The organism is Serratia sp. DFXYC6 (assembly GCF_057196085.1).
In genome coordinates this window covers 1,803,435-1,856,277 of record NZ_JBXUNV010000001.1, presented here as the reverse complement: position 1 = coordinate 1,856,277, position 52,843 = coordinate 1,803,435, and the positions used below count along the sequence as shown (strand labels likewise).

The 52,843-nt window shown below is 55.2% G+C and carries 74 protein-coding genes (2 of these 74 only partly in view); 47 read left to right on the top strand and 27 right to left on the bottom strand.

The features are described 5' to 3' along the window. The 3 genes from AC2CGQ_RS09075 to AC2CGQ_RS09065 form a co-directional block, all read right to left on the bottom strand. Nucleotides 1-520 carry the 5' portion of a metal-dependent hydrolase gene (locus AC2CGQ_RS09075; RefSeq protein ID WP_004931456.1) on the bottom strand. Its footprint begins 29 nt before the window's first position, so the window shows 520 of its 549 coding nt (coding positions 1-520); the start codon lies at nt 518-520; its stop codon lies off the left edge, out of view. 408 nt (nt 521-928) lie between these two features. After that, the gene (gene hxpB / locus AC2CGQ_RS09070; protein ID WP_004931455.1) at nt 929-1,594 is read right to left on the bottom strand and encodes a hexitol phosphatase HxpB; all 666 of its coding nucleotides are present in this window, start codon (nt 1,592-1,594) and stop codon (nt 929-931) included. A gap of 64 nt (nt 1,595-1,658) precedes the next feature. After that, nucleotides 1,659-2,939 (bottom strand): HdeD family acid-resistance protein, encoded by a 1,281-nt coding sequence (locus tag AC2CGQ_RS09065; RefSeq protein WP_075685056.1) that lies wholly within the window; start codon nt 2,937-2,939, stop codon nt 1,659-1,661. A 185-nt stretch (nt 2,940-3,124) separates the two neighbouring features. Here AC2CGQ_RS09065 and AC2CGQ_RS09060 point away from each other — a divergent pair, with 185 nt between their 5' ends. Beyond that, a complete protein-coding gene (locus tag AC2CGQ_RS09060; protein WP_004931453.1) occupies nt 3,125-3,685 on the top strand; it encodes a YniB family protein in 561 nt (186 codons plus the stop codon). Between the two features lie 35 nt (nt 3,686-3,720). Here the strand turns inward: AC2CGQ_RS09060 and AC2CGQ_RS09055 are convergent, their stop codons facing one another. From AC2CGQ_RS09055 to ghoS, 6 genes are all read right to left on the bottom strand, one after another. Next, nucleotides 3,721-4,590, bottom strand: a complete 870-nt coding sequence (locus AC2CGQ_RS09055) for a fructosamine kinase family protein (protein WP_004931452.1) — start codon at nt 4,588-4,590, stop codon at nt 3,721-3,723. Between the two features lie 238 nt (nt 4,591-4,828). Next, the gene (locus AC2CGQ_RS09050) at nt 4,829-5,683 is read right to left on the bottom strand and encodes a metal ABC transporter permease (RefSeq protein ID WP_085336990.1); all 855 of its coding nucleotides are present in this window, start codon (nt 5,681-5,683) and stop codon (nt 4,829-4,831) included. After that, a complete protein-coding gene (yfeC, locus tag AC2CGQ_RS09045; protein ID WP_015377686.1) occupies nt 5,683-6,543 on the bottom strand; it encodes an iron/manganese ABC transporter permease subunit YfeC in 861 nt (286 codons plus the stop codon). Before yfeC ends, AC2CGQ_RS09050 begins: the two co-directional genes overlap by 1 nt. Continuing rightward, the gene (locus AC2CGQ_RS09040; protein ID WP_004931446.1) at nt 6,543-7,433 is read right to left on the bottom strand and encodes a manganese/iron ABC transporter ATP-binding protein; all 891 of its coding nucleotides are present in this window, start codon (nt 7,431-7,433) and stop codon (nt 6,543-6,545) included. Before AC2CGQ_RS09040 ends, yfeC begins: the two co-directional genes overlap by 1 nt. Next, nucleotides 7,430-8,374: a metal ABC transporter substrate-binding protein gene (locus AC2CGQ_RS09035; protein WP_484593617.1), complete on the bottom strand. Its 945-nt coding sequence runs from the start codon at nt 8,372-8,374 to the stop codon at nt 7,430-7,432. The genes AC2CGQ_RS09040 and AC2CGQ_RS09035 overlap by 4 nt, the downstream gene beginning before the upstream one ends. Nucleotides 8,375-8,505: 131 nt before the next feature. Beyond that, complete coding sequence (ghoS, locus tag AC2CGQ_RS09030) at nt 8,506-8,805, bottom strand: type V toxin-antitoxin system endoribonuclease antitoxin GhoS (protein WP_015377688.1); 300 nt, start codon at nt 8,803-8,805, stop codon at nt 8,506-8,508. Between the two features lie 109 nt (nt 8,806-8,914). Between ghoS and AC2CGQ_RS09025 the strand changes: the two genes are divergently transcribed. From AC2CGQ_RS09025 to AC2CGQ_RS09000, 6 genes are all read left to right on the top strand, one after another. After that, nucleotides 8,915-9,580: a transglycosylase SLT domain-containing protein gene (locus tag AC2CGQ_RS09025; protein ID WP_004931439.1), complete on the top strand. Its 666-nt coding sequence runs from the start codon at nt 8,915-8,917 to the stop codon at nt 9,578-9,580. Nucleotides 9,581-9,887: 307 nt separating this feature from the next. After that, nucleotides 9,888-10,613, top strand: a complete 726-nt coding sequence (locus AC2CGQ_RS09020) for a gluconate 2-dehydrogenase subunit 3 family protein (RefSeq protein WP_046898519.1) — start codon at nt 9,888-9,890, stop codon at nt 10,611-10,613. A 2-nt stretch (nt 10,614-10,615) separates the two neighbouring features. After that, nucleotides 10,616-12,397: a GMC family oxidoreductase gene (locus tag AC2CGQ_RS09015; protein ID WP_004931432.1), complete on the top strand. Its 1,782-nt coding sequence runs from the start codon at nt 10,616-10,618 to the stop codon at nt 12,395-12,397. Between the two features lie 12 nt (nt 12,398-12,409). Then, nucleotides 12,410-13,747, top strand: a complete 1,338-nt coding sequence (locus AC2CGQ_RS09010) for a c-type cytochrome (protein ID WP_004931431.1) — start codon at nt 12,410-12,412, stop codon at nt 13,745-13,747. A 257-nt stretch (nt 13,748-14,004) separates the two neighbouring features. After that, nucleotides 14,005-15,288, top strand: a complete 1,284-nt coding sequence (locus tag AC2CGQ_RS09005) for an SLC5/6 family protein (protein ID WP_004931430.1) — start codon at nt 14,005-14,007, stop codon at nt 15,286-15,288. Nucleotides 15,289-15,438: 150 nt separating this feature from the next. Next, on the top strand, nt 15,439-16,572 hold the full coding sequence (locus AC2CGQ_RS09000) for an ABC transporter substrate-binding protein (RefSeq protein ID WP_172574668.1): 1,134 nt from the start codon (nt 15,439-15,441) through the stop codon (nt 16,570-16,572). A gap of 37 nt (nt 16,573-16,609) precedes the next feature. Here AC2CGQ_RS09000 and AC2CGQ_RS08995 read toward each other — a convergent pair whose 3' ends face one another. Next, entirely contained in the window at nt 16,610-17,296 is a 687-nt protein-coding gene (locus tag AC2CGQ_RS08995) for a MarC family NAAT transporter (RefSeq protein ID WP_004931428.1), read from the bottom strand. Nucleotides 17,297-17,738: 442 nt separating this feature from the next. Here AC2CGQ_RS08995 and AC2CGQ_RS08990 point away from each other — a divergent pair, with 442 nt between their 5' ends. Next, nucleotides 17,739-18,362 carry a hypothetical protein gene (locus AC2CGQ_RS08990; RefSeq protein WP_380693714.1) on the top strand — a complete coding sequence of 208 codons (624 nt, stop codon included), beginning with the start codon at nt 17,739-17,741 and terminating at the stop codon, nt 18,360-18,362. A gap of 349 nt (nt 18,363-18,711) precedes the next feature. Continuing rightward, a complete protein-coding gene (locus tag AC2CGQ_RS08985; protein ID WP_484593616.1) occupies nt 18,712-19,914 on the top strand; it encodes a tyrosine-type recombinase/integrase in 1,203 nt (400 codons plus the stop codon). Here the strand turns inward: AC2CGQ_RS08985 and AC2CGQ_RS08980 are convergent. From AC2CGQ_RS08980 to AC2CGQ_RS08905, 16 genes are all read right to left on the bottom strand, one after another. Further along, nucleotides 19,878-20,126 carry a hypothetical protein gene (locus AC2CGQ_RS08980; RefSeq protein WP_071532844.1) on the bottom strand — a complete coding sequence of 83 codons (249 nt, stop codon included), beginning with the start codon at nt 20,124-20,126 and terminating at the stop codon, nt 19,878-19,880. The two genes, AC2CGQ_RS08985 and AC2CGQ_RS08980, sit on opposite strands and share 37 nt — an antisense overlap. 182 nt (nt 20,127-20,308) lie before the next feature. Then, nucleotides 20,309-20,956 carry an MT-A70 family methyltransferase gene (locus AC2CGQ_RS08975; protein ID WP_182074060.1) on the bottom strand — a complete coding sequence of 216 codons (648 nt, stop codon included), beginning with the start codon at nt 20,954-20,956 and terminating at the stop codon, nt 20,309-20,311. Then, a complete protein-coding gene (locus AC2CGQ_RS08970) occupies nt 20,953-21,141 on the bottom strand; it encodes an ANR family transcriptional regulator (RefSeq protein WP_484593615.1) in 189 nt (62 codons plus the stop codon). The genes AC2CGQ_RS08975 and AC2CGQ_RS08970 overlap by 4 nt, the downstream gene beginning before the upstream one ends. A gap of 14 nt (nt 21,142-21,155) precedes the next feature. Further along, on the bottom strand, nt 21,156-21,536 hold the full coding sequence (locus AC2CGQ_RS08965) for a hypothetical protein (protein WP_484593614.1): 381 nt from the start codon (nt 21,534-21,536) through the stop codon (nt 21,156-21,158). 2 nt (nt 21,537-21,538) lie between these two features. Continuing rightward, a complete protein-coding gene (locus AC2CGQ_RS08960; RefSeq protein WP_072265302.1) occupies nt 21,539-21,748 on the bottom strand; it encodes a ParE family toxin-like protein in 210 nt (69 codons plus the stop codon). Between the two features lie 12 nt (nt 21,749-21,760). Further along, entirely contained in the window at nt 21,761-21,979 is a 219-nt protein-coding gene (locus AC2CGQ_RS08955) for a hypothetical protein (protein WP_462204107.1), read from the bottom strand. Next, the gene (locus AC2CGQ_RS08950) at nt 21,957-22,514 is read right to left on the bottom strand and encodes a hypothetical protein (protein WP_484593613.1); all 558 of its coding nucleotides are present in this window, start codon (nt 22,512-22,514) and stop codon (nt 21,957-21,959) included. Before AC2CGQ_RS08950 ends, AC2CGQ_RS08955 begins: the two co-directional genes overlap by 23 nt. Beyond that, entirely contained in the window at nt 22,511-22,840 is a 330-nt protein-coding gene (locus tag AC2CGQ_RS08945; RefSeq protein WP_484593612.1) for a hypothetical protein, read from the bottom strand. Before AC2CGQ_RS08945 ends, AC2CGQ_RS08950 begins: the two co-directional genes overlap by 4 nt. A gap of 1 nt (nt 22,841) precedes the next feature. After that, nucleotides 22,842-23,156, bottom strand: a complete 315-nt coding sequence (locus AC2CGQ_RS08940; RefSeq protein ID WP_484593611.1) for a hypothetical protein — start codon at nt 23,154-23,156, stop codon at nt 22,842-22,844. Then, entirely contained in the window at nt 23,146-23,334 is a 189-nt protein-coding gene (locus AC2CGQ_RS08935) for a hypothetical protein (protein ID WP_154626785.1), read from the bottom strand. The genes AC2CGQ_RS08940 and AC2CGQ_RS08935 overlap by 11 nt, the downstream gene beginning before the upstream one ends. After that, a complete protein-coding gene (locus AC2CGQ_RS08930) occupies nt 23,331-23,615 on the bottom strand; it encodes a hypothetical protein (protein ID WP_484593610.1) in 285 nt (94 codons plus the stop codon). Before AC2CGQ_RS08930 ends, AC2CGQ_RS08935 begins: the two co-directional genes overlap by 4 nt. After that, nucleotides 23,602-24,798, bottom strand: a complete 1,197-nt coding sequence (locus AC2CGQ_RS08925) for a DNA cytosine methyltransferase (RefSeq protein ID WP_484593609.1) — start codon at nt 24,796-24,798, stop codon at nt 23,602-23,604. The genes AC2CGQ_RS08930 and AC2CGQ_RS08925 overlap by 14 nt, the downstream gene beginning before the upstream one ends. After that, the gene (locus tag AC2CGQ_RS08920; protein WP_484593608.1) at nt 24,795-25,340 is read right to left on the bottom strand and encodes a hypothetical protein; all 546 of its coding nucleotides are present in this window, start codon (nt 25,338-25,340) and stop codon (nt 24,795-24,797) included. The genes AC2CGQ_RS08925 and AC2CGQ_RS08920 overlap by 4 nt, the downstream gene beginning before the upstream one ends. Next, nucleotides 25,324-26,163 carry a ParB/RepB/Spo0J family partition protein gene (locus AC2CGQ_RS08915; RefSeq protein ID WP_484593607.1) on the bottom strand — a complete coding sequence of 280 codons (840 nt, stop codon included), beginning with the start codon at nt 26,161-26,163 and terminating at the stop codon, nt 25,324-25,326. The genes AC2CGQ_RS08920 and AC2CGQ_RS08915 overlap by 17 nt, the downstream gene beginning before the upstream one ends. Before the next feature lie 839 nt (nt 26,164-27,002). Then, nucleotides 27,003-27,158: a hypothetical protein gene (locus tag AC2CGQ_RS08910; RefSeq protein WP_484593606.1), complete on the bottom strand. Its 156-nt coding sequence runs from the start codon at nt 27,156-27,158 to the stop codon at nt 27,003-27,005. A gap of 345 nt (nt 27,159-27,503) precedes the next feature. Further along, the gene (locus AC2CGQ_RS08905; RefSeq protein WP_060447793.1) at nt 27,504-28,244 is read right to left on the bottom strand and encodes an XRE family transcriptional regulator; all 741 of its coding nucleotides are present in this window, start codon (nt 28,242-28,244) and stop codon (nt 27,504-27,506) included. Between the two features lie 98 nt (nt 28,245-28,342). On the opposite strand from AC2CGQ_RS08905, the gene AC2CGQ_RS08900 reads away from it, so the two are divergent. The 13 genes from AC2CGQ_RS08900 (at nt 28,343) to lysC (ending at nt 34,382) form a co-directional block, all read left to right on the top strand. Continuing rightward, entirely contained in the window at nt 28,343-28,591 is a 249-nt protein-coding gene (locus AC2CGQ_RS08900; RefSeq protein WP_230118345.1) for a helix-turn-helix domain-containing protein, read from the top strand. A 17-nt stretch (nt 28,592-28,608) separates the two neighbouring features. Beyond that, the gene (locus AC2CGQ_RS08895) at nt 28,609-28,923 is read left to right on the top strand and encodes a hypothetical protein (protein ID WP_121976181.1); all 315 of its coding nucleotides are present in this window, start codon (nt 28,609-28,611) and stop codon (nt 28,921-28,923) included. Nucleotides 28,924-28,931: 8 nt separating this feature from the next. Continuing rightward, nucleotides 28,932-29,198: a hypothetical protein gene (locus AC2CGQ_RS08890; protein ID WP_484593605.1), complete on the top strand. Its 267-nt coding sequence runs from the start codon at nt 28,932-28,934 to the stop codon at nt 29,196-29,198. Nucleotides 29,199-29,224: 26 nt separating this feature from the next. Further along, complete coding sequence (locus AC2CGQ_RS08885) at nt 29,225-29,905, top strand: phage antirepressor KilAC domain-containing protein (RefSeq protein ID WP_204373550.1); 681 nt, start codon at nt 29,225-29,227, stop codon at nt 29,903-29,905. Nucleotides 29,906-29,907: 2 nt separating this feature from the next. Further along, nucleotides 29,908-30,084: a DUF4222 domain-containing protein gene (locus AC2CGQ_RS08880; protein WP_065426409.1), complete on the top strand. Its 177-nt coding sequence runs from the start codon at nt 29,908-29,910 to the stop codon at nt 30,082-30,084. An 8-nt stretch (nt 30,085-30,092) separates the two neighbouring features. Then, entirely contained in the window at nt 30,093-31,163 is a 1,071-nt protein-coding gene (locus tag AC2CGQ_RS08875; protein WP_484593604.1) for a hypothetical protein, read from the top strand. Continuing rightward, complete coding sequence (locus AC2CGQ_RS08870) at nt 31,163-32,137, top strand: DUF968 domain-containing protein (protein ID WP_484593603.1); 975 nt, start codon at nt 31,163-31,165, stop codon at nt 32,135-32,137. The genes AC2CGQ_RS08875 and AC2CGQ_RS08870 overlap by 1 nt, the downstream gene beginning before the upstream one ends. After that, nucleotides 32,134-32,490: a RusA family crossover junction endodeoxyribonuclease gene (locus tag AC2CGQ_RS08865; RefSeq protein WP_484593602.1), complete on the top strand. Its 357-nt coding sequence runs from the start codon at nt 32,134-32,136 to the stop codon at nt 32,488-32,490. The genes AC2CGQ_RS08870 and AC2CGQ_RS08865 overlap by 4 nt, the downstream gene beginning before the upstream one ends. Then, on the top strand, nt 32,487-32,885 hold the full coding sequence (locus AC2CGQ_RS08860) for an antiterminator Q family protein (RefSeq protein WP_060706489.1): 399 nt from the start codon (nt 32,487-32,489) through the stop codon (nt 32,883-32,885). The genes AC2CGQ_RS08865 and AC2CGQ_RS08860 overlap by 4 nt, the downstream gene beginning before the upstream one ends. 230 nt (nt 32,886-33,115) lie before the next feature. After that, complete coding sequence (locus AC2CGQ_RS08855; RefSeq protein ID WP_049193441.1) at nt 33,116-33,433, top strand: phage holin family protein; 318 nt, start codon at nt 33,116-33,118, stop codon at nt 33,431-33,433. Continuing rightward, nucleotides 33,420-33,860: a lysozyme gene (locus AC2CGQ_RS08850; RefSeq protein WP_484593601.1), complete on the top strand. Its 441-nt coding sequence runs from the start codon at nt 33,420-33,422 to the stop codon at nt 33,858-33,860. Before AC2CGQ_RS08855 ends, AC2CGQ_RS08850 begins: the two co-directional genes overlap by 14 nt. Next, nucleotides 33,857-34,237 carry a hypothetical protein gene (locus AC2CGQ_RS08845; protein ID WP_484593600.1) on the top strand — a complete coding sequence of 127 codons (381 nt, stop codon included), beginning with the start codon at nt 33,857-33,859 and terminating at the stop codon, nt 34,235-34,237. Before AC2CGQ_RS08850 ends, AC2CGQ_RS08845 begins: the two co-directional genes overlap by 4 nt. Further along, a complete protein-coding gene (gene lysC, locus AC2CGQ_RS08840; RefSeq protein ID WP_484593599.1) occupies nt 34,128-34,382 on the top strand; it encodes an Rz1-like lysis system protein LysC in 255 nt (84 codons plus the stop codon). The genes AC2CGQ_RS08845 and lysC overlap by 110 nt, the downstream gene beginning before the upstream one ends. A gap of 36 nt (nt 34,383-34,418) precedes the next feature. Here lysC and AC2CGQ_RS08835 read toward each other — a convergent pair whose 3' ends face one another. Beyond that, nucleotides 34,419-34,799 carry a hypothetical protein gene (locus AC2CGQ_RS08835; protein ID WP_484593598.1) on the bottom strand — a complete coding sequence of 127 codons (381 nt, stop codon included), beginning with the start codon at nt 34,797-34,799 and terminating at the stop codon, nt 34,419-34,421. A 201-nt stretch (nt 34,800-35,000) separates the two neighbouring features. Between AC2CGQ_RS08835 and AC2CGQ_RS08830 the strand changes: the two genes are divergently transcribed. The 25 genes from AC2CGQ_RS08830 to AC2CGQ_RS08710 form a co-directional block, all read left to right on the top strand. Beyond that, the gene (locus tag AC2CGQ_RS08830) at nt 35,001-35,357 is read left to right on the top strand and encodes a hypothetical protein (RefSeq protein ID WP_484593597.1); all 357 of its coding nucleotides are present in this window, start codon (nt 35,001-35,003) and stop codon (nt 35,355-35,357) included. Between the two features lie 54 nt (nt 35,358-35,411). Continuing rightward, nucleotides 35,412-36,062 (top strand): putative metallopeptidase, encoded by a 651-nt coding sequence (locus tag AC2CGQ_RS08825; RefSeq protein ID WP_484593596.1) that lies wholly within the window; start codon nt 35,412-35,414, stop codon nt 36,060-36,062. Between the two features lie 31 nt (nt 36,063-36,093). Beyond that, nucleotides 36,094-36,561 (top strand): DUF2280 domain-containing protein, encoded by a 468-nt coding sequence (locus AC2CGQ_RS08820; protein ID WP_169540755.1) that lies wholly within the window; start codon nt 36,094-36,096, stop codon nt 36,559-36,561. Continuing rightward, nucleotides 36,545-37,858 carry a PBSX family phage terminase large subunit gene (locus tag AC2CGQ_RS08815; RefSeq protein ID WP_484593595.1) on the top strand — a complete coding sequence of 438 codons (1,314 nt, stop codon included), beginning with the start codon at nt 36,545-36,547 and terminating at the stop codon, nt 37,856-37,858. Before AC2CGQ_RS08820 ends, AC2CGQ_RS08815 begins: the two co-directional genes overlap by 17 nt. A gap of 21 nt (nt 37,859-37,879) precedes the next feature. Beyond that, entirely contained in the window at nt 37,880-39,208 is a 1,329-nt protein-coding gene (locus AC2CGQ_RS08810; protein ID WP_484593594.1) for an anti-CBASS protein Acb1 family protein, read from the top strand. Beyond that, nucleotides 39,192-40,118 carry a phage minor head protein gene (locus AC2CGQ_RS08805; protein WP_077038805.1) on the top strand — a complete coding sequence of 309 codons (927 nt, stop codon included), beginning with the start codon at nt 39,192-39,194 and terminating at the stop codon, nt 40,116-40,118. Before AC2CGQ_RS08810 ends, AC2CGQ_RS08805 begins: the two co-directional genes overlap by 17 nt. Nucleotides 40,119-40,121: 3 nt before the next feature. After that, a complete protein-coding gene (locus AC2CGQ_RS08800) occupies nt 40,122-41,387 on the top strand; it encodes a hypothetical protein (protein ID WP_484593593.1) in 1,266 nt (421 codons plus the stop codon). An 11-nt stretch (nt 41,388-41,398) separates the two neighbouring features. After that, complete coding sequence (locus AC2CGQ_RS08795) at nt 41,399-41,845, top strand: gp53 minor capsid family protein (RefSeq protein ID WP_484593592.1); 447 nt, start codon at nt 41,399-41,401, stop codon at nt 41,843-41,845. 17 nt (nt 41,846-41,862) lie between these two features. Next, nucleotides 41,863-42,939, top strand: coding sequence for a major capsid protein (locus tag AC2CGQ_RS08790; RefSeq protein ID WP_484593591.1), 1,077 nt, complete (start codon nt 41,863-41,865; stop codon nt 42,937-42,939). Between the two features lie 9 nt (nt 42,940-42,948). Continuing rightward, complete coding sequence (locus AC2CGQ_RS08785) at nt 42,949-43,242, top strand: hypothetical protein (protein WP_060429454.1); 294 nt, start codon at nt 42,949-42,951, stop codon at nt 43,240-43,242. A gap of 62 nt (nt 43,243-43,304) precedes the next feature. Then, nucleotides 43,305-43,709: a DUF7370 family protein gene (locus AC2CGQ_RS08780; RefSeq protein WP_484593590.1), complete on the top strand. Its 405-nt coding sequence runs from the start codon at nt 43,305-43,307 to the stop codon at nt 43,707-43,709. A gap of 1 nt (nt 43,710) precedes the next feature. Beyond that, nucleotides 43,711-43,986 carry a hypothetical protein gene (locus tag AC2CGQ_RS08775; protein WP_075686034.1) on the top strand — a complete coding sequence of 92 codons (276 nt, stop codon included), beginning with the start codon at nt 43,711-43,713 and terminating at the stop codon, nt 43,984-43,986. 173 nt (nt 43,987-44,159) lie between these two features. Continuing rightward, complete coding sequence (locus AC2CGQ_RS08770; protein ID WP_075686038.1) at nt 44,160-44,396, top strand: hypothetical protein; 237 nt, start codon at nt 44,160-44,162, stop codon at nt 44,394-44,396. 3 nt (nt 44,397-44,399) lie between these two features. Further along, nucleotides 44,400-44,747, top strand: coding sequence for a hypothetical protein (locus AC2CGQ_RS08765; RefSeq protein ID WP_484593589.1), 348 nt, complete (start codon nt 44,400-44,402; stop codon nt 44,745-44,747). Between the two features lie 2 nt (nt 44,748-44,749). Next, the gene (locus tag AC2CGQ_RS08760) at nt 44,750-45,148 is read left to right on the top strand and encodes an HK97 gp10 family phage protein (RefSeq protein ID WP_060660826.1); all 399 of its coding nucleotides are present in this window, start codon (nt 44,750-44,752) and stop codon (nt 45,146-45,148) included. After that, a complete protein-coding gene (locus tag AC2CGQ_RS08755) occupies nt 45,145-45,528 on the top strand; it encodes a phage tail termination protein (protein WP_060660825.1) in 384 nt (127 codons plus the stop codon). The genes AC2CGQ_RS08760 and AC2CGQ_RS08755 overlap by 4 nt, the downstream gene beginning before the upstream one ends. A gap of 60 nt (nt 45,529-45,588) precedes the next feature. Continuing rightward, the gene (locus tag AC2CGQ_RS08750; protein ID WP_041033806.1) at nt 45,589-46,338 is read left to right on the top strand and encodes an Ig-like domain-containing protein; all 750 of its coding nucleotides are present in this window, start codon (nt 45,589-45,591) and stop codon (nt 46,336-46,338) included. Between the two features lie 51 nt (nt 46,339-46,389). After that, nucleotides 46,390-47,070: a DUF6246 family protein gene (locus AC2CGQ_RS08745; protein ID WP_484593588.1), complete on the top strand. Its 681-nt coding sequence runs from the start codon at nt 46,390-46,392 to the stop codon at nt 47,068-47,070. Between the two features lie 257 nt (nt 47,071-47,327). After that, nucleotides 47,328-47,960, top strand: a complete 633-nt coding sequence (locus AC2CGQ_RS08740) for a hypothetical protein (RefSeq protein WP_049193451.1) — start codon at nt 47,328-47,330, stop codon at nt 47,958-47,960. Between the two features lie 131 nt (nt 47,961-48,091). Further along, complete coding sequence (locus tag AC2CGQ_RS08735) at nt 48,092-48,469, top strand: hypothetical protein (protein WP_141173917.1); 378 nt, start codon at nt 48,092-48,094, stop codon at nt 48,467-48,469. Between the two features lie 12 nt (nt 48,470-48,481). After that, nucleotides 48,482-48,814 carry a hypothetical protein gene (locus AC2CGQ_RS08730; protein WP_141173918.1) on the top strand — a complete coding sequence of 111 codons (333 nt, stop codon included), beginning with the start codon at nt 48,482-48,484 and terminating at the stop codon, nt 48,812-48,814. A gap of 64 nt (nt 48,815-48,878) precedes the next feature. Next, entirely contained in the window at nt 48,879-51,566 is a 2,688-nt protein-coding gene (locus AC2CGQ_RS08725; RefSeq protein ID WP_484593587.1) for a tape measure protein, read from the top strand. Nucleotides 51,567-51,603: 37 nt separating this feature from the next. Continuing rightward, on the top strand, nt 51,604-52,071 hold the full coding sequence (locus AC2CGQ_RS08720; RefSeq protein WP_127146605.1) for a hypothetical protein: 468 nt from the start codon (nt 51,604-51,606) through the stop codon (nt 52,069-52,071). Next, nucleotides 52,072-52,542 carry a hypothetical protein gene (locus tag AC2CGQ_RS08715; RefSeq protein ID WP_484593586.1) on the top strand — a complete coding sequence of 157 codons (471 nt, stop codon included), beginning with the start codon at nt 52,072-52,074 and terminating at the stop codon, nt 52,540-52,542. Further along, a protein-coding gene (locus AC2CGQ_RS08710; protein ID WP_484593585.1) for an NlpC/P60 family protein crosses the window boundary here: on the top strand, nt 52,535-52,843 show its 5' portion. Its footprint extends 123 nt past the window's final position; the window shows 309 of its 432 coding nt (coding positions 1-309); the start codon lies at nt 52,535-52,537; the stop codon falls past the right edge of the window. Before AC2CGQ_RS08715 ends, AC2CGQ_RS08710 begins: the two co-directional genes overlap by 8 nt.

Sequence of the window (52,843 nt, the reverse complement as noted above, 5' to 3'; positions counted from 1 at the left end):
CATAGGATTGCACCGGCAGGGTGAAATCACCTTGCCAGCAGATGGCAAACGCCACCAGGCACAGACACAGCACCCGCTCCAGCTGGTTGCCTTTTTGCGAGTTGAGCAGCGGCAGGCGAAAACGCCAGCGGCATGGCCACAACAGCGGCACGCCGGCGGGGGTGAGCATATCGGCCAACAGATGGCTGAAGTAGCCGATGATCATGGCGTGCAGCGCATCGGCCGGGATCGGCCAGCTGCGCGGTACGTCCAGTTGGAACAGCGCCATGCCGCCGGCGATCGCCAGCAGGCTGTGGGTGAAACCACGGTGGCCGAAGGCGCGGGCGATGGGCAGGGCAATCCAGCGCAGGCGCTGGCCCAGCACCGACTTGGGGTGATCGATGTCCGGCAGCAGCGAGGTCAGCAGCGCGGCGGGTATGATGTGCCACCAGTCGCCGGTAGCCAGCTCTGGCGTCACTTCCGCCTTCTTGGCGAAGATCGCGCAAGCGACAGAGAATATAAGGTGTCCTTCCGCGGTCATGCTGTTGCGATTCCGGCTGGTAAACTGTTAATTTATCCAGTATATGGGAAAATTCCCAGTAGTGGAAGCAGTTACCCTGTAACCAATTGTTTATTTTCCCCTGTTTTACAACGGCTTGTTACGGCAATGGGTAACAAATCATCGATTTTGACGGGCGAGAACAAAAAGCGGGCAATGGGGGAGTGAAACGGAAAGCAACGAGCGCGGTTTTACGGTGTGCGGCGGGAGGAAGCGGCGGCCTTGAAGCGCGCTGCGTGGCAGTGACAACGCGCTGCGGGCCGTCGCTTTCCCTGCCATGCAGCATAATGAGAACGTCACGCCAATTCAATAAAATGAAACGGTGTTTCGTTTATTTTGCGGTTCGGATCCCTTTTATGCCGCAGGGCGCCGGTGCCCGGCGCCGCAGAATCAGGCAAAGTGGGCAGGGGTGAGCTGTTCGAGGGTCTCCAACTGGTGATCCGCCAGCGCCCAGCGCGGGTCGTGGCGGTATTCGGCGGCCGGGATCACGATGGAACGCATGCGCGCGGCCTTGGTGGCGATCATGCCGTTAAAGGAGTCTTCCAGCGTGATGCAGCGCAGCGGATCGCTGCCCAGGCGTTCGGCGGCGATCAGGTAGACCTCCGGATGCGGTTTGCTGTACGGCAGGTATTCGGCGGAAACCAATTGATCGAAGTAGCCTTCAAGATCGAACATCTTCAGCACCTGCCGTTGCATGTGCAGCGGCGAGGCGGAGGCGAGACCGATGTTCAGCCCCTGGCTGCGGCACAGCTCCAGCGCCTGCCGGACGCCAGGCAGCAGCGGGCGCGTCTCGTGCACCAGCTCGATGGCGCGCTCGATAATCCGCGCCGACACCTCTTCAAGCGTAACCCCTTGCCACGGCATCGCCTGGTACCACATTTTCACCACCAGATCGATGCGCAGCCCCAGCGTGTCCGGCAGCTTGTGACGGTCGGACAGATCCAAGCCCAGCGCGCCGAAGATATCCAGCTCGGCCTGCAGCCACAGCGGTTCCGAGTCGATCAACAAGCCGTCCATATCAAAAATTGCGGTTTCAATGCGTTGCGAATAAGCCATTAGCGGTTAACTCCTGCCGGCGCGGGTGAATGTGCCCGACACTTTATCATCGCCGGTGACGAGACTAAAACCTTTGCCTGCGCGTGTGGCTTTTGCCAAAACGCAGGATATTCCACACCTCGCGCAATTTTAGCCACCAGCGCTGGTGTTGACGCTCGGTGACCTGTTGCAACATGCGCGCATAATCCAGCACCAACCCCGGCGTCCAGGTCATGCTTTCTCCGCGGCTGCGCAGTACCGCCAGCATCCACAGGTTGGGATCCAGCACCAGCAGCAGAAAACGGCGCCACAGATGTTTATCGCCCAGCACGCCTTCCAACGCGCTGTCGAGCGCGCCGATGACCGTGGTGGAGCAGTTGCGCCGGGTCAGATTGTAGGTGGCGTCCTGCCGATAACGCAGCCAGAATGCGCGCAGCGCCGCCGGGTTATAGCGGTAGAATTGAATTTTCTTGTCCGGTGGGCACCAGGCGGCGATCTCGCCCGCCAGGTCGGGCAGGAAACGTCCGTCGACGTTGTTCTGTTCGCCGGCGTGCAGCAACTGACGGAAATCCTGAACGGAATGGCTGATGTCGTTGAGTGGGTAGTGGCTGATATACACATCCGGCGCGAGCGCCAGGGCGGCGTGACCGGTGGAGATATTGCCGCCGCCGTCGACCGCCGCGATGTATCGGTCGACGATGTAACGCCGGCGCGGATCTTTAGCCGCGCCAATCGGTGTCCAGACATACACCGTGAGCGGCGCAGTCTCATCCGCCGGGGAGGATGGCTGCCGCGCGGGGTGCTGATTCAGAGAGAAGTTTGTCAGTCTGCGGGCGATACGCAATAAAGCCCAGCCGGAAAGCACCATCATCACGCCGAGGCAAAAGGGCACCGTCATCCGGTGAGGCGCCGGCCAGCCGATAAAGATCATCAACGAAAGCAGGATCTCGCCGCCGCCCGCCAGCGCCACGCCTTTCCATCGACTGTGCTGAATCACCGTGGAGGAGGCGATGCGCACGGCGCCGTCAAGCAGCAGCGCGCTGGCAAACACCACGGTGGCGACGATGTTATCGTCTGCGGGCACGTCCAACGTTAAAAAGGCCATAAAGACAAAACCCAATCCTTTCAGCAGCACCGGCCTGCTGGCCGAAGAGCCGATCACCAGCGCGGCGGATATCGCCACCAGCCCCTCCAGCGCCAGGATGACCGCCAGCGCATCCAGCGCCAGCACGGACCGGCCATCCTGCAGTATGTCGAACAGCATCAGCGCCCCTGCGGCTATCCACAGCCAACCGAACAGCACCAGCAGGCGGCGCTGGCCGTGCAGCGCCTGCGCGCCCAGCAATAAGATAATCAGTCGAATCATGGCGGCCTCTGGCTAAACGGATAACGTTATCTCTTCAATGATAGTGCCCGGATGTCGTTAAGCAGTTGATTTCGGCGAATTCGGCTAAGCTTGTAGCACAGCGGGAATGAAGAAAACGGTGGGCGAGTTTCGCCAACTGCAGGTAGACTTAGCCGATTCGGTTACGTCGCTAACAAGGGGAACACATGACGTATCAACAGGCCGGGCGTATCGCCATTTTGAAACGCATTCTCGGATGGGTGGTTTTTATCCCGGCGTTGCTGTCGACGCTGATTTCCGTGCTGGGCTTTATCTATCAGCACAGTGAAAAAACCAAGGGCATCAACGCAGTGATGCTGGATTTTGTCCACGTGATGGTGGACATGGTGCGTTTCAATACGCCGTTCCTGAACCTTTTCTGGTACAACTCGCCGGTGCCGGACGTGGATAAAAGCCTGTTCAGCGGCGCCAATTTGATGTTCATCATCATCTATATATTGATCTTCGTCGGGCTGGCATTACAGGCTTCCGGCGCGCGCATGTCGCGTCAGGTCAAGTTCATTCGCGAAGGGCTGGAAGATCAGATGATCCTGGAGCAGGCCAAAGGCAGCGAAGGGCACACGCGTCAGCAACTGGAGGAACGCATCACGCTGCCGCACCACACCATCTTCCTGCAGTACTTCCCGCTGTACATCCTGCCGATCGTGATTGCGGTGATCGCCTGGTTCGTGATCCGCCTGTTGGGGCAGTTGGCCGGCGCGGCCTGAACCCTGAACGGGGCGCCGCTCGGCGCCCCGGAACGTTATGACGCTTCCGGCTGCAACAGCGCCTCCACCGCGCGTTGGGCAGCCACCAAATGCTGGCCGCCGAAGAGATTGCTGCGGTTGAGCAGGTAGTACAGCTGATACAGCGGCTGGCGTTCGATAAATCCGGCCCCCAGCGGCCACACGCTCTGATAGCCGTCGTAGATCTGCGGCGGCAGCTCCGGATACAGCGGCAGCATCGCCAAATCGCACTCTCTGTCGCCCCAGTAGCTGGCCGGATCGAACAGTATCGGCCCGTGGGCGGTCATCGCGCAGTTGCCCGGCCACAGGTTGCCGTGCAGCAGGGAAGGCTGTGGCTGGTGGTGCTGCAAGCGCAGATACACCCGATCGACGATGTCGTCGATGTCGCCGAAGGTCATGCCTTTTTCCGCCGCCAGCTGCAGCTGCCAGCCGATGCGCTGCTCGGCGAAGAATTCCGACCAGCGGCGTTGCCAGGCGTTGGGTTGCGGGGTGGTGGTCAGATCGCTGTCGAAGTCGAGACCGAACTGCGGTTGCTCGCTCCACTGGTGCAAATGCGCCAGCTGCTGGCCCAGGCAGTAGGCGCCGTGAGCATCGAGGGGTTTCAGCTGCTGATACTCCAGCAGCAGGAAGCTGTAATCGCGATCGCTGCCGACGCCGTACACTTCCGGCACCCGCACGCTTTTGCTGCGCGCCAGCAACGCCAGCTGATCGGCCTCGGCGGTGAATATCGGCAGTTGTTCACGGGCGTCGCATTTCACGAACACCTCGTTGTCACCGTAACTCACGCGCCACGCCGGGTGAATGTCGCCCCCGGGCAGTTCAATCCTTTCGCGTATCTCTGCGCTGCCAAGATGTTCACTTAACAGACGGCTAACGGCTTGCCACATGGTATGTCCCCCTCTGTGCTGCCTGATAATTCATTAGGTTAGCGTCTTTCCCGTGGTGAAAACACGACGCGGCGCACAGCCGGCGTCAAAGGCGGCGATTTTTTCAGCGCCTCGCCAGCTCAAAGTATATACCCTATTGATTAATTTAAGCGCAATACCGATTGCAACTTGATGACAACGGATAAGCGAGGGGAGGATAAGATGCGGCGGAGAGCGCCGCCGCATCAGAGGAGGGCGTTTAACGGTCGCTCAGGGCGGTTTGGTTACGCTGTAACGGACGCAATTTACTGTACAACAAGGCGATCACGAACAGCACGGCCTGCACGATGACGATGCAGGGCCCGGTGGCGCCGTCGATGTGGAAGCTGATCAGGGTGCCGAGCACGCAGGAGAACACCGACACCACCGTCGCCACCATCAGCATGCGGTCGAAGCGGCGGCACAGCATAAAGGCGATGATGCCGGGGGCGATCAGCATGGCGATCACCAGGATCACCCCCACGGCCTGCAGCGAGGCGACGATGGTCATCGCCAGCAGGCACAGCAATCCGTAGTGCAGCAGCTTGACCGGCAGGCCAATCACCCGCGCATGGTGCGGATCGAAGCAGTACAGCATGAAGTCTTTGCGCTTGAGCAGCACCACCGCCAGGGTGATGCCGGCGATCAGCAAGGTTTGCTTCAGTTCGCCGTCGGTAATGCCCAGCATGTTGCCGAACAGAATGTGGCTCAGGTGCTGGTCGGTATCGATGCGCGAGAACAGCACCAGGCCGAAGGCGAACATGCCGGAAAAGACGATGCCCATCACCGTGTCCTCTTTCACCCGGCTGTTCTCTTTCAGGTAGCCGGTGGCTACCGCGCAGAAGATGCCGGAGAGGAAGGCGCCGATCGCCAGCGGGATGCCGACCACGAACGCCACTACGATGCCGGGCAAGACGGCGTGCGAGATGGCGTCGCCCATCAGCGACCAGCCCTTGAGCACCAGATAGCAGGAGAGCACGGCGCACACCACGCCGGTAACGATGGCGGCGACGATCGCCCGCTGCATGAACGGGTAGGCGAAGGGTTCGCTGAGCAGTTGATACAGGGTGTCCATCAGCGGCCTCCGGTTTGCGAATGTGCCACGCGGCGCCGGGATGCCAGCAGGCCGTGTTTCGGCGCGAAGAAGAACGCCGCCAGGAATACCAGCGTTTGCAGGGTGACGATCACCCCGCCGGTGGCGCCGTCGAGGAAGAAACTCAGGTAGGCGCCGATGCCGCTGGTCAATGCGCCGATGATGATGGCGATAATCACCAGCCGGCTGAAGCGGTCGGTCAGCAGGTAGGCGGTAGCGCCCGGGGTGATCACCATGGCGATCACCAGAATGGCGCCGACGGTTTGCAGCGCGGCGACGGTGCAGGCGCTGAGCAGGGTGAAGAACAGGATCTTCAGCTTCAGCGGCGACAGGCCGATCGACACCGCGTGGCTTTCGTCGAAGAACACCGCCAGCAGATCTTTCCACACCAGGCACAGGATCAGCAGCGAAACGCCGATGATGATTTCCACCTGCAGCACGTCTTCGTCGGCGATGCCGAGGATATTGCCGAAGATGATCGACTGTACGTTGACCGAGGTGGGGTTGAGCGACACGATCAGCAGGCCGACGGCGAAGAAAGTGGAGAAGATAAAGCCGATGATGGCGTCTTCGCGCAGCCGGGTGATGTGGCGCACCAGCGTCATCGCCAGCGCCGCCAGCATGCCGGTGAAGAAGGCGCCGGCGGCGTAGGGCAGGCCGAGGGCGTAGGCGCCGGCCACGCCGGGCACCACCGAGTGCGACAGCGCATCGCCCATCAGCGACCACCCTTTCAGCATCAGGTAGGCGGACAGGAACGCGCAGGCGGCGCCGACGATGGCGCTGACCCAGATGGCCTTCACCATGTAGTTGTAACTGAAAGGTTGCAGCAGAAGGTCCAGCATCAGGATTGTTTCTCCCTGGCCTGGCTGTTGGCCGGCGGATCGCTTTTGGTGTGGCCGTAGAACACCGCCGGGCGTTCATCGTCGGTCAACACCGTGACGGTGCGCGGATCGTTGTCGTCGTGCAGATCCGGGCCGGAAAGGTTGATATGGCGCAGCACGCCGCCGAACGCCTGCTCCAGGTTGCTCTGGGTGAAGGTGGTCTCGGTCGGGCCGGCGGCCAGCACCGTGCGGTTGATGAGGATCACCCGATCGCAAAACTCCGGCACGCTGCCGAGGTTGTGGGTGGAGACCAAAATGAGATGGCCTTCGTCGCGCAGCGCGCGCAGCAGCTCGATAATCGCATTCTCGGTTTTCACATCCACGCCGGTGAAAGGTTCATCCAGCAGCAGCACCGTGCCCTGTTGCGCCAGCGCGCGCGCCAGAAATACGCGCTTCTTCTGGCCGCCGGACAGCTCGCCGATCTGCCGGCCGCGCAGCTCGCTCAGGCCGACGCGCTCCAGCGCCTTGTCGACCCGCAACCTGTCCTCACGTGACGGAATGCGCAGGAAGTTCATCTTGCCGTAGCGGCCCATCATCACCACGTCTTCCACCAGCACCGGGAAGTTCCAGTCGACGTCTTCGGTCTGCGGCACGTAGGCGATCAGGTTCTTTTTCAGCGCGTCCGCCACCGGCTTGTCGCTCAGCGACACCTGGCCGGCGGTGGGCCTGACCAGGCCCATGATGCTTTTGAACAGCGTCGATTTGCCGCTGCCGTTGACGCCGACCAATGCGCAGATCGAACCGCCGCTCAGGGTGAAGCTGGCGTTGTGAATGGCGGTGTGTCCGTTGTTGTAGGTTACGGTGACGTCGTCCACGTTCAATTCAGGGCGGACAAACGGTTCATGGGTCATTGATCGAATCCTTTGGCGATGGTTTGCACGGTGGTGTTAAGCAGGTCGATGTAGGTCGGCACCGAGCCATCGCGGGTGGACAGCGAGTCCACGTACAGCACGCCGCCGTATTTGGCGCCGGTTTCTTTCGCCACCTGCCTGGCCGGCTTGTCGGAAATGGTGCTCTCGCTGAACACCACCGGAATATGGTGGGCGCGCACGGCGTCGATCACCCGGCGCACCTGCTGCGGCGAGCCTTGCTCATCGGCGTTGATCGGCCACAGATAAACCTCTTTCAACTGATAGTCCTGCGCCAGGTAGCTGAAGGCACCTTCACTGGTCACCAGCCAGCGCTGTGCGGCCGGAATGCGCGCCAGGCGTTCGCGCAGCGGGGCGTCCAGCGCGCCGATTTTCTCTGCGTAGGCCTTGGCGTTGCGGTTATAGGTTTCCGCATTGGCCGGATCGTGCTCCACCAGCGCCTTGCGGATATTCTCGATATACACCAGCGCGTTGCTTGGCGACATCCAGGCATGCGGGTTCGGGTTGCCGTTATAGGGCCCTTCGCGGATCGGCAGCGGGGTAATGCCTTCGGTGACTACCGCCGCCGGCACCTGTTTGATGTTTTCGAAGAAACGCTGGAACCAGCGCTCCAGGTTCATGCCGTTCCACAGGATCAGGTCGGCGTGCTGTGCCTTGACGATGTCGCGCGGAGTCGGTTGATAGTCGTGGATCTCGGCGCCCGGCTTGGTGATGGATTCCACCACGGCGGCGTCACCGGCCACGTTCTGGGCGATATCCTGAATGATGGTGAAGGTGGTCACCACGCGCAGCTTTTTTTCCGCCAGCGCGTTTTGGCTGACCAAGGCGGCGCCGAGCAGCAGGCAGGCGAGCATGAAAGGGCGTAACAATGCGGCAGAGCGGGAAGGGCGACTGCGACGAAAAGCGCAACTTATCAATGGCATGATGACGTCTCCTGGTTCAAATGAAAATGATTATCAATATCAATTGAAGCGAAGTCAAGCGCCACTTGCCCACCGCCGGCGGGGTATTTCTCCAACTGAAAAAATAATACCGTCCGGGGAGTTATAGCATTTTATGTATCAGTATGTAACCGCTGAAGGTAGTCCTCACAGCTGCATATCGCCACCTCCGGCTGTTTTCCCAATGCCAACTGCCCGAACCCCTGCGCCAGGCGCAGCACATCCTCTTGATCCAGCACGGTTATGAACGCAAAACTGTTGCTGCCGAGTTCGTGGTGAACGCCATTTTCGTCTGTCACCGACGTGACAAAACCCTCGCGCGTCAATTGCCCGGTCAGCTTCGCCAGGTCGGTTAATCCCTCTTCCTGATAGCGAAAAGTCACCACAAAGCAGCTTGTTGCAGATTGACTCATAAATCACCTCTTGGTATATGGATAGCTTGAGATTAGCCCAAAAAATTACTGCAGGTGTCCTTACAAGTTGTATATGCTACGCAACTCATTGAAAGGAGTGAGGGATTCTGTGAAAACAAAAATAGGTTGCCTAACGGCAATTTTACTTTTGTCGGGGTGCGCCAAAGACCCGCAAACGGCAAGCAATATTTCAGGCAGTGGCACAACGCGCGGCGGTTGGTTAAAACCCCCTCCGCAGGCACCGGTAAACCGCACGGGCACCCCGGTTGCTTATAACGATTACATTCGTCAGGCGGCCAGCAACTATGGCGTTGACGAAACGCTGATTAAAGCGATTATTCAGGTGGAGTCCGGGTTTAACCCGAACGTGGTCAGCACCTCGAACGCAGTGGGATTGATGCAGCTTAAGGCTTCTACCGCCGGCCGCGACGCCTATCGCATGAAGGGACGAAGCGGGCAACCCAGCTCGCGTGAGCTGAAGGATCCGGCGGTCAATATTGATCTGGGAACGGCCTATATCAATATTCTTCAAAGCCAGCAGCTAGCCGGGATCAACAATCCACAGACTTTGCGTTACGCCACCATCGTTTCGTACGTGAATGGGGCGGGTGCCATGTTGCGCACCTTCTCCTCGGACAAGCGCGTGGCGGTCAATCGCATCAATCAGATGAGCCCGGATGAGTTTTATCAGCACATCCAGAAAAAGCACCCGGCACCGCAGGCGCCGCGCTATTTGTGGAAGGTGACCACCGCCTATCAGGCGATGTCGCAGTAATCCTCTCTTTTGTCGAATCGGCCGCTGAACGCGGCCGATTTTGTTTTCGGCACCGTTCCAGCGCGCGACCCACCTCTCATTTTTCGTTATTTCCTCACCGCTTATCGGAAAAACCGCACAAAAAGTTAAATTTACGTTAGCAGATAAATCTTTACGTTCATTCAATAAGTTACCGGTAACATTTTTGCTTTTGTACGCATTCTGACCTTCAATAAATATACAAATAAGTAACAAATTATTTTAAAAACCCGTATCGATCGCAAGGTTGCGGTTAAATAGTTGTGACTATCTTTGGATGGAATGTGACATGTCGAATCATAAAACCAACAATTCGCGGCGCGATTTCTTGTTGAAATCGATGACCTTAATTCCTGCGGCGGTAATTGGTGGCAGCGGCGTTGGCGCGCTGACGGCACCGACACCGGCGGTCGCAGCCTCGAACACCTCAACGCAGAACGATTACCAACCGACCTTTTTCACTCCGGAAGAGTGGGCCTTCATCAAGGCCGCCGTCGCGCGCCTGATCCCGGCCGACGATCGCGGCCCCGGCGCGCTGGAAGCCGGCGTGCCGGAGTTTATCGATCGCCAGATGAATACCCCGTACGCCACCGGCTCCATCTGGTACATGCAGGGGCCGTTCAACCCCGATGTGCCGAAGGAGATGGGCTATCAGCTGCCGCTGGTGCCCAAGCAAATCTACAACCTCGGCATCGCAGACGCCGACGCCTACAGCAAGAAAACCGCCGGCAAGCCCTTCGCCGAACTGGATGGCGCGCAGCAGGACGCTCTGCTGCAAAAGTTCGAGTCCGGCGAGGCGGAGTTCCAGCAACTGCCGTCGAAACTGTTCTTCTCCTATCTGCTGCAAAACACCCGCGAAGGTTTCTTCAGCGATCCGATCCATGGCGGCAACAAAGACATGGTGGGTTGGAAGCTGATTAATTTTCCGGGCGCGCGCGCCGATTTTATGGACTGGGTTGAGCGAGGGGAGCGTTATCCCTTCCCACCGGTCTCGATTCGTGGGGAGAGGGGCTAACCATGGCAACGGTAATGAAAAAAGTAGACGCGGTGATCGTCGGCTTCGGCTGGGTGGGCGCGATCATGGCCAAAGAGCTGACCGAGGCCGGCCTCAACGTGGTGGCGCTGGAGCGCGGCCCGATGCGCGACACCTATCCGGACGGTTCTTACCCGCAGGTGATCGACGAGCTGACCTATAACATTCGGCGCAAGCTGTTCCAGGATCTGTCGAAAAGCACCGTCACCATTCGCCATAACAGCAGCCAGACCGCGGTGCCTTACCGCCAGCTGGCGGCGTTCCTGCCGGGCACCGGCGTCGGCGGCGCCGGCCTGCACTGGTCGGGCGTGCATTTCCGCGTCGATCCGATCGAACTGCGCATGCGCAGCCATTATGAAGAGCGTTACGGCAAAAACTTCATTCCGAAGGACATGACCATCCAGGACTTCGGCGTGACTTACGACGAGCTGGAGCCGTTCTTCGACAAGGCGGAGAAAGTGTTCGGCACCTCCGGCACCGCCTGGACCATCAAAGGGCAGAAAGTGGCGCAGAAGGGCGGTAACCGCTTTGCGCCGGATCGCTCCGACGACTTCCCGCTGCCGGCGCAGAAAAATACCTACTCCGCTCAGCTGTTCGAGAAAGCGGCGCTGGAGGTGGGTTACCACCCTTACAACCTGCCGTCCGCCAACACCTCGGATTCTTACACCAACCCGTACGGCGCGCAGATGGGCCCGTGCAACTTTTGCGGTTTCTGCAGCGGCTACGCCTGCTACATGTATTCCAAGGCCTCGCCGAACGTCAACATCTTGCCGGCGCTGCGCATGGAGAAACGCTTCGAGCTGCGCACCAACGCCAACGTGCTGAAGGTCAACCTGACCGACGACAAATCCCGCGCCACCGGCGTGAACTACGTCGATGCGCAGGGCCGCGAGATTGAACAGCCGGCCGATCTGGTGATCCTGGGCGCGTTCCAGTTCCACAACGTGCACCTGATGCTGCTGTCCGGCATCGGCAAGCCTTACGATCCGGTAACCGGCGAAGGGGTGGTCGGGCGCAACTTCGCCTACCAGAACATGACCACCATCAAGGCGTTCTTCGATAAAGACGTGTTCACCAACCCGTTCATCGGCGCCGGCGGCAACGGCGTGGGCGTGGACGACTTCAACGCTGACAACTTCGATCACGCCAAAGAAGGCTTCGTCGGCGGTTCGCCATTCTGGGTCAACCAGGCGGGCACCAAGCCGATCTCCGGCCTGCCGACCCCACCGGGCACCCCGGCCTGGGGCAGCAAGTGGAAAGCGGCGGTGGCGGATGCCTACACCCATCACGTGTCGATGGACGCCCACGGCGCGCACCAGTCGTACCGCAATAACTATCTGGATCTCGATCCCAACTACAAGAACGTCTTTGGCCAGCCGCTGCTGCGCATGACGTTCGACTGGCAGGAAAACGACATCAAGATGGCGCAGTTCATGTACGACAAGATGGCGCCGATCGCCAAGGCGATGAACCCGAAACTGATCGCCGGCAGCCCGAAAAACGCCAACAGCCACTTCGACACCACCAGCTACCAGACTACCCACATGAACGGCGGTGCGGTGATGGGGGAAGATCCGAAGACCAGCGCGGTCAACCGCTATCTGCAGAGCTGGGACGTGCACAACGTGTTCTCGATCGGCGCATCGGCCTTCCCGCAAGGGCTGGGCTACAACCCGACCGGCACCGTGGCGGCGCTGGCTTACTGGTCTGCCCGCGCCATTCGCGAGCAGTATCTGAAAAACCCAGGCCCATTGGTGCAGGCATAAGGACGGCGAACGATGAAAGCATTTGTACCGGCACTGGTTCTCAGTGCAGTGAGTTTTTCCGTTTGGGCGCAGGACGCCACCGTCAGCAGCGAGCTGATCAAGCGAGGCGAGTACCTGGCGCGCGCCGGTGACTGCGTGGCCTGCCATACCGATGGCAAGAACGGCAAAACCTTCGCCGGCGGCCTGGCGATGGAGACGCCGATCGGCACCATCTACTCGACCAACATCACGCCGGACAAGAAAACCGGCATCGGCGATTACAGCTTCGAGGATTTCGACAACGCGGTGCGTAAGGGCGTAGCCAAAAACGGCAGCACCCTGTACCCGGCGATGCCGTACCCGTCGTTCGCGCTGGTGAAAGAGGACGACATGCGCGCCATGTATGCCTATTTCATGCACGGCGTGCAGCCGGTGGAGCAGGCCAACAAGGACTCCGACATCCCGTGGCCGCTGTCGATGCGTTGGCCGCTGAGCATCTGGCGCGGCATGTTTGCGCCGTCGCCGGCGGACTTCGTTGCCGACGCCAAGGCCGATCCGGTGATTGAACGCGGACGCTACCTGGTGGAAGGCCTGGGCCACTGCGGCGCTTGCCATACCCCGCGCAGCATCACCATGCAGGAAAAAGCGTTGAGCAACAGCGAAAGCGACGACTACCTGTCCGGCAGCAACGCGCCGATCGACGGGTGGGTGGCTTCCAGCCTGCGCGGCGACCGCAAGGATGGCCTGGGCAGCTGGAGCGAAGCCGAGCTGACCGAGTTCCTGAAAACCGGCCGTAACGACAAGGCGATCGTGTTCGGCGGCATGAGCGACGTGGTGGAGCACAGCCTGCAATACCTGAGCGACGACGATCTGACCGCCATCGCGCGCTACCTGAAATCGCTGCCGCCGAAAGACGGCAAGCAGCAGGCGGCGCCGGTCGAAGACAGCGTGGCCAAGGATCTGTGGCGCGGCGACGACAGCAAGCCCGGCGCGGCGCTGTATGTCGATAACTGCGCGGCCTGCCACCGCACCGACGGCGTGGGCTACAAGCGCGCCTTCCCGTCGCTGAAGGGCAATCCGGTGGTGCAGACCGAGGACGCGACTTCGCTGATCCACATCGTGCTGACCGGCAACACCACGCCGGCGGTGCAGGGGGCGGTATCCAACATCACCATGCCGCCGTTTGGCTGGCGTCTGAACGATCAGCAGGTGGCGGACGTGGTGAACTTCATCCGCTCGAGCTGGGGCAACAGCGCCAAACCGGTGAGCGCTTCCGACGTAGCCGACGTGCGTAAAGACCGCTCGATGATCCGCGACGAGAAGGAGATGGGCAGCGCCGAGGTGCCGGACCATCCGGACGCGAAGAAATAAACCGCTTAAGGGCTCCGCAAGGGGCCCTTAGTTTTTACTGAGTGCGCCGTTTTTTTCAGCACATTGTGTTCGCAAATCGTTCATTCGGCCGATAAAACATAGACCCGCAGCGGATTTTTCATTATCCTTTGCCGTCCTTTCATCAGGCGTAAGTATGAAATATCGCTTTAATTCACTGATTATTATTAAAAAACTCGCGGAGAAGGATATCCCGTTAGGCGCAATCGTTGTCGCCGCAGATTAAGGTAGACTGTCTCATGAGTACGATTTCTCCCGATTCAGGCACGCTGACGGCCGCTCAGCCTGCCAAATGGAACAAAACCGACACCGTTTGGATGTTCGGTCTCTATGCGACTGCGGTGGGCGCCGGTACGTTGTTCTTGCCGATCAACGCCGGCCTGAACGGCCCGCTGGTGTTGCTGTTGATGGCGCTGTTCGCTTTCCCGCTGACCTATTTGCCGCACCGCGCGCTCAGCCGCTTCGTGCTTTCCGGCTCCAGCCGCGACGGCAACATTCACGATGTGGTGGTGGAACACTTCGGCGTGCTGGCCGGCAAAATCATCATGATGCTGTATCTGATGGCGTTCTTCCCGATCGTGCTGGTGTACAGCATTTCGATCACCAACGCGCTGGACAGCTTCCTGATCCATCAGTTCCACGTGGCCCCGCTGCCGCGCATCTGGCTGAGCCTGGCGGTGGTGGTGGTACTCAATCTGGTGCTGCTGCGCGGCAAAGACAGCATCGTGGCGGCGATGGGCATGCTGGTGTTCCCACTGCTGGTGTTCCTGATGGGCATTTCGCTCTATCTGATGCCGAGCTGGAATACCGCCAACTTCGTGCACGGCCTGGCCGCCACCCGCTTCGACACGCCGGGGTTGTGGCATTCACTGTGGCTGGCCGTGCCGGTGATGGTGTTCTCCTTCAGCCATGCGCCGATCATCTCTTCCTTCGCCTCGACCCAGAAGAGCCTGTACGGCGACAAGGCGGAACGCCGCTGCGCGCGTATCATGCGCTATAGCTATGTGCTGATCTGCGTTACCGTGCTGTTCTTTGTGTTCAGCTGCGTGTTGAGCCTGTCTCATGAAGACATGCTGCAGGCGAAAGAGCAGAACATCACGGTGCTGACCACGCTGGCCAACAAGTTCTCCAACCCGCTGATCGCCTATCTTGGCCCGGTGATGGCGATGCTGGCGATGGCCAAATCCTATCTCGGCACCTCGCTGGGGGTGACGGAAGGGGCGACCAGCCTGATCGACGGCGTCACGCGCGCGGTCGGCAAGCCGCTCAGTTCGCGCATGACGCACCGCATCTCGGCGGTGGCGCTGTTCCTGCTCACCTGGGCGGCGACGGTGTGGAACCCCAGCGCGCTGCACATCATCGAAACCATCAGCGGCCCGCTGATTGCCGCCATCCTGTTCATTCTGCCGATGTACGCCGTGCGTGCGGTGCCGGCCATGCGCCAGTACCGCGCGGCGAGCAACGTATTCGTGCTGGTGATGGGCCTGATTGCGCTGTCGGCGCTGATCTACGGCCTGATGTGATCCCCTGGGCGCGCCGCTTCCGGCGCGCCTCTTATCCTTCCTTTACACATCCCTTTGCAATTAATCGCCGACATGCCGGGCGTTATCTTTGATAATGCAAGCCATTCTCATTAGTATTTTCTGAATGTATTCATGACTAAGGAGTTTTTCGTGCACCGTCGAATCATTTTGCCGGCGCTGGTTTGCGCCGCCTTGCTCGCCTCTCCGGCGATGGCCACCACTTATCCGCTGACGCTGACCGACACGTCCGGCCAGACGATCACCCTCCAGCAAGAGCCGAAACGCATCGTGGTGCAGGACGGGCGCGACATTCTCACGCTGGCGCTGCTCGATCGCGCCAATCCGTTCGGCCGGCTGGTGGCCTGGAATAACCTGCTGAAGAAAAGCGATGCGGCGACCTGGGATATCTTGCAGAGCAAATGGCCGGGGGCGAAAAACATCATCGATATGGGATTCAGCGATAAGGGTGAAGTGAACCTGGAGAGCGTGATCGCCAAGCGGCCCGATCTGATGATCGCCCAGCTGCGTTCCAAGCCTTCGCTGAGCCAAACCGGCGTGCTGGATAAGCTGAAGGCGCTGAACGTGCCGGTGCTGTTCATCGATACCATGCTCAAGCCGGTGGAGAACACGCCGAAAAGCGTGACGCTGCTGGGGGAAACCCTCAACCGCGAAAGCGAAGCCAAGCAATATACCGATTATTATCAGCAGCATTATCAGGCCATTCTGGCCAAAACGCAGGCGGTGGAACCCAAACCGCGGGTGTTTTTCGAAGCCAAGGCTGGCCTGAATGGGCTGGAGTCCTGCTGCTTCACCCATGCGCACGTCGGCTGGGGGGCGCTAGTCGAGGCGGTCGGCGCGCGCAACATCGGCTCTGCGCTGTTGCCGGGGGCGACCGGCGACGTGGCGCTGGAAAAAGTGATCGCCATGAAACCGGACGCCTACATTGTTTCCGGCTCACAGTGGGCCAGCAAGACCAACGCCGCGGTGCCGTTCGGCTATGGCGTGACGCAGCAACAGGTGGATGAGGCTTTCAACCGCATGAAACAGCGCCCGGGCTTCGCGCAGGTGTCGGCGGTGAAAGAGGGGCGGTTCTACGGCATCTACCATAATTTCTACAACCATCCGTACAACATCGTGGGGCTGGAGTATCTGGCGAAGTTTATCTACCCGGCGCAGTTCCCGGATCTGGATCCGGCCAAGACCTACAGCGAGATCCTCAGCCGCTTTACCGAAGTGCCGGAAGGCAAGGGCATTTTGGGCGCGCAGGCGCCGATGGGGAAATAACGGCAACGGGCGCGACGATCGCGCCCGTTTTGTGTTATCAGGCGGCCGGCGTATAGGTGGAGATGATCTCCAGCACGCCGTTGATAATGAACTGTACCCCCATGCACACTAGCAGGAAGCCCATCAGGCGCGAGATCGCCTCGATGCCGCTTTTCCCCACCAGGCGCATGATGGCGCCGGAGCTGAGCAGGCAGCCCCACAGGATCACCGCGACTGTCAGGAAGATGGCGACCGGCGCCACGGCCAGCACCCAGGGTTCAAAACCCAGCGTGTTCGCTTTGACGCTCGACGCCGAGCTGATGATCATCGCGATGGTGCCCGGCCCGGCGGTGCTCGGCATGGCCAACGGCACGAAGGCGATGTTGGCCGATGTCTTGTGGCGCAGCTCGTGCGACTTGCTCTCCACCTCCGGCGCCTCATCGGCGCTTTGTTGCGGGAACAGCATGCGGAAACCGATGAAGGCGACGATCAGGCCGCCGGCGATGCGCAGGCCGGGGATCGAAATACCGAAAGTGTTCATCACCACCTGCCCGGCGTAAAACGCCACCGTCATGATGCAGAACACATAAACCGAGGCCATCAGCGACTGCTGATTGCGCTCTTCGCGCGTCATATTACCGGACAAGCCGAGCAGCAACGCCACCGTGGTCAGCGGGTTGGCCAGCGGCAACAGCAGCACCAAACCCAGTCCGATGGCCTGGAATAACTGCAAAATACCCGTCATAAAGTAGACTCCCTGTGCAACGTTCAGGCCGCCAAGCGGCGGCCTACGAGCTAAACAGCCTAGCCTGCCGCGTGCCTGGCGGCAATGGGGATAGCTCGTAACGTTAATTAACCGTCGGCCGGCGTTTCATCATTGCCGTTGCACTCGCCGGCGAGCTCAGGTTCATCCTCACATCCCAACGGGGCGTCGTTGACCGCAATCGCCCGCGGCGCCGAACGCGCACCAAAATGCATCAGCCCCTATAACGTCGTTAATACCGCGCACCCATGATGAGCGCAGGCTGAAAAACGAGCGGCGCTCAGAAAAAATGCACAATTTTTGTGTTTTATGGCCTTTTTCGCCGCAATTGGCCGGTAAAGGCCGACGTTCAGCACCAATTGCTACACCCCGCAGGCTCAGCTGCCTACCATAGGCGCGCTTTAAAACGATAATGAGATTGATTATGCAAGACGAGTTGAAACTTTTACTGGGGAAAATCAGCGCATTCGCGCTTTCCGCCGCCTTCATGGCGGCATTGGTCGGCCTGGTGTTTATCGATGTGCACTGGTTGCATAACTTCGTGCATGAAACCTCGCTGACCGAAGCGGCGCAGGAACTGTTGCTGCTCGCCATCGCCGGCGGTTTTTTCGCCGCGGCCTGGCGGCAGGCGGAACGCCGCTCCGCCTGGATGCTGGTCGGCGGCTTCTTTCTCTGCATGCTGATCCGCGAGATGGACTTCGCCTTCGATGCGTTGTGGCACGGCGCCTGGGTGTGGTTCGCGCTGGCGGTCGCCTTGGTCTGTCTGTGCCATGCCGCCAGGCACATTGCGGCGACGGTGCGCGGCCTGGCCTATTTCGCGACGCATCCCGGCTACGGCATGATGTGCGCGGGCCTGCTGTGCATTCTGGTGTTTTCACGCCTGTTCGGCATGAGCGCGCTGTGGCAAACGCTCATGCTGGACGGTTACAACCGGGTGGTGAAAAACATGGTGGAAGAGGGTTGCGAACTGCTGGGCTACGGCCTGTGCCTGCTGGCCACCCTCAGCTACATGAAGACCGTTTTTACGCCGAATGAGGCGAAAGTGTGAGGGCGACGGCGCTTTATTTATCCGGAACAATTTTAGTGATACTATTCGCTTAGCCGAATGCGGCTGAGAAGGTATGCGTTCCATTCTGTATACCCAGTGAGGTTTCAATCTGGCAATTGTGGGCGAGATCTGAAACCTGGCTGACCAAACCCAAAATCCAATTTTCGTACTGCATGTGATCTGTCGTGTAAGCAATGCTCGGCAGTTCACGTGATTCCATTCTGTTTCAAACTCCCCCATTAACTCACTGTGGTGCTTGAAAAAGCCATTGGCTAGTGATTCAATCCGTTTCATGTGATTTCAATCCAAGCCACCAAAATTGTGTACATACATGTGTACATAATTGGAGATGTACACAGTGCTCACCGATGCCAAACTTCGCAAGCTTAATGGAAAACCGATCCCAAAACTGATCGAGATGCCTGACGGCGGCGGCCTGTCTATCCGCATAACCCCACTTGGGCTGATTGTCTTCCAGTACCGTTACCGGTACGCAGGTAAGGCACGTCGTATGACACTTGGAAGTTACGACGAGATTTCGCTCAAAGAAGCGCGCGATATGGTTCAAGAGGCCAAGCGCGTCCTGGCCGAAGGGAAAGACCCCATCACAGTGAAATCCATGACGCTTGAGGAGATCGCTGGCGCAGCCTCTGTGAAAGACTGTCTATCACATTGGACTGCCAGCGCTCAGGCTCAGCGCCTTGTGAAATTGCAGTATTGGGAGAGGGCATTTGAGCGGCATGTAATCCCATATGTCGGCGATATGATTGTGGATGAAATGCAGATATCTCACTGGCAGCCAGTTTTCAAAAGGATGAGAACGAATGGGGCGGAAACCTTTGCTGGGATCATGCTTTCAAAACTAAAGCAGGTGTTTTCGTATTGCTTGAGAACGGAGAAGATTTGCGTTAATCCTATCGCCGCATTGAGAATTAGCGACGTTGGAAAACCTGTTGGCGTGGTTAAACGGTTTTTCAGTGATGATGAAATAGGAGCTTTTTGGTTGGCTCTTGAAGGTTCCCGGATTGTTCACCAGAACAAAATCTTCATTAAATTGTTGCTGCTTACAGGATGTCGGGGAGTTGAGCTAAGGAAGGCAAAGAAGGGCGAGTTTGATGTGAAAAACAGAACGTGGCGCGTTCCTGCGGAAAATTCAAAAACGCGCCAGCCGTTTGTGAGAGGACTATCAGGGGATGCCGCAAAGCTAATTGAGGAGGCTATGTCGCTATACCCGAACATATCGCAATTGTTCCCGCCGGCGATTGTGCAGGGCGATCGCCCTATGTCAGCAGGTGTTCTATTGAACATGGCGGAACAGCTTAGGAATGAGATGGGAGTTCATGACTGGGCAATGCATGATCTACGCCGCACTGCAAAAACTAAAATGAGCGAATTAGGGATTGAGCCCCACGTATCCGAAAAGGTGCTGGGGCATAAACTCGGTGGAGTTCTGGCTGTATATGACCAGCATTCATATCTCAAAGAGCAGCAAAATGCGCTGGATATTTGGGCCGCTCATGTGGCGTCCTGCGTTTCATCAATGAGGCCTTGAGCGCGGAAAAAGCGTATCACATCACAATATCTATACTGCTCGCCGCCATGGATGGGATTGGTGCCAGGCGCCGGTTTAGGGAACGGTGTACCAGCCTTTTCCCACTGCTTTTTCCTGCGCCAAAAGGTGGTTCGTGATATACCGCCCAACTGTTGCTGTATCCCTTCGCGGGTGATCAATACTGGCTGAATTGGCAGGTTGCTTTTAGTCATGGCTTATCTCTCTGTAAAACGCCCATTCAGCATGCCGATCGTGTAGTTGAATCGCGGCAAAGAAATGCCGAGCAGTTCGACCTGAGCGAAATGCTTCATGATGATTGGGCGGGATAGGGTGTCGAAAGGGGTTTTCGGGTGTTGCTTAATCGCGGCGTGGAGTTCGTCGTTACATCGCTTCGCTACTGATCGGAGTGCGTTTTGCTGAACGCTGCCGGCAGCAATTGCAGGCTGTTTACTGGGCATTGATTCCCCCAATGATCCCAGCCAGGCGCATCGCCACGGCTGAATAGTTCGATTCGTGACACGTCGCCATATAGCAGCTCAAGGCGCCGTCGGACTTCCCAGGGTTTCGCGCTGTGCTCGCCGAGACAGCTGAACACAACCTGCTTTACTGATGCGCTGGCGCGCTCGATGCCCTGGCCGCGAACGGCGATCAACACGTCTTCTGAGTTGGCGCGCGTGTAATTGCCGCCATTCATCCGGGTTTCTGCGTTGAGCATGTCGATCAGGTCGGTGAAGTCGAAGATGGTTTGCTGCTTCAGCGCTTTGTTGAACCGAATTTCGGCCTGCTGGTTCAGCTTCACCCAAGTGAAAGCCTTCATCGTTCTGACGCTGAATCCCCAAGCCTCTGCCAGTTCTATCGCCTCCTGACTGTGATTGCCGGTGTACCACATTGCGAGCACGCTATCTGGCGCAGCAATAGCCCATACCGGCAGACGCTTCAGATCTGCCATGCTCATTGTGCTGTAGTGATTGCCGGCGGCGCCATTGCTGATCGTGTTGCCGTAACTCCACGGCGGATCTGCATAGATGAGTTGATAGGTCATTGAGCGTTACCCCAGCAGCGCGCGGCCGCGTTGACGCAAAAACCTATGCGGATGTGGATCCAAGCAACATCTACCGCCCGCGCAGCTTCAAGCGCCTGGCGCCACAGTTCTGCAGCGTCCGCAAAATGGGCGCGACGTTCCGCCTCGGCTGCCTGATGAGCCAAATATTTGTATTTGAATGACATGGCTATCTCCGGGATCAGTAGGCGCGCTGGTGGGTTACGGGGGCAAGCAACTGGTTAAACAGCTGCATGAGTTGGATTCTGCGAACAACCTCCGGAGGCTCACTGAGTAAATAGCTGTCGGTAAGTTTTGCGATGGCCCCTCTTGGTTTTTTCCTTGCATAACGCTCGTACAGCGGATCAACAGACAAGACCTTCAGAGCGCGGACGTTCGCTTTCACATAGGTGATTTCGCATTGAACATATGGGGAGCTTGTGAGAGAAAAGCGCAGATTTGAAATCCTTTCCGGGGTAATTCCCTCATCAGGAAATTTCTTCTGCAGCATAGCGATATGCTCATCACGGATATAAAAACCGCCGTCAGCGATGAGGAACTGAATCAGATCGTAATTAGTCATGGCTAAATCCTGATTTGGTTGTTGTAGCGCTCATGGCTCATCACTTCCCATGAGTTGCCGTTGTCTTTTGACAGCAATCGCCAGCAGCGGGCCACTGGCAGCGTTAAATGCTTATGTTGGTATGTCCGGTTGGGCTTCTTTTTGCCCTCCCTGTAGGCGCATAGAACCCCCTCAGCTTTGATGCTGATTCGTTGCGGAATTCGTGGTTTCATATTTTCGGTGGGTTATTTGGTGATTGGCGCCCAGCACGCGGAACGGATGCCAGGACGGCGGACTTTCTCTACGGCTTTTTCTTTTTCCAGCTTGATCAAGCGCAGGCGGATAGCTTTACCGGTCATGCCGTTGTAGCCGGCGCAGCGGAGTAGGCTTGCGACCGAATCCGGCGTTGAACCGGCAATGCTGAGCCGCGAGATGATTTCGTTATCGTCGGGTATCGTGATCATTCCCACCCTCCGGCGCTGCTGCCAGCATTGCGGTGCGGGTGTGCGGATGGTCGGGCTGAACGTGAATGCTTAACGCAGAACTGAGCTGTGCTCGTAGTTGCTGAGTACCTCCATAGGCAATTGCCGCCTCTTGCAGCATGTCCAGCAGATCGCGATAAATATGTGGTGGTAGGCGCTGCTTATCCGGCACTGCTGGCGCTGGCGCTGGCAGGGCGGTGAGTAAACGTGCTCGCGCCACTGCTTCCTCCGGCGTCGCACCGTAAACACGCGCCAGAATCTCGTCATGGTTGGCACCGATACGCAGCTGCACCCACCAATCACCAAGCCCCGGATACTCTTCCTGGTTCATTGTCGGCAGATTGCCCACGCGGATTTCGCCAAGACCATTCCCCACCGGCTGTGCCTCCCGGTTAGCCAGGAGTTCACTGGTCAGCACCAGCAATTCATCCGGTCGCATGGTCATCTTCAATTTGGTGGCAGAAAGTTCCGTGGCGGCGTCATGAAGCCATTTCAGTCTTTCGATCGTTAGTGTCATGCACCCTCCTTAATCATGAGATATACAATCGCCACCGCCCGCAGCGGGCTCCTGTGCGTAGCGCTCGCTCCCGATTCATGGCTCGCTTGCCATACCGTTTTTCCTGACGGTGACAGACCGATTTTGTGTTTCTTCATGACATGGAATAGTTCTTCCGAACGCCGAAGAGGGTAGAATCCTGTGGCCTGCACTGTGTTGAGCCAATTCCATGAAAGCTGCGCGCCAGTAGGGTCTATTGGGCTAATGATGGCGCTATATTTTGGCTTGAGGTAATAGGCCAGCCTTACGCTGATTTCACCGTCGCTCATTTTGCTGTAATCGACCATCCTACTCATCCCCCTCGACTTTGAACCCAGCGGCGCGGATTTCTGCCACTACTTTCTTCTTTTCCAGCACTGGAATTTCGTGCGCTAAATCGTCGTGCTCATACCAAAGCGTTCTCGGCAACCGCACCGGCGTAGCCAGCTTGGCTTCCAGGTGTTCAATGCGTGCATCTTTGTCGCGCAGTTCCTTCTCCATTCCGTCGTTCTGCCCCATGATGAATGCGAATTCCTCTTCCAGCTCGGCGATGCGCTTCTCTGCGTCCTCGGCGCGCTTCTTCCATCCGGCAGGCTTGCTCAGTTTGCTCAGCTTATTGTCCATCTGCCAGCTCCTTTAACGCTTCCATGCCGGACTGGGTAATTACCCACCCAATTGGCGGATAAATTCTAATCAGCCCAAGGCGTGAAAGTGAATTTAGTGTTGATTTTGATATAATTTTTCTATTCCCCTCTGATATATCATTCAGAGCAGAAATCTGTTTATCATTCAGCTTGCTCATAATGCTTTCTCCTGGGCCTCGCCCTTAACCGTTTTTACCGCAGCTGCATATGCTTCGTTATCGCTCATGCCGGCATTAACATTCATCCAGAAGTGCCGCTCGATTCGAGTCTCTTCAATAAGGCGCTTTGCTCGTCGCTGGCTGCGGGATGGTTTCCCTTTGTCGGCGAAATAGACTGTGCGGATTGTCGATGGCCAGCCTGACATCTGCTTTCTGTTGCTCAGCCATACCGGCATGCACAACAACCGACGCGCCGCTCTGTTGCTCTTACGTTTGGCCATGTTGGGACTCCAAATATGCCGCTATGAAGACTTTTGCCGCTTCCGCGTTGATGGCATTGCCGTAGGCGCGCAGTCGTCCCACTCTTGCGGTAGCCCCATCAACCAACGGGAATGAGCCGGGTCTAACTGGCCGCCACTTTTCATCCCGGCAGAACAGCCAGTCAGCATTTCGCCAGAAGCCGTTAACCGGGCTGGCTGGCATATTGCTGCAAAATCCTGCAACCTCTGCTGAACTTTCGAGCCGTCCTGCCGGTAAATCGCCAACGCCCTGGATGCATCTGGCGCTCTGTCGTTGCTCCCCGCTGTCGGCGTTAGCCAGCCCGCAAGCCTCGCCGCACCGCCAATCGTCGTTCCCCTCTGCGGGGCATTCGCCGCCGAAGCCTCCCCGCGAACCTGGTTGTTGTCGATTGTCGTTGGTGTCGGCCAGCCCATTAGCTCTGCATAGGGTGGCGCACTGAAAATCAAGTACGGCGCATCTTTCAGATCGCTGCGATAGCTTCCTTCCGACAGCGGATCCCGCTTCCCATCCTTTTTCAGCCTCGGAGCCCGTACACCGGAATTGCTGTCGATCGCCTGGGGAGTGGGCCAACCGGTCAGCGCCGCTGCTGATTGAATATTCATCCCTCCCTGACGCCCTGCGGTTCCCGTTCCGGTACCAGCGTTCGCCGTTGGCGTTGGCCACCCAATACGCTCGATCTCTGATGTGCGGCGCGCCGACGCCCGCAGACGGGAACGGGACAAGCCCGAAGGCGTAACCCATTGCTTCCACGTCAGCTTGTACAAGGTCGAACCAAGCATTTGCGTTGCCGCTTGCAACTTGCTCGCCAAAGACGTGCTGAGGTCGGCACTCGCTAATGAGCCAATGGAAGTGAGGCCACAGGTGCCGCTCGTCATCAAACCCGCTGCCTTTGCCTGCCGCGCTGAAAGGCTGGCACGGACAGGAGCCTGTCCAGACCGGTTTATCGTCAGGCCATCCTGCGTTGCGGAGGGCATATGACCAGACACCGATCCCGGCGAAGAAATGGCATTGGGTGTAGTTTCGTAAGTCATCAGGTTTCACATCCTCGATCGAGCGTTCATCAACATCACCGGGCGCGATATGGCCGGCAGCTATCAGGTTGCGCAGCCACTGCGCAGCGTATGGGTCGATTTCGTTGTAGTAGGCCACTGGGCGCTCTTTCATTTGGCCTCCCGCATCTCGTTTTTTAATGCCTGTACGGCCATTAGAGTGAAATCAGGAGAGCCCATTGCGCCAAGTTTTGCGATTACCCGGTCTAGAACTGCATCACGGATAGCTGCAAGTGCTGCGGAGGTGGCTGGGGTTCCGACCGCATCGATCAACTTCTTGGCCTGGTCATATGCCATGCACCCGAAATCGATCTCTGCATCCATAAAGCCAGCAAACTTGCCGTTGATGGTTTTCATCCCTGGGTTCCATCCATTGGATGTCACGAAGTCGATATAGGCTTTCCCGGTTATGGCACTCTTCAGCGCCGCATTCTCCACAGCCAGCGCATTAACTCGATCCGTCAGCTTTTTGATGGACTCAGCCATTGTCAGCTTTACCTGCAGCGTTTGGGCATTGATCTGCCGGCTGCTGGCGAGTTCTGATACCAAGGCTTCATAGTCGGAGAATTTAACGAACTCGCCGTGTTCGTTTTCGCGGGCAAACGGCTCAAATCGCGCCGCGTGCATGACGTAGTCAGGGTTATATCTCTGAACCATCGGGATTCTCCTTGCTGCTGGTGGAGCGGTATTCATCGAGAATGGCGAGCACATCAAGCTGAGTGCCGGCGGGAAGGATGTAGGCTATCTGGCCGTCAATTTCCCGGACTTCAGCCTGTGCTAAGAGCGTGACGAGCTTGCGGGACTTTGGCGCGCTGAATTTTGGTGCGATAAAGGATTTTGTGACCTTTTTCTTGCCTGCAGCCTTGGCCTTTTCGACGTCGCCGGCCAGTACCTTTCCGGCTTGCTCGCCATGCTCTTTCACTCGCTCAACAGCGGCATCGACAGCAACGGCGCCATCTTTGACCAGAGTCTGAACATCGTGATTTGCCTGGGTGAGGGCAAGCAGCTTATCGACCGTGGCACGGCTTTTGCCGACAAGCGCGGCGATCTCATCTGGTGACAGGTTGAAGCCTGAGAGCTCTTTTACCACCCGCGATTGCTCGTAAGGGGTAAGTGCCAGTTGACTATTGCTGTTCATGATGCGCGCTATGCGCTCCACGTCGCTACCAGTGAACGGTAGGATTGCTATCCACTCAACGGGCTTTCCCGCGTCACGGCAACGCAAATATGCGCGGTGCCGGCGGTGGCCCTCAACAATCCAAACGCCGCCTTCATCGCGTGGGCGAACCTCAAGCGGAGGAACCGGCTTTCCTGATGACAGGTGATTGAACAGGTCATCATCAGCGGCCTGTGTGCGCTCATCGTCTACGCGCTTGTTGAAGCCTTCCTGGACGTGAATATCAGCCAGCTTGATGAACATTCCGGAGTCAGTCCGCTTAAGCGTTCCGTTGTTCTTCATCTGCTTGAATGAGTTCGCCATGCATTAACTCCAGACCGCGCCGGCAGTCAGCAGGCACAGGGTAAAAATGAGAAGGTAGAAGAGGTGTTTGCCGTGGTGGCGCTTAGGGGCGAAATCACCCCCGGTCAGGTCGTACTTGTGCTGAATACGAGCGTTTAGGCTTACCATGTTGGCCTCCGCTGCTGGGTGTGCAGGCGGCGCTGCAGTGTTCTGATGTTCTGGCGGACGACGTACACCGGTGCGCAGGTGTCGGCGCAGACGAGGATTCGGACGGCCTTATATCTGCCGTCTTCGTAGCGTTGAATGCTAACGGCCTGTTTGGCTACGTCGCGGGTTTTACCGCAGTGCTCACAGCGTTGGGTAGTGGTTTGCATAACATGTCCTCTCAATGAAATTCACATGGGTAAAGGCGCTGCCTTGTTGGGATCCGCGCTCGCTTTCGCTACGGTTCCGGCACTTCCGGAGCGGCGGGCAGCGCCTTTACTGATGAGAAAAAAGAGCCCCGGCGAGCGGGGCAAAGGATGTGACAAGGGAAGTGGTACTGAGCAGGCTTGTGATTTCTCACGCACCTGGTGGCGCATCGAACCGGGGCTTTATACTGTGTAGATATAAATTAGGAACCGAAACGATACGCCACCAGATAGGTGAGGTATTGGGCTGACCACTCATGAGGTAGGATCCTTCACAGCTTCCAGAATTTAAGGAATCGGGCGAGTGGTCAGGCTAATACGCCGGCATTAACCGGCGATGATAAAACCGACTGCTGACCAGAACGCGACGCAGAGGACAACCACGCCAAGCCATACTTTTTCGTTGAATGTCATGATTGCCTCAGTGCGTCCCGTAGGGCGCGGTGGGTGTTAGCTGGTCAGCCACTCGTCATAGGTTTTCAACGGCTTTCCGGTCATGAATTCATTACCTTTACCGTCGTCAGCGCAGGCAAGGTAAATCTGATATTCGCTGTCGTTGTCGCCGCGTGCCTTGGTCTGCCAATTCGCGTTTTGTTCGAGTTGCATCGTTTTACTCCTCAGTGGTTTTATGCCTGCCGCCCCAGACTGGCAGCGGCAGGGTAAATCCACTTCTTCCCTAAAGAACGTCTCCGGTCGATCCCTCTCGGGGCCGGGGAGTGATTGCATCGCTCACCCCTGGGCGTCTTACCTGTGTGGCTTCCTGCCGGTGACGTTGTTGCTGTCGATGGATTTAATTTATGCGTATAACGCAAATGCGTCAAGCGCAAAAGTGAGCGTGAATTTGTATTTTTACGCATATGTTTGAAATTTCTGGTTAAAAAATTTGCGTGAAGAAGTGGGTTTTAGGCACAAAAAAACCGGCCTGAGCCGGTTTGATTGCTTATATGTGGTTTACCAGGTGGATGAAGACCAGAAAACCCGACCAAGAACAACTAGTTGTTCTTTTCTTTGTTGGAGGGTAAGAACTTCGTCTTTAAACTCTTCTCGGTTCATTGAGCGGATCACTACACCGCCGTCTGGCTGCTCAATAAGATATTTTACTCTAAGCAGATCGCCATGACGGATGCCGTAGGCCTTGCCATCCCGAATGCGCGTATCGTCTGTGTTAATGCCTACTACATCACCGTCAGACAATCTCGGTTCCATACTGTTGCCGATCACACGGACAAGTTTGGCCGCTGATATAGACACTCCCAACTTGTGGAGATAGTAACGCCGGAAAATTAAGGCAAACTCCTCTTTTTCCACAATTTCGACACTGCCATCGCCTGCAGAAAAATGAACGTCAATTAGTGGGATTTCCACAAATTCCTCGCTGTCCTGAGCTCCATCCTCCCATACTGAGGCTTTAAGCCTGGTTGGCTGAGCATCAGACTCAGGAGATAAGTTTTCGAAAGGCAAATCAGGCCTGAAAAGGTCGCTAACAGGGCGTTCAAAGAAGTCAGCAATCTTTCTGATCATCTCGTCACTATAACCCTGCTTAGCCCGCTCCAGGCGAGAGATGTTCCCTACGTCGCTATCAACAGCATTCGCAAGGTCAGCAAGATTTAGCCCCTTCTTAACGCGAAGGTGCCGGATGTTACGACCTACAGTAGGGTCGATTTCTTTAGGTAGCTTCTTTTCGGTTTCCATGCCGTCATTTTTCCATTCATGTGCGTCACACGCAAAGCGTCTTGCGCAAAAATGAAATGCGCATTAATATGCGTGTAGCGCAATTAAAAGGGGCCGCTATGCAAACACCACTTAGAAATATGCGTGTAAAGAAAGAGCTCAAGATCACTGACGTAGCCCATGCGGTCAATTGTGACCCTGGATACCTGAGCCGTGTAGAACGTGGCGTGCATACAGCATCGCCTGAGTTGGCTGAAAAGCTATCTCAATTCTACTCCGGTGAGATCACCGAGCTGCAAATTCTTTACCCCAAACGTTATGCGCGAGCCAGCGAAAGCCAGCCGCCAATCATCAACCAATCACTGTAAGACAACGGAAATTGTAAATGGAATCAGTCGCAACAAGTCGCAATTCAGTGCGCGTCAACTGCAAGCCTGAAGTGCTGGAGAGCTTCTTTCACAAGGAGGCCATTTTGCGCGGCAACAAGCCGCTGGCGATGGGGATGGGGATCCACCCTTCGGGGTTGAGCCGTGACAAGGTTCGCATCGTGAAGATGGCGGCGCGGATGGTGTTGGAGCTTGGATTGCCTGAAGGGTGCGTTGCAGCCCCTGGATGCGAGCAAAACGTAGTGCTGACCGGCGATGAGGCTAAAAAGTTGCTTTCGATGCTGGAGCACATCCGGGAACCAAAGACGGAATAGGGGGCTTTATGGCCTGGGACACGTTTGTTTACGACAACATCAAAAAGCAGCTGGTGAAAGAGGGATTCAGCGAAGCGCTGGCTCAGGGGGGGGCATCACACGGAGCCGACCTTTACCGGCGAAAGTCGCAGGCGAGCAGGAAAGGGATGATTTATGACGACTGTCTCACGCTTGCGCGCCAGTACGTTCTTGCGAGCTGTACCAAGGAAGAAAAACCGGAATCAGGGAAGAAGAGAAGCCGAACAGTTGCAGCTGCTCGGCCGACACTTTTCTAAAACCTAACCTGAGAGGTCGATTCATTATGGCAAACGTGGCGATCGGTGGCAACAGCCCGAAAATGACGAGCCGTGAAATTGCCGAGCTGACTGGCAAGCAACACGGCCACGTCATGCGCGACATAGAAATCATGCTGGAACAGCTGGGCGAAGGCCTGGATGGGTATATCCAGATTTGGAGACACCCCCAGAACGGCCAGCAATACCGGGAATACGCGCTCGACAGGGAGCATACCGAATGTTTGGTGACCGGATACAGCGCCAGCCTGCGCATGAGGGTGATCAAGCGCCTGCACGAACTGGAAGAGCAAAACTCACCTGTCCCGCAGACGCTCCCTGAAGCGCTGCGCCTGGCTGCTGATATGGCCGAACAGAAGGCGATGTTGGAGCTGAAGGTTCAGGCCGACGCACCAAAGGTGGCCTTTGTCGATCACTACGTAGACGCATCAGGTTCAAAAAGCCTGCGCGCCACGGCAAAGGTTTTGAACATGCCAGAGAAAGCGATGATTGACGCGCTGATCCGCGACAAGGTTTTGTTCCGCCAGTCCGGGAATCTGCTTCCCCATGCACTACGCCAGCGGGACGGGTTATTCACCGTCAAAACTGGCAAGTCTGATTTTGGTCACGCCTTCACGCAAACCAGGGTAACGCCGCGTGGCATTCAGTGGATTGCTGAACGTTACGCCTCTGAGCTGATGGCGAGCTAACCATGAGCCAATCAACCCCGCTGGATAGGAAATATGTCGATGACCACGGCAACCCCGTGAAGGTCATCCGGTGGGAACGTGTAGAGCGTCAGGTGATTTTTATGAGAGAGGGCTATCCGCATGAATGCATGCAACCTCTTGAAAGATTCAAAGAGAAATTTAAGCGAGTGGACATATGAGCGCCTTAATGCAGCTTCTTGATCGGCCCATAGCTTACCAGCCGTCTTTCGTCGGCCTGGGGGTTGGGGTGACCGGCGCTGTTCTGCTGTCGCAGTTGGTTTACTGGCATAACCGAATGGATGCCGGCTGGTTCTACAAAACCCAGAAAGAGATCCGCGATGAAACAGGCCTTACGCGTGAGGAACAGGAAACGGCACGCCGTCGCCTTATCTCCGCCGGGGTGCTTGAAGAGGATCGCCGTGGTGTACCAGCAAAGCTCTATTTTCGGGTTAAAGCCGATGCTCTTGAGTTGCTTCTTCTGAAGAAAATCAAAGAGAAAACCCAGAATGCGGGAAACCCTCAGTCCAGTATGCGGGAATCCCGCATTCAAGAGTGCGGTAATGCCGCAGACAAGCATGCGGAAAACCCTCAGACAAGTATGCGGGAAAGCAGCGCGCCAGATTGCGGGAATCCCGCAGACATTCATACAGGAGATTACACAGAGATTACTTCAGAGACTACAGCAGAGATAAAACCTGTACGTCTGCCGGCTGCGCCGACAGACCAGCCGCAAGAGGATTCTTTGAAAATCGATTACGACGAAGTGCTTCGCATCTTCCGCGCCACGCTGCCAGAACTTCCTGACGTCTTGAAAATGACCGACGGGCGCCGCAAGGCACTGCGCAAGCTCTGGAAGGACTACGAGATGGACATGGAGCGCTGGGGCGCTTACCTGCGGTACATCTCGAAAAAATGCCGCTGGATGCTGGAAGATCGCCCAGACACGAACAGCGGCAAGACCTGGCGCAAAAAGGACTTCGACTACCTGATCACTGAGAAATGCTACCTGAAGGTCAAGGAAGAGCGGGCAGATGACCTCCCGAAAGTACAGCGCCAGGATAGCGCCGCCCGCGAAGAGGCCTATGTCCGTCTGGTATCCCAGCGCCAGCAGCCAAGGAACGAAGTTGAGAAGCTTGCGAAGGAGATGGCCGGATCCCTTGGTCGCATGACCGATTACGACGCCCGCCGAGCATGGACGGGGATTTGGGCTCAGGCAGTTGCCAAGGCCAGCGAGAACGATTTAGCGAGGATTGCCTGATGAGAGCGATAGTGAAAGCAGCGGTACAGCGTGATCTGGGTATTGTGCTGATCCCAGTTACTGAAGAGATGGCGTTTCACATGAACGGGCGCCTGATGATTTCAACAATTCCTCGTAAATTTGTGGACACGCCAGAAGGGGTTCTGCCGCCGGTGGAGCATGAGATCGCCAGCGACCCGCGGCTGCAGGCTTTCTTCCAGCACGAGCGCGTCATAAACGCCTGCGGCGGGATTAACGCAATCGAAGCCTGGGCTACGCAGTTCACCAAGTGCCAGTACAACAAACACGATCGGCCTTCGACGATTCTCGACACTGAGCGGGTAGGGCATTCTGCCGTTCGCATTTGCCCTCAGTGTTACAAGCAAAGCTGTGGCTCATCGCCGAAGTTGGAAAAAATTGCAGCTCGTAATACTGCTCGTTGGATAGCTGAGACGGCAAAGCACCGCTTGAAGTCGGAAGGCCCGTTAACCATTCCTGAGCTGCTGCTGTGGTCGATGCTGGCCGGGGTATTCGATCTGATCCCCGAAGAGGTAGCGCGCACGGTGACAGATAGGCCGGAACCAAAGGTAATCAGTGGCACCCGAAGGGAGTCCGACATGGATTGCCTGCCGTCGGTTAAAGAACTCATCGCAAAGGACGCGGCTAAATGCTTCAAGGTTGACCCTGAAGTGTCAGGTGCTTTTGCTCTACTCCCGAAGAAAACCCGCGCCGAAGACAGCAAGTACACCCGTTGGGTTAAGACACGTCCCTGTGTGGTATGTGGCGCGCGGGCTGATGACCCGCACCACATCATCGGTCATGGGCAAGGCGGAATGGCTACCAAGGCGCACGACTTCTTCACCATCCCGCTGTGCCGTAAACACCACGACGCGCTGCACGAGAATATGACGGCATGGGAAGCGGAACATGGTAGCCAGGTTGAATTGCTGTTTGAGTTCCTGGATTTCTCCTTTGGCATCGGGGCGATCGCATGAAAACGTACCCGATCACGCCAATCCCTAAACCACGCATGACACAAAAAGACCGGTGGGCCAAGCGCCCGCCAGTTCTCCGCTATCGGGCATTCTGCGACGAGGTGAAATTGAATCGAATCTCGCTGCCTGAGAGCGGATATCACGTGACGTTTGTTTTACCCATGCCTGAGAGTTGGAGCAAGAAGAAACGCGCTGAGATGGCCGGGAAACCGCATCAGCAGAAGCCAGATGCAGACAACTTACTAAAAGCTCTTATGGACGCAATCTACTATGAAGATTGTGCCGTTTGGGATGTCCGCGTAACCAAACGCTGGGGAAATGCCGGCGAGATAATCATCAAGGAAATTATATGAGAGATATCCAGTTGGTATTAGAGCGTTGGGGTCAATGGGCGAAAGATAACAGCGGCGTGGACTACTCTCCGATCGCTGCAGGGTTTAAGGGGCTTCTGCCTAACACTAGCAAGAGTAAGCCTTCATGCTGCGATAATGATGGCCTGATTGTTGATGGCGCCGTGGGTAGATTGAAGAAGGTGCGCGACGAAAGAGAGCTTGGAGTAATCATGCTGCACTACCGATACGGGGTGTCAAAGTCGGAGATAGCCCGTAGATGGAAGGTTTCAGAAGGGAACATAAGGCAGAAGCTGATGATGGCAGAAAGCTTTATAGAAGGCTGTTTGGCTATGACCGGGGCGACGCTTGAGATGGACGCTTGGACAAGCAGATCAGAAATTTCTGCTGTCGCGTAAATTTCCGCTTTTCGTTACGAATTTTACTGGCTATTGTGATAAGAGTGGTTACGCAGTGACGTAGCTTATAGACTTTAAAAAACCCCGCTTCGGCGGGGTTTTCTTGTTTTCAGCCCCAGCCAACATCCGACACACACCTGGCACACCCCGTATCGCCAAATCGTTTACGGCTGGTGGCTGATCCCTGTCCATAACCCGAAACCGGGAAAGAGCCCCGGAAGGGGGAGGTTATGAAAATGCCCTGGAAGAACGAGCCCAACATCTTATCAATGCTGATTGCGTTCGGTATGACTTTGCTGGGAGCCATTGCCAGTTACTCATTCAAGGTGCTGAATGGCGAGGCCTTTAGTTGGCGCACGCTGTTTCTGCAACTCTTCGTTTCTATCTTCGCCGGGTTAACTATGGTGATGATCGCCCTGCATTACGACTGGCCTTCGGAGGTGATGGGCGGCGTGTGCGGCATGGCTGGTTGGTCTGGTGCATCGCTGATTAAGGCGCTGGAGCGTCGATTCCTGAATAAAGCGAGCGATAGCAATGAATATCAGTAAAAGCGGCATTGAGCTGATTAAGCGCTTCGAAGGTCTGCGGTTGAAAGCCTATCAGGATTCGGTAGGCGTTTGGACGATCGGTTACGGGTGGACACAGCCTGTTGACGGTAAGAAAGTCGGCCCAGGTATGCAGATTGATCAGGCCACTGCCGATCGGCTGCTGAAATGCGGCGTTGTGCAGTATGAGCAGGGCGTTAATCAGCTGGTGAAGGTGAAAATCACTCAGGGCCAATTCGATGCGCTGGTGAGCTTTGCGTATAACCTCGGCCTGCGCTCGCTGAGTACATCTACACTTCTGCAAAATCTGAACGATGGCGATAAGCAAGGTGCAGCAGACCAATTTGGCCGCTGGGTAAATGCCGGCGGTAAACGGCTTGATGGTCTGGTTGCACGCCGTGCAGCAGAGCGCGAGATGTTTTTGTCATGAACACCTCATTCAGCTTCCGCACGATGGCGATCGGCCTGTTGCTGGTGGCGTTGATTGTTTCCGGCAGGCTGGCGTTTTACTTCCACGGTAACGCAGTAAAGGCCGGTGAACAGGTTAAGCAGCAGGAAAAGACGCTGGCGCAGCAGTCAGGACTGATCTCAGCCCTGCAAGCACAAGACCGGAAGAACAGAGCCTTGGCAGCAGAGCAACAACAAAGAGAACAGCTACTACGCCAGCGCGAGGAAACCTACCAGAGGAAATTGCGTGATGCACTTAAAGGCAGTAAATGTGGGAATAGTCCTATGCCTACCGCTGTTATTGAGCTCCTGCAGCAGAACGCCGCCGGCACCTCTGCAAATCGTCCTGTTGCCCCCTGAGTCAGTTTTCACTCCATGCGAGCAGCCAGAGCTACAGGGCAACACCTGGGGAGACGCGGTGAGCTATACGCTCTCATTAAAAACAGCTTTTTCAATCTGCGCCAGCCAGGTAGAGACGCTGAGGGAATGGAGGAAAGAATGGTGATAAGGCGCCATGCATAGGCGCCAGATAATGAAATGGCTAAAACAGATCCCAAAGACTTTTTAGACCTACGTACAGAGGTCCTAAAATCGTGATATGTTTTTCTGCTAAATCTATCAGTGACTTGTATTTTTCAAAGCGAGTCTCTTTATCTTCTGCTTTGTCTAGGTCGTTAATTTTTGCAATTATTTCTTTTTTAATTGTTTCATCAATACCGATTTGTTCTAGTTCAGCTTTTGCAGCATCAATGGCTAAAGATAACTCACTAATTCCAACGGTAAAGCTAGAGACTTTGTTACTCGTAGACTCACCTTCGAAAACAATGCCGTCACCACCCATCCGACCAACTTTTACTTCACCAACATAATTATTGTGAGCACTTTCACCAAATCTGACTACAGCAGGTCTTTTCTTTTCCATATTTCCGCCTTGTTTCTGAGAGTCTTGTAGAGCTGGAGAAATTATAACCATGTAAATAGGAATGACAATTGCGCACAGATGGTTTTTTCTCAACAGACCACAGGTGAGGCATTATTGGTGGCATTCACTGAGTGCCACCGATAATGCTTCATACAAAAGGATATTGCGACTATTATCCCTTTCAAAATAGGAGGGATAGCCGTGGCTCAAATCGTTGTTAGAACAAAAGAAGAGTTGGAGAAGGCCAGTAAGGAAAAGGCAGATTATATCATTGTTGAGGGTGTATTAGCCGACAAGCTCCAAAGAGGAAAAAAAGTTGCTAAAGCTAGCGGTGCTACAATCGCGGCCATAGCTGCGGCTCTTGCAGCTGCGCCTTTTACAGGCGGAATCTCTACGATGGGAGTAGCGTCTGCAGCTGCACTTTCCGGCATGGAGATTGCCGCAATTATTGCAGCTGCATCAATAGGTATTGCCTTGATTATTGGCCTTTTTAAAGACTACGAAGAGATTGAAGTAGGGGAAGGCACATTGAAACTGAAGCGACGCCAACAGAAATAAGCATGGCAATAGATTAAAACCCGCTCCGGCGGGTTTTTTTATTGGGAGAAAATCATGGCTAAGACAGTACTGGATGAGAGCCATGAGAGGCGCCCATACCCACCGCTAAGGTTTATCGAAGACCATCAGGTAACGCCATATATCGGCCTGGTTCCTGCGAACGAGGTACAGGAGTGGATAAAGCGTCAAATTATCGACGAAGCCGGCAGCCTGTTTAACCCAGACCACGGACACCTTGCAGACGCCGATCTGCGCTTTATGTGGGCATCGTCTGCGTTTGAGAAGAAAGGGCGCCATGTGCTCGGCCAGGCTGAAGAGGTAGCGATGCGCGCCGGCGGCTGGCAGAAGGCCCGGATGGAACAGCAGATGTATGAGTGGTTCGGTGAAGTGCCGAAATTCATCATCACTCTCGCTGCTGACTATTGCTCACAGTGTTCTGATGCTGAGTTCTGCGCCCTGGTCGAGCATGAGCTTTACCACATCGCGCAGGCGACAGACGATTTCGGCGCACCAAAATTCAACAAGGAAGGCCAGCCAGTGCTTAAGCTGCGCGGCCACGACGTTGAAGAGTTTGTTGGCGTGGTTCGCCGGTACGGCGCCAGCGTGGAAGTTCAGGAACTGGTTGATGCGGCTAACAGGCCTGCGGAGGTGGCGCAACTAAACATTGCCAGGGCGTGCGGTAACTGCATGTTGAGGCTGGCGTAAATATTGGACTGTATTGGACGGATGGTGATTTATGGCTGCATTAAAACCAGATGTAAAAGCCTTCATCATTCAGTCGCTTGCGTGCTTTGACACCCCTACGCTTGTGGTGGAGTCCGTCCAAAAAGAGTTTGGACTAAAAATCACGCGTCAGCAGGTTGAATCTCACGACCCGACAAAGGTTAGCGGCAAGTCGCTGGCTAAGAAGTGGGTAGACCTGTTCTACACGACGCGGGAGCGATTCAAGACAGAAATTTCAGACATTCCGATCGCCAACAAGGCCTACCGGCTGCGAGTTCTTGATCGCATGGCGACGCGAACCGAAACCATGAAGAACTATGCATTGGCCGCTCAGATCGTCGAGCAAGCCGCGAAAGAGTGCGGTGATGCATATAGCAACAAACAGAAGGTTGAGCACACCAGCCCTGATGGGAGCATGACTCCTCGGCCAACAACAATCAGACTGGTGGGAGTGGAGCCAACTAATGGAAAGTCAGGTTGATCTGCAAATTCCCGCCAAGCTTGTACCGGTTTTCGCTACTGAAGGGATTCGCTATCGCGGTGCTCACGGCGGACGTGGTTCAGCAAAGACACGCACCTTTGCGCTTATGAGCGCGGTAAAGGCATACCAGGCAGCAGAAAGTGGATTAAGCGGGGTGATCCTCTGCGCCCGTGAATTTATGAACTCCCTGGAAGAATCCTCCATGGAGGAAGTAAAGCAGGCCATCAGGTCTGTACCGTGGCTGGATGATTACTTCGATATTGGCGAGAAATACATTCGCACCAAAAACCGCAAAGTAAGCTACGTGTTTTGCGGCCTGCGTCATAACCTCGACAGCATAAAGTCGAAGGCGCGAATTCTAGTAGCCTGGGTGGATGAAGCAGAGTCAGTTTCATCCACGGCCTGGAAAAAGCTTCGTCCGACCGTTCGTGAAGAGGGGTCAGAAATTTGGGTCACCTGGAACCCGGAGAAAGACGGCAGCGCTACCGATAAGCTGTTCAGAAAGAACCCTCCTAAAAGTTCAATGATTGTCGAGATGAACTACAGCGACAATCCGTGGTTCCCAGAAGTGCTCGAAGATGAGCGAATTGAAGACCTTGAAAACCTTGATTACGCCGATTACGCGTGGATCTGGGAAGGCGCATATCTTGAGAACTCTGATAAGCAGGTGCTGGCGAATAAATACGTCGTGCAGAGCTTTGCTGATGACCTGTGGCAGAAAGCTGAACGATTGCTGTTTGGCGCCGACTTCGGCTTCGCGAAAGACCCTAGCACGCTCATTCGAATGTTCATCCTCGAAAGCAACCTCTATATCGAATACGAAGCCTATGGCAATGGCATAGAGCTCGATGACATGTGGAAGTTCTATGCTGGCAGAGAAGGGGCATCGCAGCGGCAAATGGAAGAATGGAAGGTAACAGACGAGGCGAAATATCACGGCATCCCCGAGGCGCGCAAATGGCCTATCAAGGCAGACAACTCTCGTCCTGAAACTATCAGCCACATCAAAGCTCAAGGATTCAATATTGCCGCTGCTCAGAAGTGGGCAGGTAGTGTTGAGGATGGCATAACCTGCCTTCGTGGATTTAAGAAGATCATTATTCATCCTCGCTGTAAAGAAACAGCAAAAGAGGCGCGGCTCTACTCGTACAAAACCGACCGTATTACTGGCGAAGTCCTGCCTATCATTGAGGACAAGAATAACCATTGCTGGGATGGTGTTCGCTACGGCCTTGATGGCTATATCAAGCACAAGCCTCAAGCAATGGGAATGCTTATCCCTAAGCGACTTAGGTAAACCACTCCAAACGGAAACCACATGAACAAAAATCTCCAACTGGCCGTCAACCACGCGTTGAACGACGCCAGGATTGAGCGTGCTCGTATGGCGATGCTTGGGCCATCTATGGGCCTGGATAATAAACGCGGCTCCGCATGGTGCGAATACGGCTTTCCTGAGCAGATCACTTACGACAACCTTTATTCACTGTATCGCCGCGGTGGTATTGCGCATGGCGCCGTGGAAAAGCTGGTGGGTAAATGCTGGCAGACCAACCCGGAGATCATCGAGGGTGATAAGGCCGACGAGAAGCGCGCGGAAACTGCCTGGGAGAAAAAACTCAAACCGGTATTCACCAACCGGTTATGGCGCGCTTTTGCAGAGGCTGACCGTCGGCGGCTTGTCGGACGTTACTCTGGCATTTTGTTGCACATCCGCGATAACAAACCATGGAATACCGAAGCAGCCAGAGGGCGAGGCCTCGAGAAAGTCACAGTAGCCTGGGCTGGCTCACTAAACGTGAGCGAGTGGGATACCGGTCTTAACTCGCAAACATACGGCCAACCGAAGATGTGGCAATACACGGAACGGCTTTCAAATGGCGCTACGCGCCGTGTCGAAATCCATCCAGACCGGATCTTCATCCTTGGTGACTACACCGACGACGCTATCGGATTCCTTGAGCCAGCATATAACGCATTTGTCAGCCTGGAGAAAGTAGAGGGTGGTTCTGGTGAGTCATTCCTGAAGAACGCAGCGCGGCAGTTGGCGCTTAGCTTCGACAAAGAGATCGACTTCGGCAGTCTGGCGTCTATGTATGGCGTCAGCGTTGACGAATTGCAGGACAAGTTCAACGAAGCCGCGCGCGAGATGAACCGCGGCAACGATGTGCTGATGAGTCTACAGGGTGCAGCTGTTACCTCCCTTGTTTCCCCTGTGTCTGATCCAAGCCCAACCTATAGCGTGAACCTGCAAACGGCTTCTGCCGGCGTTGATATTCCATCGCGAATACTGGTAGGCAACCAACAGGCTGAACGCTCAAGCACCGAAGACCAGAAGTACATGAACGGGCGCTGCCAGAGTCGCCGCGGTGATCTGTCGTTCGAAATTGAGGACTTCTGCGACAAGTTGATTGACCTGAGAATTATCGATTCTGTCGTCCAGAAAACGGTCATCTGGGATGATCTCAATCAACAGACTCGCGCTGAGCGCCTGGCGGACTCCAAAGCCATGGCAGAGGTGAACAAGGCCATGGTCGAAAGCGGAGACACGGCGCCATTCAGCGGTGAGGAAATTCGCACTGCAGCAGGATTCGAAACTGAAGGCGGCGAACCGCTTGGAGAGACAGGGGATGACGACGAAACCTAAACCTCCAATCCTGCCGAGCAACATCAAAGATCCCACAGGAGTTGATAAGTTAGAGCGTGGCGCCATGCGTGAGTTTGCAAAGCGCATGAAGCTGATAACGAAAGGCTATATCGACATCCTCAACCGCATCCCATCTGAACCCGTCGTAAACGAGCGCTACACCTTCCGCCTTGATCAGGGGCTTCTGTCGATGCTGTTGCAGAACGGTGAAGCGCTGGTGGACGAAATTCTTCTGGAGGGCGGCGAGTTCAATCTGTGGTTCTTTGGGCGCTATGTGTCTGTGGCTTACCAGCGAGGAACGGCTCAGGAGTATTACAACCTCTCCCAGCAATCCTCCGCTTACGCTGCCGGACAGCAGGATGTTCCCAACATCTTGTTGAGTGAGCCCTATCAGCTGCGTTTGATTCTGGTCAGAGCGCGCGAGTTCGAAGAGATGAAAGGGCTCAGCGCTCAGGTTAAGAGCGATATGGCGAGAATTCTGACTGATGGCATTGCCAGGGGGCTAAACCCGCGTGACGTAGCCAAAAACCTCAACGAGCAAACCGGTATTGAAACCCGGCGCGCGAATCGCATAGCCAGGACGGAAATCACTACCGCACTACGCCGAGCTCGGTGGGATGAGGCTCAGGATGCGCAAGACCGCTACGGCATCAAAACAAAGCTGCTTCACATCTCTGCGTTAAGCCCTACTACCCGAGCAACGCACGCCGCCAGGCATGCTCACCTGTATACGCAGGATGAGGTGAGGGAGTGGTACACGAAGAATGGCAACGCCATCAACTGCAAATGCTCGCAGCTTTCCGTGCTGGTGGATGACAAAGGGAACCCTCTCACTCCTTCGATCATCGACAAGGCCAAGCAGACGTTCAACGACATGAAGGAGAGAGGCTACAAATGGGCAGAGGGTTAATCCATGAAAGTTCAAGTTAACGTCACCACGAAAGTGAACAGCCAGGCAATTCGCCGCGAGTCATATAACGGCCGCGAGCACCTTGTTTTACCGAGCTACACATTGCCGGCAAACGTGGTCATGAATGAAGGGCTGTATACCGCCAGCGAAATCGATGCTCATTATCAAGGCCTGGAAGGCACGCTGGCGCCTTTGGGGCATCCGCAGCTAAATGGCGCATTCATCTCTGCCTTTTCTCCTGAAGGTATCAACCAGGGTCATATCGGTGCCTGGAATCGCAATGTGAAGAAATCGGGCAACCGGATCTACTTGGAGAAGTGGGTTGATACCCAGATCGCCAACCAGAGTGAGGGAGGCAGGGAGCTTATCTCCCGCGTAGAAGCCATTGAGCGCGGCGAAGATGTTCCACCTATTCACACCAGCGTTGCGGTGTTTCTCGACCAGCTTGAGCCCAATGAGCAACAGAAGGCCACAGGTGCCAAGTGGGTGGCAAAGATTCACGGCATGGATCATGACGCAATCTTGCTGCATGAAGTGGGCGCAGCGACGCCTGAGCAGGGCGTTGGGCTGATGGTTAACGCTGACCTTGCCACGCCGTTAAAGGCCAACTCTGGCGCGCTGATTGGCGAATCCTACCGGGATCGTGAGCAACGTCTCGACCGCGCAGCAAAAGATAAATTCGCTCCCGGCGAAAATGAATCTGCCTGGGTGGCAGACTTCACCGACTCGCAGGTGGTGATCATCCGCAACGGCGGCGCAGCTCAGGTTTATGGCTACACGTCGGAGGGCGGAAAAATCACCTTTGATGAAACCGGAACACCGGTTGCGCGGCAGGAATCCTGGGTGACGGTCATCGCCAACAAAGTTAAATCCCTTTTCAATCCGCAGGAACAACCTGCAACCAACCACCAAACGGAGGGCGACATGCCTTTAACCACTGAAGAGAAACAAGAGCTGATCACCGAAATCGGCAAAGGCCTGGCCGCCAACTTCGCCGAGGCGCTCAAGCCGATCACCGAAAAAGTTGATGCGCTGCAGGCCAACCATAACCAACTAGCCGAAACCCTGACTGCAAACTCTCGCGCGGAAGAGAAAACCAAGCGTGAAGCCGTTGCGGCTGTTCTTGGTGAACTGGCTGCTAATGCCCTGACAGGAGAAGCGTTGGATGACGCTTTTAAGCGCCTGGGAAGCTCGGCTCAGTTGGGCGGTAACTCCGGTCAGCATCAGCAAGAAAATGGCGCACCTGCCGCCGAAGAACACTTCAAATAAGGGGTTATCCAATGCCACGTTATCGTCGCGTAAACATCGACGGAAAGTCGCTGTATAAGACCGAAACCCGCACCACTGCCGTGGCGCTTCTGCCAGGCACTGCTGCCGTCATCAACGCCAGCGATGAATTCGCTCAGGCTACCGCGCTAAAGGGCCGAATCTACATCATCGACGTTGCCTACCATCAAGGGCTGAAAATCACCGAGGCGGTTCCTGCTGGCGACTCCGCTGTAGGCAACTACGTGGAAGAAGGTCGTGAATTGGCGCTGCTCTGCGTACCTGGCGCGTACAAGAAAGATAGCCCGATCAAGCTTGGCGCTAACGGCCAATTCACCCTGGCAACTGCTGACACTGATTCAGTGATCGGTTACAGCCAGGACGAAGCCACCATCGCCGCCGGCGCTACCGATTTCATCCGCGTGCGTATGCGCGTTGGCACTGTCGCCGCTGGCGCTTAAAAGAAGGATAAACGCACATGTATTTCTCCAAAGAGACATTGGCTGCAAACAGCCGCCTCGGCGGTCACTGGAATGAGCTGTGGGCGAACCGCAATATGTGGAACGCCAATCATAACGCCATGATCGCTGCCAACCGCGCCCACATGACGCAGGAGTGGTTGGCAGTAAACGCTGCAGGTGGCTTTACTCGTGATTTCTGGGCTGAAATTGATCGTCAGGTACTGCAACTGCGCGATCAGGAAGTTGGCATGGAAATCATCAACGATCTGATCGGCGTGCAAACGGTTCTGTCCGTCGGCAAAACAGCCAAGCTGTATAGTGTGGTCGGTGATATTGCTGATGATGTGTCAGTAAGCATTGACGGCCAAGCGCCGTTCTCCTTCGACCATACTGAATACGCCAGCGATGGAGACCCAATTCCGGTATTCACAGCCGGCTATGGTGTGAACTGGCGCCATGCTGCCGGGCTGAACACCGTGGGCATCGATCTGGTGTTGGACTCGCAGATGGCGAAAATGCGCAAATTCAATAAAGAGCGCGTCAATTATTACCTGAACGGCAACGCGAACATTCAGGTGCAGTCCTACCAGGCACAAGGCATCAAAAACCACCGCAACACCAAAAAGCTGAATCTCGGCGCTGGCGCTGGTGGCGCTAACATCGACCTGACCACTGCCACCATGACTCAGCTGTTTGATTTCTTCGGTAAAGGTGCATTCGGTATGCTGGCCCGAACCAACAAAGTCGCTCAATACGATGTGATGTGGGTATCCCCAGAAATCTGGGCTAACCTGGCACAGCCATACGTGGTCAACGGTGTGGTGAGCGGCAATGTATTGCAGGCGGTATTACCATTCGCGCCGGTTAAAGAAGTCCGCATGACATTTGCGCTGAAGGGTAATGAGTTCGTCGCTTACGTTCGTCGCAGCGATGTGATTTCTCCACTGGTCGGCATGGCTGTGGGCGTTATTCCTTTGCCACGTCCACTACCGAACGTTAACTACAACTTCCAGATCATGTCTGCTGAAGGTCTGCAAATCACTGCGGACGATCAGGGGCTTTCCGGTGTTGTCTACGGCGCCAATCTGGCATAAGGGGTAAACATGGCTAAATACGAAGTGATTCGCCCCTGGAATGGCGTAGAGATCGGGGATGTGTTGGAACTGGAAAAGCTTCACCCAGCGCTGAAATCTAACGTTCGGTTGATGCGTGGCGCGGCCGGCGGTGAACTGACCCCGGCTACCCCGGATGCCGGCAACGAAACAAAGTCGCGCAAGGATGCTATCAAGGCGCGGCTCACTGACCTGGGGATTGAGTTCAAAGGCAACCTCGGCGAAGAAAAGCTCGCTGAACTGTTGCCGGAAGGCGAGCTCGAAAATCTGTTCCCTGCTGAATAACAGCCGCCGCTAAGGCGGTTTTTTTATGCCCCGCTCCGGCGGGGTATTTCACGGAGTCGATAATGGTAACTCTCGAACAGGCGAAGGAGTATCTGGAGATCCAGGGAATTACCATTCCCGATTTTGTTCTTCAGGCTCTAGTCGATCAGGCCAACAGCATTCAGGAGTGTCTTGATGCGCATTATCCGGCATCGCCCGCGCTGCTGATTCAGCTCTATCTGCTGGCGCTTATGGGGCTCGGGCAGGGGGACAAATACATCTCCAGCCAGACGGCTCCAAGCGGGGCGTCGCGTTCTTTCCGGTATCAGTCGTTCACCGATCGCTGGAAAGCCTCAGTGAACTTGCTGCGCGGGCTGGATAAGTACGGCTGTGCTACCGCCCTTATTCCTGCCGACCCAACCGCATCCCCGGCATTTGCTGGCATCTGGATCGGAAAGGGTGGCTGTATGTGTAATGGGAGTAAATAACATGTTGGAAGCAAGACAAATTGCCGAGCTGCTGAACCAGTTATTCGCGTCTGACCCTGTGGCCGCTGCTGACCTGGTCAATCATCGAGTGGTATGTAACGACGCATTTCTCGGAAGCGACATTCCCTTTGTCTGCTCACAGTCTCGAGATGGTGTCATAACCATGGGTGTTGTCGGTTTCATGAACGCTATGGCTAAGCCAGGAACTGGTCGCGCAGCGGCTGTGTATGACGATGACAATCAGCTTACTGGGTTTACCGTCGTAGGTGCTGAGTGATGGCGTACAAATCAGTTAAGCACAGCCTGCCGCGCTCATTCACCCGCGTCTGGGTGATGACCGACACTGGGCGGGAGACTACCGGCTACGTTAAATCGGACGGCGAGTGGTTCATTAACTGCCCGCGCATCCGGGAGACTGGAGCGAAGGTGCTGCAATGGAGGGAATGAAAGATGGCGATTGTAAAAAGTACGATTAGTGCATTAAACGTGAAGGTGGTTTATCACGTTGCAGGTGAAACAAAGACGTTTAGTGAGTCCGTTGTTTCACAAATCGTTATCGACCGTTACTTGCAACTTGAATGCGGCGATACCGTCGGTCTATTCGTGCCGGTAGGAAAAGGCCAGCAGGTCAACGCGCTGAATATCGAATGGTTTGAGATTGAGCGCATTATGGCGCCAAAGGAGTGACCGGTGTCGAGTGTAGCAAGCTGGTCTTATACTGCCCAGGCCACGATATGGCGTAATCTTGGCAATAGTGAAGCTGGCGATCCTCTGGGGTGGGATCCGCCTGAAATTATCATGTGCGATTACCAGGGCGGACTCTCTGCGAAGCTGAATAATATCGGTTCGGAAATCACTGTAAAAAACACGGTGTGGACTGAATTCACTGATGCCAAGAAAGGCGACTATCTGCTTATCGGTGTGTCTACCATGGTAGACCCGATCGCCGCGGGTGCCGATGAGGTGGTGCAGGTGATCCGCTATGCCGATACGTTTGAGCGCCTGGCTGAGGATATAGCCATTCTGACGGGGGCATAGCGATGGGCGTAAAGATAAAAGGTATCAAAGAAGCCCAGCGGCGCCTTGATGCGGTGGTTGAGGACGTCAGGACGAGAAAAGCGGTCAGGGCTATCAAGTCGGCTGTGATGATAATCGCTAATGAAGCAGCGCTGATGACCCCGGTTGACACCAGTACCCTGATAAATTCGCAGTACCAGGAGACAATGATCAACGGTACTCGGATTACTGGCCGTATCGGTTACTCAGCGAATTATGCGGTCTATGTCCATAACGCCAGTGGCATCATGAAGGGGTTACCGCGGCCAAACAACCGAGGCAATTACTGGGATCCTGCTGGTGAACCTAAATTCCTCACCAAGGCCGCAGAGAAAACCCGCCGGCAGGTGGGCGAGATAATCAGGAAGGAGATGATGCTGTGACACCTCCAATGTATCTCCGCCTACGAAATCTTTTCGAGAGTGCAGGCCTAACCGCGGGGCTCACCATCCAAACGCTGATGTGGAACGACACGGGTAAGTTATCCGACGCCTTCATCGTGTTCCGGCCTGGCGGTGGTTCAGATATTCAATACGACCGCGGCGGAGATTTCTTCGTAATGGTCGATGTTGTCGGGGCCAAAGGAAAGAACGCAGAAGCAGATGCCGCGGCGAACAAAATCGCCGACTACATCAGCAGCCAGCAGGGCGCTGATAGCTGTGTTGGCGCTATGCGTCTGCTTGGAGGCTCTCCAACGCCAATCCCATCAGCAGAGGGGCGATTAATCTACCGACTTTTAGTCTGCTGCACCTACGGCGAATAACGCACATATCTATCCATCAGGCTGCCTCTGGGCGGCCTTTTTTATTTGAAGAGGTAACACATGCAAGGTTGTGCAAATGATACCGGCAAGCTGATCGGTAAAGTCGCGGTGCTGCGTATGGCTTTCGGCTGTGCTGACACGCTGCCGGCACTGAGTGACTGGAAGCGCCTAGGCGCGCTGACCACAAAGGGCTTCGACTTCTCGCCAAACTCTGTGACGTCTGAAGCGGACGACGCGAAAGGGCTGGTGGAGAACTTGGTAACCAATATGGATTTCACCATTTCCGGTGAAGGTGAATTCCGCCGAAAAGACAAAACCACTGAGATCGGCGCGCTCAACATCTCCAAGTACATTTTCGATGAAGTGCAGGCTGGCAGGCAGCCGTCGATCTGGGTGCGATTCGATTTCGTCGGCGAAGATTCCGGCACCTACATCATGGGCTACTTCAACACTACGTCGTGGTCTGGTGATTTTGGCACGAGCGACATCTCCACTTTCTCCGGCGAGTGGAAAGTTGCTGATGCCGATACTGTCGTATTTGAAGTCGCCGCGGATGTACCGGTTACCGGTGTGACAGTGGCGCCAGCAACAGCAAGCATTGCTGTAGGGGCTACTCAACAGCTTACCGCCACCGTGGCGCCGGCTGATGCAAGCGACAAAACCGGCACCTGGTCATCCTCGGCAACCGGTAAGGCCACCGTCAATCAGTCAGGTCTCGTTACTGGCGTTTCTGCCGGCGCGGCCACAATCACGTTTACCACCAATGATGGCGCCAAAACATCAACCAGCGCGATCACCGTTACCGCGTGACTATCACAAAGGGCGTACTGCGCCCTTGATGATAATTATTCGAGGCATCTCATGACACCAATCACTGAATTAGGCGAGATGGTCATCACCGATGACGATCGCGATTACTTCCTTCGACCTTCGTTCGCAAACATGACCCGTATAGGCTCGCCAGCGGAGATTGTAGAGCGATTTGCTGAACTCCATACCAGTGAGGCTCCGCGGTTACTTGAAGCCGCTGTTGAGGCATACGGTGAGGTTCCTGGGTGGTTGCTGGCATACATCAACGCACCGTCATTCAGTATCGCGGCAATATTCGCGGGGATGATCGTCATGCAGGCATGCTGTGATGATGACCTTAGCGCGCTGGTGGGAGAGTTGCGGCCAAGCAAACGAGGAAAGAGGGCTTTCGTGTTTCGCCGCGGAAAGATGCCGGCGAGCGACATCATCGTAATCGGCCAATCACTGATCACTCACGGTATCATCGGTAAAGCAAAGATCCGCAAGCTGCAGCGACACGAGTCGAACAGCTACGTGAACGAGTTCAACGCCTTCGAGTACATCAGCGCCGCCCGCAATCACTTCAGTATGCCTCGCGATGAAGCAGAGCGCCTTTCTATGACCGAGTTTCAGTTGCTGCTGGCGGCAAAGTACCCAGAGCAGAACGGCTTCACGCGCGAAGAGTACGATCAGGTGATGGATGAAGACGAGAAGCGCTGGCAGGCGATGATGAAAACGCAAAAAAATCGATAGCCCAAAATCGAAACGTGGTTAGTTGTGCGCAGCCAGTTTTCCTTTCATGTGGGGATATGGCTGCGTTGCTGGGTGCGCTACAAGGCAATTGAGCGCACTTTTAGGCTGTTTAAGGTAAACAAAACGAACAGTCGACATTGAAAGATCACCATTTAGGTAATAGTATACGACTTAACAACCGTAGTTGTATGAATAGCCGAAGCCTAAAACGCTTCGGCCTTCTTATCAGAAGTACTCCGGCAATGTTGGAGGACACTATGAACAGACAAACAGCGAACACGAGAATGCCATTAAATATCCCTGAGGCTGGTTTCAACACCAAGCTTAACGTCACAGGCAACAACATCGAGCACACGACCGCTTTCATGCAGAAAGGCGTTGTGGACTTCTCGCTGCCTGGCTATACGACGCCTCATGGTTATCGTCTCGTAAAAGCCCGCACTGAAGACCATTATCGTTTGGTAACGGATTCCCAAGATCCGGTCACTGTGTACGCTGTTCGTTTGGAGTTCATGGAAAACATCGTACCAGGAAGAAGAAGCTGCACCCAGATTATGGTCTGGCGTAGTGTTCAGCCGCAGTACACTTCTGCTGTGACAGGATTACCAAGAATGTTCTTCCAGTACTTCTTGGAGAGTCATTCGATCGTCGTATCCGACAGTGAACAGACCAGCGATGGTCGTCGATTCTGGGAAGGCATGATTGCATGGGCGATTCAGGCAGATGGTTACCATGTTTATGTTTCAGATGGCACTGAAGAAGATCGCCCTCTGACCTTTATGACTTCGTGGGATGATTTCTACGGAACTTGGACTGATTTCTGTTGGGGTGATGATCGTGACTGTCATTCACATCGACTGCTGGTAATCAGCAAAGATCAGCTTCACTAACTGCGAACGTTAACTGATTCTAGCCCCGGCCTTAAATGCTGGGGCTTTTTGCTTTCTGGCCCATCGTTTTCGTTGCCTGCCGCGCGCCATCTGCTACGATTCCCTTATCTTTGGTTGATGGGGATAGGGATGTGACTGAGGAAGAATGGTTGGATGGCCTGAGGCATCTTTCGTATGACCAGATAATTCAGGTTCACTTCGGGTTGCAGGAGCAGATCAAGAAGCACTACAAGCTGAGAGCAGATGCATTTCACCTTGAGAAAGCGATAGAACTGTGTAAGCAACAGATTGCGTTTGCTCCGCTTGCTTTGCCAGCATTAAAAGCGGCTCACGAAGCTAGAGTCTGCAGTTATGAGACCTGGATAAAAAAGCCTCATCCTTTTCCTGAGTTCAAAGCGCCAGGCCATCATGGATATTATCAATATTCAGTAATCCTGCGCCGACAAAAAGACTTTGATAAGCTTGCGCAGATAGAAGCGAAGAGAAAGTTGGAAGGTTGGGCTGGTTGATATGGGGTATCTATGAAAAAGAATTTATTTTTACTTGCATTGTTTATTTCTCCATTTGCCATGTCGGCAGAGTATAAAATTTCAATTCCTACCGATTCCAAGGCTGTGTATACAGTGTTAGGCAAGGGGGAGCGTGATGGTCTGAAAACCATTATTACTAAGCGAGAGGGTAGTTCCGGGGTGTCATACTCTGAGCGTGCTTACGACTGCGTTAATCGCACAGTAAAGTACCTGGGTGATGGCGAGACCCTAGAGCAAATGAAGTTATCCCGCGCTGACCCGAATATGAGCGATATAGTTCCCCAATCAATCGCTGATTATGTAGGTAATGAAGCCTGCAAGTAAAATATTAACCATTAGAAAATAAACCCCGTTCAACCGGGGTTTTTTTATGCCCGGAGATCAGTAAATGGCGGAGCAGGACGGCGGGAGCTTGGTTTATCAAGTTGATATTGAAACTGCAAAGATGGTCACAGGTAGCCGTCAAGCAGCTGTCGTGTTAGGGGAGATGGAAAAACAAGCCAATCGTTCATCTAAAGCCGTTGATGGATTGACATCCTCTGCCGACAGTGCTGGTAGGTCTATGTCTGGGTTTAAATCAGTGTTGAGCGGGGTTGCAAGCGCAATATCAGTTGCTTTGATTATCGATTACGGCAAGGCTTTTTTGACAGTCGCCGATAACATTACGCAACTTCAGTCACGGATCCTCAGGCTATCATCTGATGCCGCAGCAGCAATGTCTACGTTTGAAACGTTGACGGCCATAGCATCGACTACTGGCGCTAGCCTCAGGGATACGGCCAAGCTGTGGGAGGCGATGACCTCCGCGCTAAAAGGGACTGGAGCAACCAACACCCAAATACTTGCATTAACCGATACGCTTCAGAAAATAGGGCGAGTTGGCGGCTCTTCTACAGAAGAGATGGCAAATGCATTAAGACAATTCGGCCAGTCTATTTCCTCCGGCACAGTAAGAGCCGAAGAATTTAACTCCATCCTTGAACAAATGCCTGAGCTTGCTAGGCAGATTGGCGCAGGGATGGGACTATCAATGGGGCAGTTGCGACAAGCAATGCTCGAGGGTAAGTTGAGCGCTCAGGATGCACTTAATGCAATCATGAAGCAGTCATCGGCTGTTAACGATGAATTCTCGAAGCTCCCAAGGACGATGGATCAGGCGAGCAACTCCCTTACGATTTCCCTTCAAAATCTAATTGGGAAAATGAACGAAGCTATGGGCGCTAGCGCAACCATGGTGAAGGTTATTGACTCTATTAGCGCAGCAATAGATAGGCTAAGTGGAAAAACTGAGACGGCATCACAGAAGATTGCAGATCTCACGTCAACTGGCGAAATGTATGCACGTAGAGCAAGAACGTGGTCATGGCTTGGACTTGATGGCTGGTCAGAACAAAATCAGGCTTTAGCAGCTCTCAGCAACAAAGCAGCCACGCTGATCGGCGATATGAATTCGGTGGCAAAAGCTTCAGAAAACGCAGCCAATGGAACGATTAATTTCAATAACTCAGGAACTGCAAACCCTAAGCAAGATGCATTGGTGAAGCGTTCTCAGCGTCGCATAGAACTATCGAAACTAGAAGGGGAAGCAAGGGCCAGACTACAGGCAGTATATGACGCTGAAGATGCTGGCATATCTAAGAATGATCCGCGAGTGAAGAAACTCCAAGATCAGTATGCCGAGATAGAGCGGAATACCAAAGCCCAGAAAGAAAGCAATGCGGAGGGCAAGAAGTCAGCCAGCCAAGCAGAAAGCGTTGCCCAGAAGCTGGCAAACCTGAAGCAGCAGTCAGAGCTTGCGGCGGACTCAACAAGCGAGCTTAGCCGAGAGCAGGCGATTCTTACCGCACAGCAATCACTCGGTAAAGGCGCGACGCAAGCACAGATAGCTGAGGCTGGTGCTTACGCTGCCAAAAAGTGGGACACAGCCAACGCTATCAAGGCGCAGGCAGCAGCAGAGAAGCTACTCCCGGAGGCCAAAGAGAACGCCAGCTACGCGCAGGACGTGAAGGATTTAAACACGGCGTTGGCGGCCAAGAAAATCAGCCAGGAGCAGTACAACACCACGGCCGAGCAGCTGGAGCAACAGCATCAGGTAAATCTGGCAAAAATCCGGGCTGAAGCTGTGGTAAGTCCTCAGCAGCAAGCTGCCGGCATGGTTGACCCAGTGCAGCAGCTTGCCAACGAGAATGCGCAGAAGTTGGCGCTGATCCAGCAGTTCGAGACTGAGAAAGGGGTAATCACCCAACGCGGCCTTGAGTTGATGAGGGCAGCAAATACTCAGTACGAACAACAGCGGATCGCGGCACAGTGGGAGATATTCCGCAATCAAAACGCAGGCAATGAGGCGTTGGCTGCGTCATTTGATGCATTCGCCGGCAACGCATCCAATGCTTTTACTGGCATTATCACCGGCAGCATGAGTGCGGAAGAGGCAGCGCGCTCGCTTGGCTCAACGGTACTTAATAGCCTGGTGAATGCCTTTGTACAGATGGGGGTTGATTGGGTTAAATCGGCGGTTATGGGTTCAGCAGCGCAAACATCAGCTATTGCTGCCACTACGGCCGCGCAGGTTGCAGGAACTGCCACAACCACCGCTGCTAGCACGACTGCTGCAGCGGCGACCACAACAGCCTGGACTCCGGCGGCCATCGTTGCCTCTATCGGTTCATTCGGTGGTGCTGCAGCGATTGGTATCGGTGCAGTTGTCGCGGCTATGGCGCTGTCTAGCAGTCTGGCAGGGAAGCGCAAGAATGGCGGGCCTGTAAGGTCGGGCAGCATGTACCAGGTTGGCGAAGGCGGTCTTCCTGAGATTTACCAAGCCAGCACAGGTAAGCAGTACATGATACCTGGTGATAACGGCAAGGTGATCAGCAACAAGGACATGCAAGGCGGTAGTGGTATCAATGTGAATGTCAGTATCAACAATACCAACGGTTCATATGTAGATCACCAGGTAACCAGTGATGGCAATGGCGGTGTCTCGATGGAGATATTTATCGCTGACATGGACAACGGCGGCCCTATGAGCCAAGCCATAAGTCGAAATCATCAGGCCCCTCGCAGGGCAACCCAATAACCCGCTTCGGCGGGTTTTTTATTACCGGGAGAAAACCGTGGCAATACCTTATCCCGACTGGCTATCACTTCCCCAGAAGTCCAACAAGAGCCGCACCATTGATGCCGGGTTTCGCACCGATCAGCCGGCAGTGGGCGCGCCTATCTTCCAGCGACTGACAGATGACCTCAAAACCACTTGGTCGCTGACGTGGATTTTCACGCTGCAAGAGGATCGGGCATTTGAGCAGTGGTATCGCAGCCCTCGTTACCTGGATAACGGCAATCAGTGGTTCACGATGCTGTGCAACCTGGGCGGCTCTGGCCTGCAAATGCAGGAACTGCATTTCGTGGCTCCGCCGGTTCAAACGAGCATTAACGGCAACACGACGACGTGGACGGCGAGCGTAATCACTCGGAAGGTCTACAACCCGGATGATGAATTCTCAGACGTCATTGTTGAGCTGCCGCCGTATCAGTGGGGGATCATTGATGAAGTGGTCAACCGCGACATGCCGGAGTATTGAATGCCTACATTACGAGAATTTCAGTCACAGCGGCCCAACCGGATCATCTACGACACGATGACGTTTAGCCATCCGGCATTTGGCGTTCTCCGGCTGGTGGCAAACCAGATATACCCGAAGACATTCGCTGGCCAGGAGTATTCGCCTTGCAGAATGGAGGTTGCAGAGAGCCAACAGAGTAGCACGCCTGTGATCAACTCTACGGCCAAGTTTGGGCGTCTGGCTCAGGACTTTAAACAGCAACTTAAGCAGTGGCGCGCGCACTCACGCATAACGCCAATCTCTGCCACGTATCAGCGTTTCGATGCGGCGGACATGAATACGCCTCTGAAGTCGTGGACGCTCTATGTGAAGGATGTAGCAATGGACGAAAGCGATGTTACGTGCTCGCTGACGCTGCAAAACCCCCTGAACAACAATATCGGGTTCCTCTACAACACAACCGACTTCCCAGGGCTTGCCAATGCATAAATCTGACTTCATCTGTGCCATGGATGGAAAACCATGGCGCGATCGGGCGTGCTCGTTCGACGAGGCTGATTGCTGGGGGCTGGTGGTGCTTTATTACCGGCACGTGCTTGGCATAGAGATACACCAAACAGCGGACTACGAAGCCGGCAGCGACTTCCTGACGTGCTTTTCCGGTGATGTTGTGTTCTGGCATCAGGTCGAGAAAGTGTCCGACAGTAGCATTTTTATCGCTTATTACGGCGCTCAGCCAGCCCACGTCGGTTTAGTCATTGATGGGCAAGCATTTCATAGCCGCGGCGAA

Coding starts and splice junctions, on each gene's coding strand:
- ghoS (WP_015377688.1), bottom strand. CDS start 8,805: ATGAGTCAATCTGCAACAAGCTGCTTTGTGGTGACTTTTCGCTATCAG.
- AC2CGQ_RS08980 (WP_071532844.1), bottom strand. CDS start 20,126: ATGACTAAAAGCAACCTGCCAATTCAGCCAGTATTGATCACCCGCGAA.
- AC2CGQ_RS08855 (WP_049193441.1), top strand. CDS start 33,116: ATGAAAATGCCCTGGAAGAACGAGCCCAACATCTTATCAATGCTGATT.
- AC2CGQ_RS08950 (WP_484593613.1), bottom strand. CDS start 22,514: ATGACACTAACGATCGAAAGACTGAAATGGCTTCATGACGCCGCCACG.
- AC2CGQ_RS08815 (WP_484593595.1), top strand. CDS start 36,545: ATGGAAAGTCAGGTTGATCTGCAAATTCCCGCCAAGCTTGTACCGGTT.
- AC2CGQ_RS08990 (WP_380693714.1), top strand. CDS start 17,739: ATGCAAGACGAGTTGAAACTTTTACTGGGGAAAATCAGCGCATTCGCG.
- yfeC (WP_015377686.1), bottom strand. CDS start 6,543: ATGCTGGACCTTCTGCTGCAACCTTTCAGTTACAACTACATGGTGAAG.
- AC2CGQ_RS08960 (WP_072265302.1), bottom strand. CDS start 21,748: ATGAAACCACGAATTCCGCAACGAATCAGCATCAAAGCTGAGGGGGTT.
- AC2CGQ_RS08800 (WP_484593593.1), top strand. CDS start 40,122: ATGAAAGTTCAAGTTAACGTCACCACGAAAGTGAACAGCCAGGCAATT.
- AC2CGQ_RS08965 (WP_484593614.1), bottom strand. CDS start 21,536: ATGACTAATTACGATCTGATTCAGTTCCTCATCGCTGACGGCGGTTTT.
- AC2CGQ_RS09020 (WP_046898519.1), top strand. CDS start 9,888: ATGTCGAATCATAAAACCAACAATTCGCGGCGCGATTTCTTGTTGAAA.
- AC2CGQ_RS08875 (WP_484593604.1), top strand. CDS start 30,093: ATGCAGCTTCTTGATCGGCCCATAGCTTACCAGCCGTCTTTCGTCGGC.
- AC2CGQ_RS09060 (WP_004931453.1), top strand. CDS start 3,125: ATGACGTATCAACAGGCCGGGCGTATCGCCATTTTGAAACGCATTCTC.
- AC2CGQ_RS08820 (WP_169540755.1), top strand. CDS start 36,094: ATGGCTGCATTAAAACCAGATGTAAAAGCCTTCATCATTCAGTCGCTT.
- AC2CGQ_RS08915 (WP_484593607.1), bottom strand. CDS start 26,163: ATGGCGAACTCATTCAAGCAGATGAAGAACAACGGAACGCTTAAGCGG.
- AC2CGQ_RS08985 (WP_484593616.1), top strand. CDS start 18,712: ATGTACACAGTGCTCACCGATGCCAAACTTCGCAAGCTTAATGGAAAA.
- AC2CGQ_RS08930 (WP_484593610.1), bottom strand. CDS start 23,615: ATGGCCAAACGTAAGAGCAACAGAGCGGCGCGTCGGTTGTTGTGCATG.
- AC2CGQ_RS08860 (WP_060706489.1), top strand. CDS start 32,487: ATGAGAGATATCCAGTTGGTATTAGAGCGTTGGGGTCAATGGGCGAAA.
- AC2CGQ_RS08895 (WP_121976181.1), top strand. CDS start 28,609: ATGGAATCAGTCGCAACAAGTCGCAATTCAGTGCGCGTCAACTGCAAG.
- hxpB (WP_004931455.1), bottom strand. CDS start 1,594: ATGGCTTATTCGCAACGCATTGAAACCGCAATTTTTGATATGGACGGC.
- AC2CGQ_RS08890 (WP_484593605.1), top strand. CDS start 28,932: ATGGCCTGGGACACGTTTGTTTACGACAACATCAAAAAGCAGCTGGTG.
- AC2CGQ_RS08905 (WP_060447793.1), bottom strand. CDS start 28,244: ATGGAAACCGAAAAGAAGCTACCTAAAGAAATCGACCCTACTGTAGGT.
- AC2CGQ_RS08770 (WP_075686038.1), top strand. CDS start 44,160: ATGGCGATTGTAAAAAGTACGATTAGTGCATTAAACGTGAAGGTGGTT.
- AC2CGQ_RS08940 (WP_484593611.1), bottom strand. CDS start 23,156: ATGGACAATAAGCTGAGCAAACTGAGCAAGCCTGCCGGATGGAAGAAG.
- AC2CGQ_RS08775 (WP_075686034.1), top strand. CDS start 43,711: ATGTTGGAAGCAAGACAAATTGCCGAGCTGCTGAACCAGTTATTCGCG.
- AC2CGQ_RS08865 (WP_484593602.1), top strand. CDS start 32,134: ATGAAAACGTACCCGATCACGCCAATCCCTAAACCACGCATGACACAA.
- AC2CGQ_RS08725 (WP_484593587.1), top strand. CDS start 48,879: ATGGCGGAGCAGGACGGCGGGAGCTTGGTTTATCAAGTTGATATTGAA.
- AC2CGQ_RS08995 (WP_004931428.1), bottom strand. CDS start 17,296: ATGACGGGTATTTTGCAGTTATTCCAGGCCATCGGACTGGGTTTGGTG.
- AC2CGQ_RS08880 (WP_065426409.1), top strand. CDS start 29,908: ATGAGCCAATCAACCCCGCTGGATAGGAAATATGTCGATGACCACGGC.
- AC2CGQ_RS08745 (WP_484593588.1), top strand. CDS start 46,390: ATGACACCAATCACTGAATTAGGCGAGATGGTCATCACCGATGACGAT.
- AC2CGQ_RS08870 (WP_484593603.1), top strand. CDS start 31,163: ATGAGAGCGATAGTGAAAGCAGCGGTACAGCGTGATCTGGGTATTGTG.
- AC2CGQ_RS08805 (WP_077038805.1), top strand. CDS start 39,192: ATGACGACGAAACCTAAACCTCCAATCCTGCCGAGCAACATCAAAGAT.
- AC2CGQ_RS08730 (WP_141173918.1), top strand. CDS start 48,482: ATGAAAAAGAATTTATTTTTACTTGCATTGTTTATTTCTCCATTTGCC.
- AC2CGQ_RS08945 (WP_484593612.1), bottom strand. CDS start 22,840: ATGGTCGATTACAGCAAAATGAGCGACGGTGAAATCAGCGTAAGGCTG.
- AC2CGQ_RS08780 (WP_484593590.1), top strand. CDS start 43,305: ATGGTAACTCTCGAACAGGCGAAGGAGTATCTGGAGATCCAGGGAATT.
- AC2CGQ_RS08715 (WP_484593586.1), top strand. CDS start 52,072: ATGCCTACATTACGAGAATTTCAGTCACAGCGGCCCAACCGGATCATC.
- AC2CGQ_RS08900 (WP_230118345.1), top strand. CDS start 28,343: ATGCAAACACCACTTAGAAATATGCGTGTAAAGAAAGAGCTCAAGATC.
- AC2CGQ_RS08845 (WP_484593600.1), top strand. CDS start 33,857: ATGAACACCTCATTCAGCTTCCGCACGATGGCGATCGGCCTGTTGCTG.
- AC2CGQ_RS09065 (WP_075685056.1), bottom strand. CDS start 2,939: ATGATTCGACTGATTATCTTATTGCTGGGCGCGCAGGCGCTGCACGGC.
- AC2CGQ_RS08835 (WP_484593598.1), bottom strand. CDS start 34,799: ATGGAAAAGAAAAGACCTGCTGTAGTCAGATTTGGTGAAAGTGCTCAC.
- AC2CGQ_RS09055 (WP_004931452.1), bottom strand. CDS start 4,590: ATGTGGCAAGCCGTTAGCCGTCTGTTAAGTGAACATCTTGGCAGCGCA.
- lysC (WP_484593599.1), top strand. CDS start 34,128: ATGCACTTAAAGGCAGTAAATGTGGGAATAGTCCTATGCCTACCGCTG.
- AC2CGQ_RS08825 (WP_484593596.1), top strand. CDS start 35,412: ATGGCTAAGACAGTACTGGATGAGAGCCATGAGAGGCGCCCATACCCA.
- AC2CGQ_RS08760 (WP_060660826.1), top strand. CDS start 44,750: ATGGGCGTAAAGATAAAAGGTATCAAAGAAGCCCAGCGGCGCCTTGAT.
- AC2CGQ_RS09050 (WP_085336990.1), bottom strand. CDS start 5,683: ATGGACACCCTGTATCAACTGCTCAGCGAACCCTTCGCCTACCCGTTC.
- AC2CGQ_RS09040 (WP_004931446.1), bottom strand. CDS start 7,433: ATGACCCATGAACCGTTTGTCCGCCCTGAATTGAACGTGGACGACGTC.
- AC2CGQ_RS08970 (WP_484593615.1), bottom strand. CDS start 21,141: ATGTCATTCAAATACAAATATTTGGCTCATCAGGCAGCCGAGGCGGAA.
- AC2CGQ_RS08935 (WP_154626785.1), bottom strand. CDS start 23,334: ATGAGCAAGCTGAATGATAAACAGATTTCTGCTCTGAATGATATATCA.
- AC2CGQ_RS09015 (WP_004931432.1), top strand. CDS start 10,616: ATGGCAACGGTAATGAAAAAAGTAGACGCGGTGATCGTCGGCTTCGGC.
- AC2CGQ_RS08795 (WP_484593592.1), top strand. CDS start 41,399: ATGCCACGTTATCGTCGCGTAAACATCGACGGAAAGTCGCTGTATAAG.
- AC2CGQ_RS09010 (WP_004931431.1), top strand. CDS start 12,410: ATGAAAGCATTTGTACCGGCACTGGTTCTCAGTGCAGTGAGTTTTTCC.
- AC2CGQ_RS08955 (WP_462204107.1), bottom strand. CDS start 21,979: ATGATCACGATACCCGACGATAACGAAATCATCTCGCGGCTCAGCATT.
- AC2CGQ_RS08785 (WP_060429454.1), top strand. CDS start 42,949: ATGGCTAAATACGAAGTGATTCGCCCCTGGAATGGCGTAGAGATCGGG.
- AC2CGQ_RS08850 (WP_484593601.1), top strand. CDS start 33,420: ATGAATATCAGTAAAAGCGGCATTGAGCTGATTAAGCGCTTCGAAGGT.
- AC2CGQ_RS08810 (WP_484593594.1), top strand. CDS start 37,880: ATGAACAAAAATCTCCAACTGGCCGTCAACCACGCGTTGAACGACGCC.
- AC2CGQ_RS09035 (WP_484593617.1), bottom strand. CDS start 8,374: ATGCCATTGATAAGTTGCGCTTTTCGTCGCAGTCGCCCTTCCCGCTCT.
- AC2CGQ_RS08910 (WP_484593606.1), bottom strand. CDS start 27,158: ATGCAACTCGAACAAAACGCGAATTGGCAGACCAAGGCACGCGGCGAC.
- AC2CGQ_RS08975 (WP_182074060.1), bottom strand. CDS start 20,956: ATGACCTATCAACTCATCTATGCAGATCCGCCGTGGAGTTACGGCAAC.
- AC2CGQ_RS08925 (WP_484593609.1), bottom strand. CDS start 24,798: ATGAAAGAGCGCCCAGTGGCCTACTACAACGAAATCGACCCATACGCT.
- AC2CGQ_RS08790 (WP_484593591.1), top strand. CDS start 41,863: ATGTATTTCTCCAAAGAGACATTGGCTGCAAACAGCCGCCTCGGCGGT.
- AC2CGQ_RS08740 (WP_049193451.1), top strand. CDS start 47,328: ATGAACAGACAAACAGCGAACACGAGAATGCCATTAAATATCCCTGAG.
- AC2CGQ_RS08920 (WP_484593608.1), bottom strand. CDS start 25,340: ATGGTTCAGAGATATAACCCTGACTACGTCATGCACGCGGCGCGATTT.
- AC2CGQ_RS08885 (WP_204373550.1), top strand. CDS start 29,225: ATGGCAAACGTGGCGATCGGTGGCAACAGCCCGAAAATGACGAGCCGT.
- AC2CGQ_RS09005 (WP_004931430.1), top strand. CDS start 14,005: ATGAGTACGATTTCTCCCGATTCAGGCACGCTGACGGCCGCTCAGCCT.
- AC2CGQ_RS08750 (WP_041033806.1), top strand. CDS start 45,589: ATGCAAGGTTGTGCAAATGATACCGGCAAGCTGATCGGTAAAGTCGCG.